This window comes from Mesorhizobium sp. NPDC059025 (assembly GCF_042739655.1).
Lineage (GTDB): Bacteria > Pseudomonadota > Alphaproteobacteria > Rhizobiales > Rhizobiaceae > Mesorhizobium.
The window spans coordinates 167,101-221,345 of the sequence record NZ_JBHYIM010000009.1 but is presented as its reverse complement, the minus strand read 5'-3'; the positions used below and the strand labels follow the sequence as shown (position 1 = coordinate 221,345).

60 protein-coding genes and 1 tRNA gene (2 of these 61 only partly in view) are annotated in these 54,245 nt (G+C 62.4%); 25 read left to right on the top strand and 36 right to left on the bottom strand.

Going from position 1 to position 54,245, the window contains the following annotated elements; all coding sequences use genetic code 11:
- Together ACFWYE_RS21870 and ACFWYE_RS21865 are read right to left on the bottom strand one after the other, a co-directional pair.
- On the bottom strand, window positions 1-393 hold the 5' portion of the coding sequence (locus ACFWYE_RS21870; RefSeq protein ID WP_379114224.1) for an acyl-CoA dehydrogenase family protein. Its footprint begins 849 nt before the window's first position; the window shows 393 of its 1,242 coding nt (coding positions 1-393); the start codon lies at window positions 391-393; its stop codon lies off the left edge, out of view.
- Window positions 394-450: 57 nt separating this feature from the next.
- Window positions 451-1,122: a TetR/AcrR family transcriptional regulator gene (locus tag ACFWYE_RS21865; protein WP_379114222.1), complete on the bottom strand. Its 672-nt coding sequence runs from the start codon at window positions 1,120-1,122 to the stop codon at window positions 451-453.
- Between the two features lie 112 nt (window positions 1,123-1,234).
- Between ACFWYE_RS21865 and ACFWYE_RS21860 the strand changes: the two genes are divergently transcribed.
- The 6 genes from ACFWYE_RS21860 (at window position 1,235) to ACFWYE_RS21835 (ending at window position 5,720) form a co-directional block, all read left to right on the top strand.
- Complete coding sequence (locus ACFWYE_RS21860; protein ID WP_379114220.1) at window positions 1,235-2,050, top strand: SDR family oxidoreductase; 816 nt, start codon at window positions 1,235-1,237, stop codon at window positions 2,048-2,050.
- Complete coding sequence (locus ACFWYE_RS21855; protein WP_379114218.1) at window positions 2,047-2,556, top strand: MaoC family dehydratase; 510 nt, start codon at window positions 2,047-2,049, stop codon at window positions 2,554-2,556. The genes ACFWYE_RS21860 and ACFWYE_RS21855 overlap by 4 nt, the downstream gene beginning before the upstream one ends.
- A complete protein-coding gene (locus ACFWYE_RS21850; RefSeq protein ID WP_379114216.1) occupies window positions 2,553-3,587 on the top strand; it encodes a phosphotransferase family protein in 1,035 nt (344 codons plus the stop codon). The genes ACFWYE_RS21855 and ACFWYE_RS21850 overlap by 4 nt, the downstream gene beginning before the upstream one ends.
- 2 nt (window positions 3,588-3,589) lie before the next feature.
- A complete protein-coding gene (locus ACFWYE_RS21845; RefSeq protein ID WP_379114214.1) occupies window positions 3,590-4,366 on the top strand; it encodes an SDR family NAD(P)-dependent oxidoreductase in 777 nt (258 codons plus the stop codon).
- Window positions 4,367-4,477: 111 nt separating this feature from the next.
- Window positions 4,478-5,125 carry a TetR/AcrR family transcriptional regulator gene (locus tag ACFWYE_RS21840; protein WP_379066776.1) on the top strand — a complete coding sequence of 216 codons (648 nt, stop codon included), beginning with the start codon at window positions 4,478-4,480 and terminating at the stop codon, window positions 5,123-5,125.
- A gap of 379 nt (window positions 5,126-5,504) precedes the next feature.
- The gene (locus ACFWYE_RS21835) at window positions 5,505-5,720 is read left to right on the top strand and encodes a DUF680 domain-containing protein (protein WP_379114212.1); all 216 of its coding nucleotides are present in this window, start codon (window positions 5,505-5,507) and stop codon (window positions 5,718-5,720) included.
- A 113-nt stretch (window positions 5,721-5,833) separates the two neighbouring features.
- Here the strand turns inward: ACFWYE_RS21835 and ACFWYE_RS21830 are convergent, their stop codons facing one another.
- The 6 genes from ACFWYE_RS21830 to ACFWYE_RS21805 form a co-directional block, all read right to left on the bottom strand.
- Window positions 5,834-6,043 (bottom strand): hypothetical protein, encoded by a 210-nt coding sequence (locus ACFWYE_RS21830; RefSeq protein ID WP_379114211.1) that lies wholly within the window; start codon window positions 6,041-6,043, stop codon window positions 5,834-5,836.
- An 82-nt stretch (window positions 6,044-6,125) separates the two neighbouring features.
- The gene (locus ACFWYE_RS21825) at window positions 6,126-6,698 is read right to left on the bottom strand and encodes a sarcosine oxidase subunit gamma (protein WP_379066770.1); all 573 of its coding nucleotides are present in this window, start codon (window positions 6,696-6,698) and stop codon (window positions 6,126-6,128) included.
- On the bottom strand, window positions 6,691-9,681 hold the full coding sequence (locus tag ACFWYE_RS21820; RefSeq protein ID WP_379114210.1) for a sarcosine oxidase subunit alpha: 2,991 nt from the start codon (window positions 9,679-9,681) through the stop codon (window positions 6,691-6,693). Before ACFWYE_RS21820 ends, ACFWYE_RS21825 begins: the two co-directional genes overlap by 8 nt.
- A complete protein-coding gene (locus ACFWYE_RS21815; RefSeq protein WP_379066766.1) occupies window positions 9,678-9,974 on the bottom strand; it encodes a sarcosine oxidase subunit delta in 297 nt (98 codons plus the stop codon). Before ACFWYE_RS21815 ends, ACFWYE_RS21820 begins: the two co-directional genes overlap by 4 nt.
- Window positions 9,975-9,984: 10 nt before the next feature.
- Window positions 9,985-10,413 carry a hypothetical protein gene (locus ACFWYE_RS21810; protein ID WP_379114209.1) on the bottom strand — a complete coding sequence of 143 codons (429 nt, stop codon included), beginning with the start codon at window positions 10,411-10,413 and terminating at the stop codon, window positions 9,985-9,987.
- On the bottom strand, window positions 10,413-11,666 hold the full coding sequence (locus ACFWYE_RS21805) for a sarcosine oxidase subunit beta (RefSeq protein WP_379066762.1): 1,254 nt from the start codon (window positions 11,664-11,666) through the stop codon (window positions 10,413-10,415). The genes ACFWYE_RS21810 and ACFWYE_RS21805 overlap by 1 nt, the downstream gene beginning before the upstream one ends.
- A 206-nt stretch (window positions 11,667-11,872) precedes the next feature.
- Between ACFWYE_RS21805 and ACFWYE_RS21800 the strand changes: the two genes are divergently transcribed.
- The 4 genes from ACFWYE_RS21800 to ACFWYE_RS21785 all read left to right on the top strand — a co-directional run bounded on the left by ACFWYE_RS21800 (window position 11,873) and on the right by ACFWYE_RS21785 (window position 14,828).
- Entirely contained in the window at window positions 11,873-12,631 is a 759-nt protein-coding gene (locus ACFWYE_RS21800; RefSeq protein WP_379114208.1) for an SDR family oxidoreductase, read from the top strand.
- Between the two features lie 254 nt (window positions 12,632-12,885).
- Window positions 12,886-13,146, top strand: a complete 261-nt coding sequence (rpsU, locus tag ACFWYE_RS21795) for a 30S ribosomal protein S21 (protein WP_129413398.1) — start codon at window positions 12,886-12,888, stop codon at window positions 13,144-13,146.
- Window positions 13,147-13,314: 168 nt separating this feature from the next.
- Window positions 13,315-14,160: a tetratricopeptide repeat protein gene (locus tag ACFWYE_RS21790; RefSeq protein WP_379066758.1), complete on the top strand. Its 846-nt coding sequence runs from the start codon at window positions 13,315-13,317 to the stop codon at window positions 14,158-14,160.
- Window positions 14,161-14,357: 197 nt separating this feature from the next.
- Window positions 14,358-14,828 (top strand): DUF992 domain-containing protein, encoded by a 471-nt coding sequence (locus tag ACFWYE_RS21785; RefSeq protein WP_129413396.1) that lies wholly within the window; start codon window positions 14,358-14,360, stop codon window positions 14,826-14,828.
- 58 nt (window positions 14,829-14,886) lie between these two features.
- Here ACFWYE_RS21785 and ACFWYE_RS21780 read toward each other — a convergent pair whose 3' ends face one another.
- The gene (locus tag ACFWYE_RS21780; RefSeq protein WP_379114207.1) at window positions 14,887-16,836 is read right to left on the bottom strand and encodes a DUF4139 domain-containing protein; all 1,950 of its coding nucleotides are present in this window, start codon (window positions 16,834-16,836) and stop codon (window positions 14,887-14,889) included.
- A 254-nt stretch (window positions 16,837-17,090) separates the two neighbouring features.
- Between ACFWYE_RS21780 and ACFWYE_RS21775 the strand changes: the two genes are divergently transcribed.
- The gene (locus ACFWYE_RS21775) at window positions 17,091-18,530 is read left to right on the top strand and encodes an MFS transporter (protein WP_379114206.1); all 1,440 of its coding nucleotides are present in this window, start codon (window positions 17,091-17,093) and stop codon (window positions 18,528-18,530) included.
- Window positions 18,531-18,536: 6 nt separating this feature from the next.
- Here ACFWYE_RS21775 and coaBC read toward each other — a convergent pair whose 3' ends face one another.
- Genes coaBC through ubiE form a run of 3 tightly spaced genes read right to left on the bottom strand, consistent with a single transcriptional unit; the run spans window position 18,537 to window position 22,152 of the window.
- On the bottom strand, window positions 18,537-19,763 hold the full coding sequence (coaBC, locus tag ACFWYE_RS21770; protein WP_379114204.1) for a bifunctional phosphopantothenoylcysteine decarboxylase/phosphopantothenate--cysteine ligase CoaBC: 1,227 nt from the start codon (window positions 19,761-19,763) through the stop codon (window positions 18,537-18,539).
- Window positions 19,764-19,787: 24 nt separating this feature from the next.
- Complete coding sequence (ubiB, locus tag ACFWYE_RS21765; RefSeq protein ID WP_379114202.1) at window positions 19,788-21,362, bottom strand: 2-polyprenylphenol 6-hydroxylase; 1,575 nt, start codon at window positions 21,360-21,362, stop codon at window positions 19,788-19,790.
- Window positions 21,363-21,375: 13 nt separating this feature from the next.
- On the bottom strand, window positions 21,376-22,152 hold the full coding sequence (gene ubiE / locus ACFWYE_RS21760) for a bifunctional demethylmenaquinone methyltransferase/2-methoxy-6-polyprenyl-1,4-benzoquinol methylase UbiE (protein ID WP_379114200.1): 777 nt from the start codon (window positions 22,150-22,152) through the stop codon (window positions 21,376-21,378).
- A gap of 113 nt (window positions 22,153-22,265) precedes the next feature.
- Here ubiE and ACFWYE_RS21755 point away from each other — a divergent pair, with 113 nt between their 5' ends.
- The 4 genes from ACFWYE_RS21755 (at window position 22,266) to ACFWYE_RS21740 (ending at window position 25,233) form a co-directional block, all read left to right on the top strand.
- Entirely contained in the window at window positions 22,266-23,234 is a 969-nt protein-coding gene (locus ACFWYE_RS21755; RefSeq protein ID WP_379114198.1) for an adenosine deaminase, read from the top strand.
- Between the two features lie 16 nt (window positions 23,235-23,250).
- Window positions 23,251-23,802, top strand: coding sequence for a hypothetical protein (locus ACFWYE_RS21750; protein ID WP_379114196.1), 552 nt, complete (start codon window positions 23,251-23,253; stop codon window positions 23,800-23,802).
- 137 nt (window positions 23,803-23,939) lie between these two features.
- Window positions 23,940-24,569 carry a uracil phosphoribosyltransferase gene (upp, locus tag ACFWYE_RS21745; protein ID WP_379066742.1) on the top strand — a complete coding sequence of 210 codons (630 nt, stop codon included), beginning with the start codon at window positions 23,940-23,942 and terminating at the stop codon, window positions 24,567-24,569.
- Between the two features lie 109 nt (window positions 24,570-24,678).
- Window positions 24,679-25,233, top strand: a complete 555-nt coding sequence (locus ACFWYE_RS21740; RefSeq protein WP_379114194.1) for a TIGR02281 family clan AA aspartic protease — start codon at window positions 24,679-24,681, stop codon at window positions 25,231-25,233.
- Window positions 25,234-25,246: 13 nt separating this feature from the next.
- Here ACFWYE_RS21740 and deoA read toward each other — a convergent pair whose 3' ends face one another.
- Genes deoA through ACFWYE_RS21710 form a run of 6 tightly spaced genes read right to left on the bottom strand, consistent with a single transcriptional unit; the run spans window position 25,247 to window position 31,412 of the window.
- Complete coding sequence (deoA, locus tag ACFWYE_RS21735; protein WP_379114192.1) at window positions 25,247-26,566, bottom strand: thymidine phosphorylase; 1,320 nt, start codon at window positions 26,564-26,566, stop codon at window positions 25,247-25,249.
- Window positions 26,566-27,375, bottom strand: coding sequence for a purine-nucleoside phosphorylase (locus ACFWYE_RS21730; RefSeq protein ID WP_379114190.1), 810 nt, complete (start codon window positions 27,373-27,375; stop codon window positions 26,566-26,568). The genes deoA and ACFWYE_RS21730 overlap by 1 nt, the downstream gene beginning before the upstream one ends.
- Complete coding sequence (cdd, locus tag ACFWYE_RS21725) at window positions 27,372-27,764, bottom strand: cytidine deaminase (RefSeq protein WP_129413386.1); 393 nt, start codon at window positions 27,762-27,764, stop codon at window positions 27,372-27,374. Before cdd ends, ACFWYE_RS21730 begins: the two co-directional genes overlap by 4 nt.
- Window positions 27,765-27,767: 3 nt before the next feature.
- Window positions 27,768-28,739, bottom strand: a complete 972-nt coding sequence (locus ACFWYE_RS21720; protein ID WP_379066734.1) for an ABC transporter permease — start codon at window positions 28,737-28,739, stop codon at window positions 27,768-27,770.
- A 1-nt stretch (window position 28,740) separates the two neighbouring features.
- Window positions 28,741-29,883: an ABC transporter permease gene (locus ACFWYE_RS21715; protein WP_379066732.1), complete on the bottom strand. Its 1,143-nt coding sequence runs from the start codon at window positions 29,881-29,883 to the stop codon at window positions 28,741-28,743.
- Complete coding sequence (locus ACFWYE_RS21710; protein ID WP_379066730.1) at window positions 29,880-31,412, bottom strand: ABC transporter ATP-binding protein; 1,533 nt, start codon at window positions 31,410-31,412, stop codon at window positions 29,880-29,882. Before ACFWYE_RS21710 ends, ACFWYE_RS21715 begins: the two co-directional genes overlap by 4 nt.
- A 200-nt stretch (window positions 31,413-31,612) precedes the next feature.
- Here ACFWYE_RS21710 and ACFWYE_RS21705 point away from each other — a divergent pair, with 200 nt between their 5' ends.
- Entirely contained in the window at window positions 31,613-31,816 is a 204-nt protein-coding gene (locus ACFWYE_RS21705) for a SlyX family protein (protein ID WP_379066728.1), read from the top strand.
- Window positions 31,817-31,846: 30 nt separating this feature from the next.
- Window positions 31,847-32,242, top strand: coding sequence for a hypothetical protein (locus ACFWYE_RS21700; RefSeq protein WP_379066726.1), 396 nt, complete (start codon window positions 31,847-31,849; stop codon window positions 32,240-32,242).
- An 8-nt stretch (window positions 32,243-32,250) separates the two neighbouring features.
- On the opposite strand, the gene ACFWYE_RS21695 is transcribed toward ACFWYE_RS21700, so the two are convergent.
- The 5 genes from ACFWYE_RS21695 to ACFWYE_RS21675 all read right to left on the bottom strand — a co-directional run bounded on the left by ACFWYE_RS21695 (window position 32,251) and on the right by ACFWYE_RS21675 (window position 35,625).
- Window positions 32,251-32,643 carry a VOC family protein gene (locus tag ACFWYE_RS21695; protein ID WP_379114188.1) on the bottom strand — a complete coding sequence of 131 codons (393 nt, stop codon included), beginning with the start codon at window positions 32,641-32,643 and terminating at the stop codon, window positions 32,251-32,253.
- Window positions 32,644-32,735: 92 nt separating this feature from the next.
- Window positions 32,736-33,191, bottom strand: a complete 456-nt coding sequence (locus ACFWYE_RS21690) for a GNAT family N-acetyltransferase (RefSeq protein ID WP_379114186.1) — start codon at window positions 33,189-33,191, stop codon at window positions 32,736-32,738.
- Window positions 33,192-33,340: 149 nt separating this feature from the next.
- Entirely contained in the window at window positions 33,341-34,330 is a 990-nt protein-coding gene (locus ACFWYE_RS21685; protein ID WP_379066721.1) for a BMP family protein, read from the bottom strand.
- 248 nt (window positions 34,331-34,578) lie between these two features.
- Window positions 34,579-35,247, bottom strand: coding sequence for a peptide-methionine (S)-S-oxide reductase MsrA (gene msrA / locus ACFWYE_RS21680; RefSeq protein WP_379066719.1), 669 nt, complete (start codon window positions 35,245-35,247; stop codon window positions 34,579-34,581).
- Between the two features lie 51 nt (window positions 35,248-35,298).
- Window positions 35,299-35,625 carry a hypothetical protein gene (locus ACFWYE_RS21675; RefSeq protein WP_379114184.1) on the bottom strand — a complete coding sequence of 109 codons (327 nt, stop codon included), beginning with the start codon at window positions 35,623-35,625 and terminating at the stop codon, window positions 35,299-35,301.
- 411 nt (window positions 35,626-36,036) lie between these two features.
- Between ACFWYE_RS21675 and ACFWYE_RS21670 the strand changes: the two genes are divergently transcribed.
- Window positions 36,037-36,126, top strand: a tRNA-Ser gene (locus ACFWYE_RS21670).
- 94 nt (window positions 36,127-36,220) lie between these two features.
- Here the strand turns inward: ACFWYE_RS21670 and ACFWYE_RS21665 are convergent.
- The 4 genes from ACFWYE_RS21665 to ACFWYE_RS21650 all read right to left on the bottom strand — a co-directional run bounded on the left by ACFWYE_RS21665 (window position 36,221) and on the right by ACFWYE_RS21650 (window position 39,971).
- Window positions 36,221-37,417 (bottom strand): NAD(P)/FAD-dependent oxidoreductase, encoded by a 1,197-nt coding sequence (locus tag ACFWYE_RS21665; protein ID WP_379114182.1) that lies wholly within the window; start codon window positions 37,415-37,417, stop codon window positions 36,221-36,223.
- A 74-nt stretch (window positions 37,418-37,491) separates the two neighbouring features.
- Window positions 37,492-38,292 (bottom strand): amino acid ABC transporter ATP-binding protein, encoded by an 801-nt coding sequence (locus tag ACFWYE_RS21660; protein WP_379114180.1) that lies wholly within the window; start codon window positions 38,290-38,292, stop codon window positions 37,492-37,494.
- On the bottom strand, window positions 38,289-39,032 hold the full coding sequence (locus ACFWYE_RS21655) for an amino acid ABC transporter permease (protein ID WP_379114178.1): 744 nt from the start codon (window positions 39,030-39,032) through the stop codon (window positions 38,289-38,291). Before ACFWYE_RS21655 ends, ACFWYE_RS21660 begins: the two co-directional genes overlap by 4 nt.
- A gap of 18 nt (window positions 39,033-39,050) precedes the next feature.
- Entirely contained in the window at window positions 39,051-39,971 is a 921-nt protein-coding gene (locus ACFWYE_RS21650; protein WP_379114176.1) for a substrate-binding periplasmic protein, read from the bottom strand.
- Here ACFWYE_RS21650 and ACFWYE_RS21645 point away from each other — a divergent pair.
- Window positions 39,970-40,764, top strand: coding sequence for a GntR family transcriptional regulator (locus tag ACFWYE_RS21645; RefSeq protein ID WP_379114174.1), 795 nt, complete (start codon window positions 39,970-39,972; stop codon window positions 40,762-40,764). The genes ACFWYE_RS21650 and ACFWYE_RS21645 overlap by 2 nt on opposite strands.
- A 78-nt stretch (window positions 40,765-40,842) precedes the next feature.
- On the opposite strand, the gene ACFWYE_RS21640 is transcribed toward ACFWYE_RS21645, so the two are convergent.
- Entirely contained in the window at window positions 40,843-40,998 is a 156-nt protein-coding gene (locus ACFWYE_RS21640; RefSeq protein WP_379114173.1) for a hypothetical protein, read from the bottom strand.
- Between the two features lie 231 nt (window positions 40,999-41,229).
- Window positions 41,230-41,493, bottom strand: coding sequence for a DUF6074 family protein (locus tag ACFWYE_RS21635; protein ID WP_379066706.1), 264 nt, complete (start codon window positions 41,491-41,493; stop codon window positions 41,230-41,232).
- A 247-nt stretch (window positions 41,494-41,740) separates the two neighbouring features.
- On the opposite strand from ACFWYE_RS21635, the gene ACFWYE_RS21630 reads away from it, so the two are divergent.
- The 4 genes from ACFWYE_RS21630 to ACFWYE_RS21615 all read left to right on the top strand — a co-directional run bounded on the left by ACFWYE_RS21630 (window position 41,741) and on the right by ACFWYE_RS21615 (window position 45,942).
- On the top strand, window positions 41,741-42,436 hold the full coding sequence (locus tag ACFWYE_RS21630; RefSeq protein ID WP_379072878.1) for a response regulator: 696 nt from the start codon (window positions 41,741-41,743) through the stop codon (window positions 42,434-42,436).
- A gap of 84 nt (window positions 42,437-42,520) precedes the next feature.
- A complete protein-coding gene (locus ACFWYE_RS21625; protein WP_379066704.1) occupies window positions 42,521-43,585 on the top strand; it encodes an ATP-binding protein in 1,065 nt (354 codons plus the stop codon).
- Between the two features lie 356 nt (window positions 43,586-43,941).
- Window positions 43,942-44,370, top strand: coding sequence for a MarR family winged helix-turn-helix transcriptional regulator (locus ACFWYE_RS21620; protein ID WP_379114171.1), 429 nt, complete (start codon window positions 43,942-43,944; stop codon window positions 44,368-44,370).
- A gap of 453 nt (window positions 44,371-44,823) precedes the next feature.
- On the top strand, window positions 44,824-45,942 hold the full coding sequence (locus ACFWYE_RS21615) for a porin (RefSeq protein ID WP_379114169.1): 1,119 nt from the start codon (window positions 44,824-44,826) through the stop codon (window positions 45,940-45,942).
- Between the two features lie 47 nt (window positions 45,943-45,989).
- Here the strand turns inward: ACFWYE_RS21615 and ACFWYE_RS21610 are convergent, their stop codons facing one another.
- Window positions 45,990-46,718, bottom strand: a complete 729-nt coding sequence (locus ACFWYE_RS21610) for a helix-turn-helix transcriptional regulator (protein WP_379114168.1) — start codon at window positions 46,716-46,718, stop codon at window positions 45,990-45,992.
- A 100-nt stretch (window positions 46,719-46,818) separates the two neighbouring features.
- Here ACFWYE_RS21610 and ACFWYE_RS21605 point away from each other — a divergent pair, with 100 nt between their 5' ends.
- On the top strand, window positions 46,819-47,217 hold the full coding sequence (locus ACFWYE_RS21605) for a VOC family protein (RefSeq protein WP_379114166.1): 399 nt from the start codon (window positions 46,819-46,821) through the stop codon (window positions 47,215-47,217).
- 326 nt (window positions 47,218-47,543) lie between these two features.
- Window positions 47,544-47,717, top strand: coding sequence for a hypothetical protein (locus ACFWYE_RS21600; RefSeq protein ID WP_379114164.1), 174 nt, complete (start codon window positions 47,544-47,546; stop codon window positions 47,715-47,717).
- 30 nt (window positions 47,718-47,747) lie between these two features.
- Here the strand turns inward: ACFWYE_RS21600 and ACFWYE_RS21595 are convergent, their stop codons facing one another.
- From ACFWYE_RS21595 to ACFWYE_RS21570, 6 genes are all read right to left on the bottom strand, one after another.
- Complete coding sequence (locus ACFWYE_RS21595; protein ID WP_379114162.1) at window positions 47,748-48,791, bottom strand: LLM class flavin-dependent oxidoreductase; 1,044 nt, start codon at window positions 48,789-48,791, stop codon at window positions 47,748-47,750.
- A gap of 46 nt (window positions 48,792-48,837) precedes the next feature.
- The gene (locus ACFWYE_RS21590; RefSeq protein ID WP_379066693.1) at window positions 48,838-49,770 is read right to left on the bottom strand and encodes an ABC transporter substrate-binding protein; all 933 of its coding nucleotides are present in this window, start codon (window positions 49,768-49,770) and stop codon (window positions 48,838-48,840) included.
- Window positions 49,771-49,845: 75 nt separating this feature from the next.
- The gene (locus ACFWYE_RS21585; RefSeq protein WP_379114161.1) at window positions 49,846-50,787 is read right to left on the bottom strand and encodes an ABC transporter substrate-binding protein; all 942 of its coding nucleotides are present in this window, start codon (window positions 50,785-50,787) and stop codon (window positions 49,846-49,848) included.
- A 101-nt stretch (window positions 50,788-50,888) separates the two neighbouring features.
- Window positions 50,889-52,688 (bottom strand): ATP-binding cassette domain-containing protein, encoded by a 1,800-nt coding sequence (locus ACFWYE_RS21580; RefSeq protein ID WP_379114159.1) that lies wholly within the window; start codon window positions 52,686-52,688, stop codon window positions 50,889-50,891.
- A gap of 177 nt (window positions 52,689-52,865) precedes the next feature.
- Window positions 52,866-53,387: a GNAT family N-acetyltransferase gene (locus tag ACFWYE_RS21575; RefSeq protein WP_379114157.1), complete on the bottom strand. Its 522-nt coding sequence runs from the start codon at window positions 53,385-53,387 to the stop codon at window positions 52,866-52,868.
- On the bottom strand, window positions 53,384-54,245 hold the 3' portion of the coding sequence (locus tag ACFWYE_RS21570) for a M20 aminoacylase family protein (RefSeq protein ID WP_379114155.1). Its footprint extends 368 nt past the window's final position; only the last 862 of its 1,230 coding nucleotides appear in the window; its start codon lies off the right edge, out of view — the gene reads right to left on this strand; the stop codon is at window positions 53,384-53,386. The genes ACFWYE_RS21575 and ACFWYE_RS21570 overlap by 4 nt, the downstream gene beginning before the upstream one ends.

The following is a 54,245-nucleotide window of genomic DNA, read 5'->3' as shown; positions in this document are numbered from 1 at the left end:
CGGAGCCAGCCACTTGTCCTTCTGCGCCTGCGAACCATAGCGCTCCAGCACCTCCATATTGCCGGTGTCGGGTGCCGAGCAATTGAAGGTCTCGGCACCGAGATGCGCCTTGCCCATCTCTTCGGCGAGATAGGCGTATTCAACCGTGGTGAGCCCGTAGCCGCGTTCAGAACCGGTCAGCCAGAAATTCCACAGGCCGCGCTCGCGCGCCCTGGATTTCAGCCCTTCGAGGATCTCGGTCTGGCGCCTGGTATAGGCCCAGCGATCGCCGGCCTTGCCGACTTCGGCCAGGAACTCCTCGTCGAGCGGCATCACCTCGTCACGCACCATCGCGGCGACCTGGGCATGGATCGGCTTCAGCCGCTCGGTCATGCCGAGATTCATGTCAGCCATCATGGGCTCCCTTCCCTGGAGCGTTTCCGCTTTTTACGGAAACTGCAATTTTCGCGGTCATGCGCTGATACCCAACCCGCGCGCAGTGTAGTCGACAACCTGTGCCACGATCGCCTCGATGTCGTGCTCGCTTTCGCCGGGACGCGGCGTGTACCAGAACAGCGGCGAATTCAGCGAGACGAACATCAGCTGTTCGGTGATGCGCGGATCGTCGAAACGCATGTCGCCAGCCTCACGCGCTGCGACGATCACCTGCCGGAAGATCGCGCCATAGTCGTTGCGGTATTGCATGAGCCGCGCGAATTCCTCGCGCTGTTCCGGCGTGGTCGCGCCGCGCAGGTAAAGCTCGACACCTTCCCAGACGACGCGCTGGTAGGACCTGGTCACGATCATCTGGCGCGTGTGCACCGCCGCCATGCGCCGCCAGCGTGCCACCGCCGGTCCGGCAGTGTCGCGCACCGGTTCGATCGCGGCGTAGTTCATGTCCATGCCGGCGCGAAAGACATCGGCGAAGAGGTCTCCCTTCGACGGATAGTGGTGATAGATGCGCCCCTTGGTCGATCCAAGGCTGCGCGCGACATCGTCAATGGAACTGGCCGCATAACCTTTGGCCATGAAACAGGCGGCAGCGGCATCGAGGATCGCGGCGCGGGAGCCGTCGGCGGCGGTGGCGCCGCCGACGGCCCTGGCCTCCTCTTCCCGCTCCGCCAAGTGCGGTCCCGCTGCCATTGCCCCTCGATTTTTGCCGGCTTTACAAGGGTCGAAGTTCAACATACTACTCGGTATGTTGTCAATCCGAGGACGTGCAAACTCCGATCGGACCGAAGCAGCGGGAGGACCGATGAGCTATCTCGATGAACTGTTCTCGGTGGCGGGCAAGACCGCGCTGGTGACGGGAGCCGCAACCGGTATTGGCCGCATGGCCGCAACCGCTCTGGTACGCGGCGGCGCAACCGTCATGATCGCGTCCCGCAAAGGCGAGGACTGCGTCAAAGTCGCCGATGACTTGAATGCGTTTGGCGCATCCGGCAGGGCGGAAGGCTTCGGCGGCGACGTCTCTTCCGAAGCCGGCATCGCAACATTGGTTGAAGCCGTGAAGGCACGAACCGACCGGCTGCACATCCTCATCAACAATGCCGGCGTTTCCTGGGGCGCACCGCTGGAGAGCTTCCCGTATCATGCCTGGGCAAAGGTATTCGGCGTCAACGTCACCGCCGTCTTCCACCTGACACGTGAACTGCTGCCGCTGATGGAAAAGGCGGCTTCCGATGCCGACCCGGCCCGTGTCATCAATCTGGGTTCGGTGATGGGAACACAACCGCTGGCGGACGATGCCTATTCCTATACGGCCTCCAAGGCCGCGGTTCACCACCTGACCCGAACGCTCGCCATGGAACTTGCCGCCCGGCGCATCACCGTCAACGCCTTTGCCCCCGGGCCTTTCCAGAGCCGCATGACGGCCTTTGCCACCGGCACGGAGGAACAAGCCAGGCATGTCGGCGGCCATGTTCCCATCGGCCGCATCGGGCAGCCGGATGACATTGGCGGCGCCACGCTCTATTTGTGCAGCCGGGCTGGCAGCTATGTCACCGGCGCGATCCTGCCGATCGATGGCGGACAATCGGTGCAGCACGGCCTGACCCTGTTCAAGGAATGAAGCCGCGACGGCGCCAGGAGATATCCGTGCAACCCATCAGCCTCGAAATATTGCTCGCCAGTGTCGGCAAGGAAGTCGGCCTATCGCCCTGGCGTGTGGTCACTCAAACCATGATCGACCAGTTCGCCGACGCAACCGACGATCATCAGTTCATTCATTGCGATCCGGAGCGCGCCGCGGCGGAAGCGCCGTTCGGCGGCACGATCGCACACGGGTTCCTCACCCTGTCGCTGCTTTCGGCCATGACGTTCGAAACCCTGCCGCCGCTTGCAAAGGGCAAGATGGGTGTCAATCACGGCTTCGACGAAGTCCGGTTCCTGGCTCCGGTCAAAACCGGCGCCCGTATTCGCACCCGTTTCGTGCTGGCCGACGTTAAGGCACGGCCATCCGGCTGGGTACAGACGACCCATGACGTGACCATCGAGATCGAAGGCTCGTTGAAACCCGCGCTCACCGCGCGCTGGCTGACACTGACCTTCGTCGAACCCGAAGCGCAGGACGCATGACTGACCCGAACACGCTCGATCCGACACTGCTTGCTCCTTACCTGGAGCAGAAAATTCATGGCTTCTCCAAGCTGCGGTCGATCGAGAAGTTCAAGTCGGGCCAGTCCAACCCGACCTATCTGCTGACCGCGGCAAGCGGTCGTTATGTGCTGCGGGCCAAGCCGCCCGGGCAGCTGCTGAAATCGGCTCACCAGGTCGATCGCGAGTTCCGTGTCATGCGGGCCCTGGCCGAAACCGACGTGCCGGTGCCACGCATGCTGCATCTGTCCGAAGAGGATTCGCCGATCGGACGCATGTTCTACGTCATGGCCTTTGTCGAAGGCCGCATATTCTGGGATCCGGCCCTGCCCGAGGCCTCGAGCGGACCGGAACGGGCGGCGATCTATGACGCGATGAACGCAACGCTGGCGGCACTCCACAATGTCGACATCAACTCTGTCGGCCTCGCCGACTACGGCAAGCCCGGCAATTATTTCGAACGCCAGCTCGGACGTTGGGCGAGCCAGTATCGCGCCTCCGAAACCGAGCCCAATGCCGAGATGGAGACCCTGATCACCTGGCTGGAGGCGAACAAGCCTGCCGACGACGGGCAACTCGCCCTCGTGCATGGCGACTACCGGCTGGACAACATGATGTTTGCGCAGGCGGGTGCCGATGTCATTGCCGTGCTCGACTGGGAACTGTCGACACTCGGCCATCCCTTTGCCGACATCGCGTATCAGTGCATGCAATGGCGCCTGCCGCATCAATCCGGCTTCAAGGGACTCGGCGGCATCGATCGCGCAACAGCCGGACTGCCGTCGGAACAAGACTATGTCGCTTCCTATTGCCGCCGCCGCGGCCTGGACGGCATCGACAACTGGACCTTCCTGCTTGCCTTCTCCTTCTTCCGGCTCGCGGCGATCTGCCAGGGCGTCTACAAACGCGCCCTGGACGGCAACGCTTCCAACCCCGCCAAGGCGAAGATTTATGCCGACGCGGTCAAGCTGCTCGCCCACCTTGCCGTACAACTGATCGAAAGAGGAAAATGACCATGGGCCGTTTCGACGGAGCGACGGTGCTCATCACGGGTGCCACGGGCGGCCTCGGTCAGGGTGCGGCCAAAGGCTTCGCCGCCGAGGGCGCCCGGCTGGTCCTCTCCGATATCGACGGCGATGCACTGCAGCACTTTGCAGCGACCCTCGACGCTGAAACGGCAACGCTGGCCGGCAACATCGCCGACGAAACGCTCTCGCAAGTATTGGTCGGGCTTGCTGTCGAACGGTTCGGCAGGCTCGACGTCGCCGTCAACAATGCCGGCATCGCGCAGAGTTTCGTGCGCCTGCCGCAGGTTGCTTCCGATGAGGCGCGCCGCATCCTGGAAATCGACCTGCTCGGCGTTTTCTACGCGATGAAACACCAGATCCCGCAGATGGAGCGGCAATTCAAGGCGGGTGGCAAAGGCGGCGCGGTCGTCAACGTCGCCTCCGTGGCGGGACTGGTCGGCGCGCCGAAGCTTTCGGTCTATGCCGCGGCAAAACACGGCGTCGTCGGCCTCACCAAATCGGCGGCCGCCGAATATGCCACCAAGGGGGTCAGGGTGAATGCCATATGTCCGGCGCATACGCGCACGAAAATGGTCGACGACTTCATAAAGCTGTCGGGCGCTCCCGAAACATTGGCCCTGTCGGAACTGACGCGCGGCGTGCCTATGAAACGTGTTGGTGAAGTGCCGGAGATCGTCGAAGCGATGCTTTTCGCAGCAGATCCCAGAAACACCTTCATGACTGGCCATTCCCTTGCCGTCGATGGTGGCATTGGAGCCATTTGAGTAAGGTCCTGGAAGGCAATTTCCCCAACGATATCTTGCGGATGACTGTACTGAGTATATACTGTCAGCCTGAGGGGAATGGGAGCAAAACAAAAAAGAAAGGCAACAAGATTGCCCCAGAATGCGCAAACACGCCGTGAACAACAAAAGGCGGCATTGCGATCGGAACTCGTGGCCGCAGCTCACAAGCTGGTACAGGAGGAAGGCTACGAAGGTTTGACCATCCGAAAGCTGGCCAAGATGGTCGGCTATGCGCCGATGTCGGTTTATTCCTACTTCGCCGACAAGCAGGACATCCTGTTTGCCCTGGCCGAAGACGCCTTCCAGATACTGGCCAGGCGCATCGAGCAGAATGCTCCCGATGATCCGATCGATGCGCTGCGCGCGGTCATGACCGAGTATGCGGCATTCGGCCTTGGCAATCCGAATGAATACCGCACCGTGTTCATGACCGAGAAGACAAAGCTGCCCGAAGGCCGCTCATTCGAAAAGCTCGACGAGGAAAACCCGGCGATGAAACTGCTCATCGACCGCGTCGAAGCCTGCGTCGCTGCCGGCAAGCTGAAGGGTGATCCCCACGCCATCGCCACCATGTTGTGGGCGACCGGGCACGGCACGATCTCGCTGCTGATCACTTTCCCCTTCTACCATTTCGGCGACCAGCAGGCTTTCGTGAAGCGGATGTGCGAATTCGGGCTGGCGGCCCTGCAAGGCCAGGATATTCCTGCGCTTGGGGATCAGCCTCCCAAGAAGTGCTGAGACGCTCGAGCATTCTCAAGTGTTTCCGCGGTTCCGTAAAAAGCGGAAACGCTCAAGCGGAACAGTCGATATCGCAATGAGCCCGAAGGCTGCGGCCAACTGCGCCGTCGGTATTTCTGGCTTCATATGCAGTGTCAAAGCCAGTCCCGGCACCTGCGACAAACCGCGCCACCCCCCACTCCCCAGGTAGTTTCACCCAGTCTTTTCAATGGCCTGGCGTGGACACACACGCCGCGTCAACGGCGGCATCCACACATTCTCAAAGAAATTTTTCGTACGCGTACAATTTTCTCTTGAACTTTCAGCCTAGCAGGCATACATGTGCGATGCAGCGTACACGTACGGAAATTAAATTCAGATCTTGAACCGGAGAAAGTCGATGAAAACGACAGCTCTTGCCCTCGCCGCCCTGGTTGCCCTTTCGGGCGCCGCCTTCGCTGGCGAAACCGTGAAGACCCATGCCCCCGCCACTCACGCCCAGACCACCGGTAATGTCGACTATTCGTCGACCGGCTCGATTGAACAGAGCAAGACCACCAATGGCCCGCGCCTCGGCGTTGAGGGCAGCCCGTGGACCATGCCGTCCATCCGGTAAGGCATCCCCCTCCCTTACAAGCTGACGGCAAAAAGGGCGGCTGGTTGACCAGCCGCCCTTTTTCTTTGGATCGCGGAGCGTGTCTTCAGCGACGGATGATCGGCCGAAGCAACCTATCGCTTTGCTTTGCCCGGCTTTGCCGGCGCTCCCGAGATGGATGTGTTCGTTACCGCGACCGGATCGCTGGCCGGGAACGTATCTTCCAGCCCCTCTTCCAGTTCTTCTTCGGCATCATGCCCGCTGCGCCGCTCATGTTCGAACGAGCGCACCGCATCCGTCTTTGTCGGTTTCGGCGATGCGGCGGATTTGGGTGGACTGGCCATGGATCTTCCCTCTGTTCGGGCAGGAAACGGCACGGCCAGCCTTTTGGTTCCTCGCCTTGCGCGTTCAGACGAACGCCCGGCTCTATGCTGCCGCGTCGCGTGCTGCCTCGGAAAGGAAAGTAAAGACATAGTCCGAGAAGGAGCGCCAGCATTCGACGCGGAAAGCGTCTTCCGCCGTGCGATGGATCACGATCTCGACCTTGCCGAAGATGGTGCGCGAACAGGCCCCGACGGGGAAGACAGCCAATGACAGGTCCTGCGGGCAGCCGGCGCTGAGCGTCGCTTCCGCACCCGGGCCAGTCACCCCGATCGCCACGTTCCTGTGCGAGACGCCGACCGCCGAATGCAACTGCTTGACCTTGGCGCAATCGGCCAGCGGGTCGCCGCCGGCATCATCGATGACCAGCCATTCGTCCGGCCCGAGCCAAAGCGCAAGGCGGCCGCCCTTCGAGGCCGAGCTCTTCGGCTTCTTGGGCAGGGTCAGCCCGAGAGCCTTGGACAAGGCCGCGAGCGAAGCCTCGGGGGCGCGCAGCGAAACACGTTCGGCCGGTTCGAACGCGGTCAGCGTCACATGGGCAGCCGAGGCATTGCGCCCCGCAAGTGCGGGATGGCGCTCTGCCTGGACGATACCGGTTTTCTGGGCAGCCTTAGCCATTGAGGCGCTCTCCCTTTTCGTCGAAGAACACCATGCCGGTGACTTCCACTTCAATCACCTTGTCCGGCATCGGCACATAGAGCGTTTCGCCCATGCGGTCACGTCCGCCGGCAACCAGCCCCAGCGCGATCGAGCGTCCGCAGTTCTCCGACCAGTAGCTCGACGTGACATGGCCGATCATCTTCATCGGGATCGGCTGGTTCGGGTTGTCGACGACCTGTGCGCCTTCCTCCAGAACGATCTTCGGGTCCTTGGTCCTGAGACCGACGAGCTGCTTGCGACCCTTGGCAACGAGGTCAGGCCGCATCAGGCCACGGATGCCGACGAAGTCGCTCTTCTTCTTGCCGACCGCCCAGTCGAGACCGGCGTCATTCGGCGTGACGGTACCGTCCGTATCCTGGCCGACGATGATGTAACCTTTCTCGGCGCGCAGCACATGCATGGCCTCGGTCCCATAGGCCGCGGCGCCATGCTTCTGCCCCTCGGCCCAAAGGGCCTCCCAGACGGCCTGACCGTAGTCGGCCGGCACATTGACCTCGAAGCCGCGATCGCCGGTGAACGACATGCGGAAAAGTCGGGCCGGAACGCCGCAGATCCTGCCTTCGCGCACCGACATATGCGGCATCGCCTCGTCGGACATGTCGATGCCCTCGACCAGCGGCGCGATGATGTCGCGCGACTTCGGTCCCTGCACCGCGATCACCGCCCATTGTTCGGAAATCGAGGTCAGCCAGACATCGAGATGCGGGAATTCGGTCTGGAGATAGTCTTCCATATGGTTCATGACGCGGGCCGCACCACCGGTCGTCGTCGTCACGTGGAAGCGGTCGGCGGCGAGGCGGCCGACCACGCCGTCGTCATAGATGAAGCCGTCCTCGCGCAGCATGATGCCATAGCGACAGCGGCCGACTTCCAGCTTCTCCCACGGATTGGTGTAGAGCAGTTCCATGAATTTGGCGGCATCGGGCCCGACCACTTCGATCTTGCCGAGCGTGGAAGCGTCGAAAAGGCCTGCCGTCTTGCGCACCGCGACACATTCGCGGTTGACGGCCGCGTGCATGTCTTCCCCGGCGCGCGGGAAATACCAGGCGCGTTTCCATTGCCCGACATCCTCGAACACCGCGCCATGCTTTTCGGCCCAGCCATACATTGGCGTGCGGCGTGTCGGATCGAACAGCGGCCCGCGTGCGTGCGAGATGATGGCGCCGAAGGTGACCGGCGTGTAGGGCGCACGGAACGTGGTGAGGCCTACTTCCGGAATGGCCTTGCCCAGCATGTCGGCAGCGATCGCCAGGCCGTGCATGTTGGAGGTCTTGCCCTGGTCGGTAGCCATGCCGTTGGTGGTGAAGCGCTTGACATGTTCGATCGAACGCATGCCTTCGCGCACCGCCTGGCGGATATCCTTGGCGGTGACGTCGTTCTGGAAATCGACGAAGGCCTTCACCGTGGTATCCGGGCCTGCGCCCGGAGCGGAGCCCAGCATGCCGCGCGACCAGATTTCGTCGGCATCGACCTTCGGTTTGCCCGCCTTGGCAGCCTTGCCCCCGGTCTCCTTCGCGGCCTTGGCGCCTGCGGCGTAGGCCTCGTCGATCGAAGCCGCGAGGCCGTCGGTGCCGTTGCAGGCGCCGACCGACACGCAATCCTGCGCATAGGTGCCGGGCACGAAACGCTTGTCTTCGTTGAAGGCGACCTTGCCGCGCGATTGCGAGAACAGATGCACCGACGGCGTCCAGCCCGCCGACATCAGTAACGCGTCGATGGCAATCGTGCGCTCGCCGCCACCATTCTTCGGCTGTACGGTCATGGACGAGACGCGCAACTTGCCGCCGACGCGCGTGACCGCGCGGCCGTCATGGATCTCGATGCCGGCGGCGCGCGCCTGGTCGATCAGCGCACCGGAAGGATTGTCGCGCAGATCGACGATGGCCGCGATATTGACGCCGGCCTTCTTCAGGTCGATCGCCGCGGCATAGGCGGAATCGTTCGCCGTATAGACGCCGACATTGCGGCCGACCGCGACACCATAATGGTTGAGATAGGTTCGCGCAGCGGATGCCAGCATCACGCCCGGACGATCATTGTCGGCGAACACCATGTGGCGCTCGATCGCGCCGGTGGCAAGCACCACCCGCTTGGCGCGCACCTGCCACAGCCGCTCACGCGGCACGTCGTGACCGGGATCCGCCTGATGGTCGCTGACGCGCTCCACCAGTCCGATGAAGTTCTGCGCATAATAGCCGAAAGCCGTCGTGCGCGGCAGCACCCGCACATTGCCCATGCCTTTCAGCCTGGCCACGACACCCTGTGCCCAGTCCCAGCCACCCTGGCCTTCGATGCGTGCACCGCTTTCGAAGCGCAACGCGCCGCCGAATTCGGACTGCTCGTCGGCGACGATCACACGCACGCCGGTTTCCGCCGCCGCGAGCGCGGCAGCAAGCCCGGCAGCGCCGCCGCCCAGCACCAGCACGTCGCAATGCGCGAAGCGGGACGAATAGTGGTCGGGGTCCGGCTGGTCCGGCGCCACGCCGAGGCCGGCGGCCGAGCGGATGTTCGGTTCGTAGAGGTTCTTCCACGCCGATTTCGGCCACATGAAGGTCTTGTAGTAGAAGCCCGCCGAAAAGAACGGCGAAGCAACGTCGTTGACCGCACCCACATCGAAGGACAGCGATGGCCAGCGGTTCTGCGACCTGGCCGACAGCCCGTCATAGAGCTCCTGCACCGTGGCACGCACGTTGGGCGTCTTGCGGGCGCCGTCGCGCGCGATTTCCACCAGCGCGTTCGGCTCCTCCGCTCCCGCGGACAGGAAACCGCGCGGCCGGTGGTATTTGAACGAGCGGCCTACCAGATGCACGCCATTGGCCAGCAGCGCGGAAGCCAGTGTGTCACCCTCGACACCGGTATAGGCCTTGCCATCGAAGGTGAAGCGGGCGGTCCTGGCGGGTGTCAACCGGCCGGCATTGCTGATGCGAAAGGCACCGCTCATTTGGAAACTCCGGGCAGCTTGGAAGGCTTCGGCTCGCCGGCCTTGTAGGTCATCACGAACTTGTCGCTGACGGTGTCGCGCACCGCGTTGAAGAAACGGGCGCAGCCATGCACGTGCCGCCAGCGCTCGTAGATGATCCCCTTGGGGTTTGCGCGGATGAAGAAGAACTTTTCGAAATCGTCGTCGCTGACGGCGGCGATATCGGTCGGGCGCGCGATGTGCGCCTCGCCGGCGTTGCGGAATTCGAGTTCCGGACGCTCTTCCTCGCAATAGGGGCAGCGGATGAGAAGCATTGTCTTGATCCTAGAGTTCGCCGTCGCCGATGCGCGCGCCTTGCGGCTGGTCGCAAAGTTTCTCGCCGAGTGTTTCGAAAGGCGCGACGCGTTTGATCAGCGTCTCCACCGAGTCCGCCGGTGCAAAAAGGTCGCGATTGGCCATGTTGAGCAAGGTGAGCTGGAACGGGTCGGTCGTAACGATGACGACCCGTGGATCCTTTGCGTTGCCTTCGCCGCGCGATACGAGTTTCTCGACAAAGGAAACCGTCCTGTGGCCGGCACTCCATACGCAACCGAGGTAGCCGGACGGGACCGAAAAAGGCCAATCGTCCTCATGGGCGGCCCGGCTGATATCCTGCAGCCGGACTTCGCTTCCGTCGGGCAGATGGAACATGCCCTTCTCGCCGGTCAGCACGAAGGGTGCAGCAAGAGCCATGGTTGCCGCCAGCGTCTGCATCAGTGCGCCACGGCAGCAGCTGCCGCCTCGTCGATCAGACGCCCATTGCGGAAACGCTCGATCGTAAAGGGCGCGTTGATCGGATGCGGTTCATCGCGTGCGATCGTGTGGGCAAAGACATGGCCCGAACCCGGCGTCGCCTTGAAGCCTCCCGTGCCCCAGCCGCAATTGACATAGAGCCCCTTGACCGGGGTCTTGGCCAGGATCGGCGAACGATCCGGCGTCACGTCGACGATGCCGCCCCACGAGCGCAGCATCTTCATGCGCGTGAACATCGGGAACATCTCGCAGATCGCATCCAGCGTGTGGGTGAGAATATGCAATCCACCGGTCTGCGAATAGGAAACGTACTGGTCGGTACCGGCGCCGATCACCAGTTCGCCCTTGTCGGACTGGGAGATGTAGGCATGCACCGTGTTGGACATGACCACGCAGGGGAACACCGGCTTCACCGGCTCCGAGACAAGGGCCTGCAGCGGATAGCTTTCCAGCGGCATGCGCACATCGGCCATCTGCATGATCACCGAGGAGTGGCCGGCTGCGACCACGCCGACCTTGCGTGCGCCGATGAAACCCTTCGAGGTCTCGACACCGGTCACCGCACCGCTGGCGTCGCGCCGGATGCCGGTGACCTCGCAATTCTGGATGATGTCGACGCCGCGCGCCGCCGCTCCACGGGCATAACCCCAGGCAACCGCGTCATGACGGGCAGTGCCACCGCGCCGCTGCAGCGTGGCGCCCACCACCGGATAGCGTGCGTTGCGCGAGATGTTGAGCGGCGGGCAGTAGGCCTTGGCTTCTTCCGGCGTCAGCCATTCATTGTCGATGCCGTTGAGGCGGTTGGCATGGACATGGCGCTTCAGCACCTGGATGTCGTGTACGTTGTGCGCCAGCATCATCACGCCGCGCGCCGAGTACATGACGTTGTAGTTGAGATCCTGCGAAAGCCCATCCCACAGCTTCACCGCGTGGTCGTAGATGCCCGCGCTCTCGTCGTAGAGATAATTGGAGCGGATGATGGTGGTGTTGCGGCCGGTGTTGCCGCCGCCGAGCCAGCCCTTCTCGATCACGCCGACATTGGTGATGCCGTGTTCCTTGGCCAGATAGTAGGCTGTCGCCAGCCCGTGCCCGCCGGCGCCGACGATAATGACGTCGTAACTCTTCTTCGGCTCCGGCGAAGGCCATTGCTCTTCCCAGCCCTTGTGGCCGCGCATGGCCTCGCGGGCGATGGCGAATACTGAATATTTCTTCACGTTACCTGGCCTCGCGGATGGCAGTCGGGGGTCCGATGCGCGAGGAGTATCACTAGCGAAACCTTGCAGCCATCCTTGCACCATTTGCGACGGCAATTGCCGTTTTGCGCCGTGTCGTTCCCCGATCCGCCAAGCGGGTTTCGGGTGGTTCGCCTTTCGCCGATCTGCGAGCAAGTGCCATCCACTTATCGGAAAGGAACAAAACCATGCTCGCACTGACCAACAAGGTCGCCATCGTCACCGGCGCCTCCTCCGGCATCGGTCGTGCCACCGCGCTGCTTTTCGCCAGGGAAGGCGCCAGGATTGTTGCCGCCGCGCGCCGCCAGGCCGAACTTGATGCCCTGGTCGCCGAGATCGCCGAGGAAGGTGGCGAGGCAGTCGCTCTTGCCGGCGACGTCAACGACGAAGCTTATGCCAGGGCCCTGGTGGAGCTGGCGCAGGGCCGCTTCGGCGGACTGGACATCGCCTTCAACAATGCCGGTGCCGTCGGCCCGATGGGACCGGTGCCGGAAATGCCGCGCCAGACCTGGGAGAACGTGCTCGACACCAATCTGACCAGCGCCTTCCTCGCCGCCAAGCATCAGATCCCCGCGCTTCTGGCACGCGGCAACGGTTCGCTGATCTTCACATCGAGCTTCGTCGGCGTCACCGCCGGCATGCCGGGCATGGCCGCCTATGCCGCCGCCAAGGCCGGCCTGGTGGGGCTCACCCAGGTCCTTGCCGCCGAATATGGCCGCGAAGGCATCCGCGTGAACGCGCTGTTGCCCGGCGGCACCGATACACCAGCCGCAACCTTCAAGACCGCCGACGAACGCGCCTTCGTTGAAGGCCTGCATGCCCTGAAACGCATCGCGCGGCCGGAGGAAATCGCCCGCTCGGCTCTCTATCTGGCTTCGGATGCCTCTTCCTTCACCACCGGCACGGCGCTGTTCGCCGATGGTGGCGTCTCGATCAACCGCACCTGAACAGGGAGCGACGAAACGCCCGGATGCAATCGCGACTGTTTGAATTGACGGCTGCACCCGGGCGCTTCATTCTGGCTGTATTGGCGGCAATGAAAGGCGCGACGCGGCAAAAACCGCGAAAGCCCGACAAGCAACTGTGGACATTCAGTCCTGATTCTGGTATCAGCCGCCGGAATTCGTGGTGGAAGCCGCCGCGGAGGCTTGGGGCTATTGCCGCTTGCCTATTGATTTCAAAGTGAAAGACAGGATCGCCCGTGCAGGTACTCGTCCGCGACAACAACGTTGATCAGGCGCTTCGCGCGCTCAAGAAGAAAATGCAGCGCGAAGGCATCTTCCGTGAAATGAAGATGCGCGGTCACTACGAGAAGCCGTCCGAGAAGCGTGCGCGTGAAAAGGCCGAGGCCGTGCGCCGCGCCCGCAAGCTGGCTCGCAAGCGCGCCCAGCGCGAAGGCCTGCTGCCCTCGACCCCGCGCCCGGCTCCGACCGGCGCCGGTGCAGCGCGCGCTCCGCGCTAAACCTGCCTTCACCCATCCTTTTCGAAGGATCGCCAAGGTGGCGCGATGTAAATCGCCGCCACCTTTTTGTTTGACGCAAGCGGATATTTGTATAACGCAGGACGGCGGGACAGGGGCCGGAGCGATCGCCTGCGATGCCGGGCGTCGATGTTGAGGATGCGGCAGCCGATGCATGTTTTGACCACGGAGCGCAAAAACTCCTTGAATGGTTTTGTCTTGAGCGCCGCCCTGATGGCGGGTCTGGCGCTGGCCGGCTGCCAGTCGACCCCGACAGGCGAACTCAATGCGATCGACAAGGCCCAGGGATCGAGCCAGAACATCTCTTCGCTGTCTTCGGTCGTTGACCGCAACCCACGCGATCCGGAAGCCTACAACGTGCGCGGTTCGGCCTACGGTCGCGGCGGCAACTACCAGGCTGCGCTGAAGGATTTCGACACCGCGATCCAGTTGAAGCCCGATTTCTACCAGGCCTATTCGAACCGCGCGCTGATCTACCGTTTCATCGGCGACCAGCAGAAGGCACTGGCCGACTACAATCGTTCCATCCAGATCAACGCGAATTACGATGCTGCCTATATCGGTCGCGGCAACCTGTACCGCAAAGCCGGCCGCACCCAGGATGCCTTCAACGACTTCCAGAAGGCGATCCAGCTCGATACGACCGATGCCCGCGCCTATCACAACCGCGGCCTGATCTATCAGAGCCAGGGCCAGCATACTTTCGCCATCGAGGATTTCTCGACCGCGATCTCGCTATCGCCGGAAGCTTCCGAGCCCTACAACGGCCGCGGCCTGTCCTATCTGGCGCTCAACCAGGACGACAACGCCTTCGCGGATTTCAACATGGCCATCAAGCTTGACGGCAAGAATGCCGAAGCCTGGACAAACCAGGGGCTCATCTACGAGCGCAAGGGCGAAAAGGCCAAGGCAATCAAATCCTACAAGGAAGCGGCCCGACTGGCGCCAACCTATCAGCCGGCGCGTGACGGCCTGTCGCGCGTGGGCGGGGTCTAAGCCACAAAATTCATCCATTTGCGCCGGCGCGCGTCTGAACGGACGCGTTTGAACCGTGGCCAATCGGCAACGGCAGGTAGCGCATCTTAACCACGCGACAACTCGACCACGATTGCGCCACCATCGCGCCACGGTTTTGAGGGAACGGTCTTGGCATTAGGCCGTTGTCCGGCATGAACTACAGAAGGATCGCCACCATGAAGAAACTTGCTTGTTTAGCCGCCCTGGCCATGACGACTGTTGCCGCGCCGGCGAGCGCCGGCAAGGTCGAACTTGGCGTTCTCGACTGCGTCATCGACGGCGGCCAGTCTTATATCGTCGCCTCCAACAAGGGCGTCACCTGCACCTACCGTCCTTACAACAGCCGCAAGTCCGAGCTCTATACCGGGGTCATCTCCAAGCTCGGCGTCGACCTCGGCATGACCCACCAGGGTCAACTGTCCTGGGCGGTCCTGGCCGCCTCGAGCAGCTACGATTCCGGCGCCCTTGCCGGCAAGTATTTCGGCGTCAACGCCGAGGCCAGCGTGGTGACCGGCGGCGGCCTCAACGTACTGGTCGGCGGTTTCGACAATTCCTATGCGCTGCAGCCACTCTCGGTGCAGGCACAGACCGGCCTCAATGTCGCGGCCGCGGTGACGTCACTGGAATTGCAGCATTCGTTGAAATAGGCTGGATTTCGACCGTAGGGCGTTTCCGTTTTGACGGAAACGCCCTATTTTTTTGCCCTCAGAACGCCCGCACCCGATCGCCCAGTACGCGGCGCGCTTCTTCATACTTCGCACGAGCATCGACAATATCCTTGTCCAATTGCTCCAGCGCTCGTTCCTGATCCAGCATCTTCTGCGCATAAAGGCGCGCGAGATCCGATCCTTCGGGCGCGGCGCCGATATTCTCACGAATGCGTTCCTGATCGGCGGTGATTCCGTCACGGCGCTCCTGCCGGCTCGCCAATGCCAGACTTGCCTCGTCGCTCGCCTTGGCCGCTTCCGCGATCGCGGCAAGTCGTGCCTTGCTTTCGGCATCAAGCTCCGTGCTGGCGATCAGCGCTAGGATGCGCTCGGCGGTCAGCTCCTGAATGGCGACGGTCTCGACGACAGGCCGCTCCATCACCACCGGAAATTCCCTGGTCTTGCCAGGCTCAACCTCAAAACGCATCCGGTAGGCGGAACCGGCCAGCGTCGCTTCCTCGGCTTTCGGCTGCACCAGACGCCAGTCCTGGGCGCGCGGCTGCTCGATCACCATGCGCCTCGCCTCGGCGGCGATGTTCTTGACGCGGTAGAGCGTTGTCTCGCGCAGCTTGCTTTCGATCTGCAATGCGCCATCGACCGACTTGACCTTGGTAACGGACGAGGCCGTCCGGTTTTCGCGGTCGACAAGGATCTTCTGCTCCGCACCGAAACCGACAAGGCGGGAATCGCCCGCCGGCAGAAGCGGAAATTGCGCTTCACCCGAAAACAGCGGACCCGCGTCGGTCGCCTCGTAGATGGTGGCCGATCCGGCGGGCAGCGACGTCGTCCCATCATTCTTGAGGGTCATCCCCTGCCAGGGATTGCGCCCGCCGCCCTGATACCAGGACACGGCTTCCGCCGGCACTTTCTGATCGACAAACGGTATGGTCAGGCTTTCACCGGATCCGACGCTGACCGGAATCGACAGCGTGAAGCTGGCGCCGGCAGCGTTCTCCTCCGTCGATGCCGGCGGCGCGGTCTCGGTCTGCTGGACCATCTCGTCCTGAACAGCTTCTATTTTCCTGCTGCGCATTATCCGCTTCTGTTCCGGCGCTGCGGGTACAGCCATCTCGGCATAGCCGGCCCCACCGAGCGCGACCTGTCCCTGATCGGTTCGCGGCAAGGCAGCCTGACTCACCGGCGGCGCTATGGTCTGGCGCGAAACATAATAGGGATCGTAGAGTGCCTGGCGGAAAGTGACAGGCGCGGCCGAGGACAGCGTCACCGCGACATCCTTCCAGGCATCGCCGGTCATGTTCTCCAGCACCACCCAACCTTGCAGTTGTGCCTTGTCTTCACCGGCCTTCGGCAGGGTCAGACGGTACGCGGTTTTCCAGACAGGAGCTTCAGCAACATAGCCGATGCGCACGGTGCGTTGCGCACCGTCCGCCAGATGGATGGAGATGTCGCGCCCGGAACGATCCTGTGCGCTGCGCAGCGCGGTCAGCGCGCCGGAAACCTGCTCGCCCAGACGCGCATCGGCAAACTCAAGACCTTGCGCATCTTCAAGAACAAACTGATCCATCGAAGCGCCGGAAAATACCCAGACGCGTGTCCGCGTGATTGTCCGGCCGTCCTTGTCGATGACCTGCTCCGGCTGGATGCTGGCAATACGGCCGGCAATGCTGCGCGGCGCCGCGACCTTGATCTCCGCACCCTTAAGCGCCGTCATCAGGGATGGCATGCTGTCCAGATCCGATCGGGAGAATGGCAGCGCGTTGAAGGCTTCGTCGGCACCGGCCTTGCCCGGCAGCGTGGCCGAACCCGTGCCGGCGGGATCGAGGATGATCATGCTCTTGAGAATATCGTCGACCTGGTCGAGCCGCGATCGCAGAGTGAGCGTCTCCTTGCCGGTGACCGTCGCTTCATATTCGAAATAACCGACGCCCCCGGTGCCGAGGACCGCCCGTTTGAGCACAAGATCGGCGGAATGAGCAGGGGCAGTCATCGCGGTTGCTCCAAGCAGAATGAGGGTGAAAAGACGCATCGAGGACCTCGTTTCATCAGATTCGGCGACGCTGCAGACTATTCGTGGCGATGTGATGAACGAAAGACAGATCTCGGCAACAGGCAGGGTGCGGTCGGGACTCCGCTGGCGAACTGCAAAAATAACGCTTGCATTCAACCGCGCTTGAGGTTTTACAAGTAACTACTTGGAAAATTAAAACGCCGGCCGTAGCTGGCGATTTCGGACGAAAGCGCATGGCACAGGACAAGGCGAACCGGGTGGATTGGCGTGCATTGTGGGCCAGCGGAGACCTCGCGCGCTTCTGCTTCATTTCGCTGGGCATCCTGCTGCACGCCACCAACGAGACGATGGTGGCGACCATCATGCCTGCGATGGTGGGCGATCTGTCCGGCGTGCAACTGGTCGGCTGGTCGCTGGCGATCTACGAGCTCGGCGCCATCGTTGCAGGCGCAGCAGCGGGCCGCATGGTCAGCTATGTCGCGCTGCGCAGCAATGTCATGGTCGCCGCCCTGTTCTATTCGACTGGCGCGCTGATCTGTGCGACCGCGCCATCCATGCAGGCCTTCCTCGCCGGCCGCCTCATCGAAGGCCTCGGCGGCGGTGCACTGGTTTCGCTTGCCTTTGTCTCGGTCGAGCGGTTGTTTCCGCGCGCGATCTGGCCGCAACTGTTCGGTCTGATGTCGGCGATCTGGGGCGTCGCGGCCTTCAGCGGCCCGATGATCGGGGCATTGATGGCCGAATTGCTTTCCTGGCGCTGGGCCTTTGGTGTTTTTGTCATTGGTGGCGTGGTGATGGCCACGGCGAGCCTGGTTGTGCTGAACACACCGGAAGCACGGCGCACGCAAAGCGGCGACACAGCGCTGCCGCCCTTTCCTGCCTTGCCGCTGGCCTGCCTGGCGGTCAGCGTGATCCTGATCGCCTCGGCCGGGATCGACGTCGCGCTGCTGCGCTCCAGCCTGCTGCTCGGCCTGGGACTTGGCGGGCTGGCCTTGTTTTTCCGGATCGATGCGCTGAAGCCGCAATCCAGGCTGTTTCCGGCAAACCTGTTCTCATGGCGCACGCCGGTCGGCAGCGGCATGACGATGATCGCCGCGTTCTCGGTGGCCACCTGCTCCTTCACGGTCTACGGACCATTGATCCTGACCAATCTGCACGGCATCCCGATGTTGACCACGGGCTACATCATCGCCGCGGAATCAATCGCCTGGTCGATCCTGTCGATCCTCGTCGCCAACGCACCACCTGAGCGCGAGCGGACCATCATCGTCTGCGGCGCATCGATGATCGCTGCCGGCATTGCCGGCTTCGCCTATGCGGTCCCGCACGGCTCGATCCCGCTCATCCTGTTCTGCGCGTTGCTGCAAGGCGGCGGCTTCGGCATCGCCTGGCCTTTCGTGACGCGAATGATCGTCGCTTCCGCGCCCGCCAGCGAACAGACCATCGCATCGTCGGCAGTGCCGACCATGCAGCGCATCGGCTATGCGGTGGGTGCCGCAAGCGCCGGCATTGTCGCCAACGCCAGCGGCTTTTCGGAAGGTCTCAACCGGGCAGCGGCAGCAAATGCGGGGATCTGGCTGTTCCTGGCCTTCGTGCCGCTCGGCCTGCTCGGCGCCATCGCGGCATACAAACTCTTCTCGGTACCGGGACGGCCGCGACAGCCACAGGAAGCCTGAGACCGGTCAGACTGCCTTGAGGCGTTCTGCGATCAGCTCCGCCAGACGCGAGGCGACCTCCGCCTTGGTGAGTTCGGGCCATTCCTCGACGCCGCTCCTGGAAACGATACGGACGCGGTTGCGGTCACCGCCCATCACACCGGCAGGGCCGACACCGCTGTCGTGCGAGACATCGTTGGCGACAATGAAGTCGGCGCCTTTCCTGCTCAGCTTGGCCTCGGCGTTCTTCTGGATATCCTGGGTCTCGGCGGCAAAGCCGACCACCAGCCGGGGCCGCTTCGCATGGTGCCCGACACCGGCCAGGATATCGGGATTCTCCACCATCTGCAGCGCGGGTGGTCCCTCGCCCGCCACTTTCTTGATCTTCTCGCCGGCGGAATTCGCCGTCCGCCAATCGGCAACAGCCGCCACGAACACCGCCGCGTCAGCCGGCAGCAGCTGTTCGACGGCGGCCTGCATCTGACGCGCCGTCTCCACATGTATCGTCGCCACACCGGCCGGATCGGCGACCGTCACCGGACCGGAGACCAGATGGACATCGGCCCCGAGCTTTGCGAGCGCGCCGGCCAGCGCATGACCTTGTTTGCCCGACGAGCGGTTGGCGATGTAGCGCACGGGATCGATCGGCTCATGCGTCGGACCGGACGTTATGATGATCTTCCTGCCTGCCAGCGGTTTCGGCAGATCGTCGAACCGTGCCTCGATCGCCGCGACGATCTCCAGCGGCTCGGCCATGCGGCCCTCACCGGCTTCACCGCTTTCGGCCATCTCGCCCCTGGCCGGGCCGACAAAGGCCACGCCGTCCTTGATAAGCGTGGCATGATTGCGCCGCGTCGCCGGATGCGCCCACATCCTGGGGTTCATCGCCGGCGCCATCAGCACCTGCTTGTCGGTGGCAAGCAGCACCGTCGAAGCAAGGTCGTTGGCGTGGCCGTTGGCGAGCTTGGCCATCAGATCGGCCGTGGCCGGCGCCACGACGATCAAATCGGCCTCACGCGAAAGCCTGATGTGGCCGACATCGTGCTCGTCCTGCCGGTCGAACAGATCGGTGAAGACATGATCCGCCGAAAGCGCACCGACGGAAAGCTGGGTGACGAATTCCTGCGCTGCCGAGGTCATCACGCAACGCACGGCAGCGCCGCGCTCGCGCAGGCGGCGGATCAGATCAAGCGACTTGTAGGCTGCGATACCGCCGCCGATGACAAGAAGGATACGCTTTCCGGAAAGGGTCATGCTTTGCTCTCAACAGCAGTGCTGTCAGATTAGCTTCCAGGCAATGAAGATCAAGGTCAGCGCGATCACCCACAGCGCCACGCGCCCGGAGCGCGTGTGACGCGCCTCGGCCTTGCCGATCGCCCTTGCGGTGGCTTCATCGAAGCGCAGGCCGTGTTCGGCCATCAGGTCGATCTCGCGCGACAGCCGTTCCGCGCGCGCCGCAAGATCCGGCGCCTGCCGGGCCAGCGAAACCAGCGCGCCGACGCCCTCGCGCGCATCGTCCAGCATGCCGCGCGGACCGAGATTGGAGCGGATCCAGTCGCCCACCACCGGCTCGGCCGTCTTCCACATGTTGAACGCCGGATCGAGCGTGCGGGCGACGCCTTCCACCACCACCATCGTCTTCTGCAGCAAAACCAGTTCCGGCCGCGTCTGCATGTCGAACAGTTCCGTCACCTCGAACAGCAGCGTCAGCAGCTTGGCCATCGAAATGGTCTCCGCCGGCTGGCCATGGATGGGCTCGCCTATGGCACGGATCGCCTGGGCGAAGGCGGCGACATCATGTTTGTGCGGCACGTAGCCGGCCTCGAAATGCACCTCCGCCACGCGCAGGTAGTTGCGGGTGATGAAGCCGTACAGGATCTCGGCCAGGAAGCGCCGCTCCTTCTTGCCGAGACGGCCTGCAATGCCGAGATCGACCGCGACGATGGTGCCGTCGGCTTCCACGAACAGATTGCCCGGATGCATGTCGGCATGGAAGAAGCCGTCGCGCAGCGTGTGGCGCAGGAAGGACTGGATCAGGTTGGCGGCGATCGCCTTGAGATCGTGGCCGGCCTCGGCGAGACCGGCGATATCGTTCATCTTGATGCCGTCGACCCACTCCATTGTGAGCACGTCGCGGCCGGTACGCTCCCAGTCGACGGCCGGCACGCGGAAGCCGGGATCGGCCTTGGTGTTTTCGCCAAGTTCCGAAAGGGCCGCCCCTTCGAGCCGCAGGTCCATTTCGATCTTGGTGGTCTGGGCAAGCGTTTCGGTGACTTCGACCGGACGCAGGCGCCGCGACGACGGGATGTATTTTTCCTGCAGGCGCGCGGCCAGGAAATAGCTTTCGAGATCGTGATGGAAGCGCTTGCGCACGCCCGGCCGGATCACCTTGACCGCAACCTTGGTCGGAATGCCATCGCGCAGCACTTCGGCCTCGTGCACCTGCGCAATCGAGGCCGCGGCAACCGGCTCCTCCAGGCGGACATACAGGTCGGATACCGGCCGGCCGAGCGAGGACTCGATCGCCGCCACGGCCTGCGATTGAGGGAACGTGCCCATCTTGTCCTGCAGCAGGGCGAGATCGAGCGCGATGTCGTTGCCGACCACGTCCGGCCGCGTCGCCAGGAACTGGCCGAGCTTGACGTAGGACGGGCCCAGCCGCGCCACGGCATGCGCCATGCGATCGCTTCGGCCTTCGCGCAAGGCGCGACGGCGCGTGAACAGCCTGGCCATCCGCCAGCCGAACTTCGGCATTCCGGTCAGCTGGTCGCCAGGGATTGCCGCGACGACACCCTCGCGCACCAGCACCCAGCCGGCCCGAACGAGCCGGAACGCCGCTCCGACGGAACTCATGAACGCACCCGCTTCAAAGCTTCCAGCCCGAATGGGCGGCGGCGATTCCACCAGTATAGTTGCGGAAGCTGACACGCCCGAAGCCCGCCTTGCCGATCATCGCCGCGAAATTCTGCTGGTTCGGAAACTTGGCGATGGATTCGACCAGATAGGCATAGGGTTCGCCATCGCCGGTCACCGCCTTGCCGATCTTCGGAATGGCGTTGAACGACCAGGCTTCATAGACCTTGTCGAGCAGCGGCATCTCCACTTCGGAGAATTCAAGGCACAGGAAGCGTCCGCCGGGCTTGAGCACCCGGAAGGCTTCGCTCAAGGCCACTTCGATGCGCGGCACATTGCGGATGCCGAAGGCGATCGTGTAGGCGTCGAAGGAATTGTCGGCGAAAGGCAGGTCCTCGGCATTGGCCTCGACGAAATCGATGTTCGCGGCCAATCCGCGCTTTTCCGCGCGCTCGCGGCCGACGCCCAGCATCGAACCGTTGATGTCGAGTACGGTCGCCTGGGCCTGGCCGTGGCTGGCATCGATGATTCGAAAAGCGATGTCGCCGGTGCCGCCGGCCACGTCCAGCACCCTCCAGTCCGATCGCTTCGGCGGGTTGAGCCAGGCAACCATGGCATCCTTCCACAGGCGGTGCATGCCGGCCGACATCAGGTCGTTCATCAGGTCGTAGCGTTTGGCGACCTTGTGGAACACTTCGTTGACCAGCGGCTGCTTCTCGCCGCTTCCGACCTGCCGGAAGCCGTAGGAGGTCTCCATGCCTCCGGTCGCGGTGGTTCTCTCAACAGACATCTTTTTCATCCGCCATAAAATCGGCCGGACCATAGCCGATCGCAGTAGGCGACGCTATTGTCAAAGGCGCGGTGTTCGGCCGCGCCGGACGGCCCCGTTCACAGGAATGCCTCATGGTCTTGAAAGCCGAATTGCACTGCCACATCGAAGGCGCGGCAGCCCCGGAGCTCGTTGTGCGGCAGGCACGGAAATACGGCAAGGACCCATCTCCCTTCATCCGTGACGGTTCCTTCGTCTGGCACGATTTCACCTCCTTTCTCGCCGCCTACGACTTTTCCGCCGACCTTTTCCGCACCGAAGAGGACTATGCGCTGCTGGCCGAGCACTATCTGACCAGCCTGGCGCGCGACGGCGCCATCTATTCGGAAGTCTTCACCTCCCCGGACCATGCCGTACGCGCCGGCCTGTCGCCCAAGGCCTATACCGACGCGCTCGGTGAAGGCATGACGCGCGCCAGGGCCAAGACCGGCATCGAAGGGCGCATGATCGTCACCGGCGTGCGGCATGTCGGCGTCGAGTCGATCGAGAAGGCCGCCCGCTTCGCCGCCCGATGCGGACATCCGCTGGTCACCGGCTTCGGCGTTGCCGGCGACGAGCGCATGGGTGATTTCGAGGATTATGTCCGTGCCTTCGAGATCGCGCGCGAAGCCGGTCTCGGCATCACCATCCATGCCGGCGAGCTGATGGGCTGGGAAAGCGTGCAGGCCGCACTCGACCACATCCGCCCCGCCCGCATCGGCCACGGCGTCCGCGCGATCGAGAACCCGGACCTCGTGCGCCGCATCGCCGATGAAGGCGTGGTGCTGGAATGCTGCCCCGGATCCAACATCGCACTCAAGGTGTTCGAGAGCTTTGCCGACCATCCCTTCCCGGCGCTGAAGGCGGCCGGCTGCAAGGTGACGCTGAATTCCGACGATCCGCCTTATTTCTGGACGTCGCTGAAACGCGAATACGATATCGCAGCCGAACATTTCGGCCTGAACGACAAGGCGCTGACGGCTGTGACGCGCGCGGCGATCGAGGCGGCTTTCGTCGACAAGAAAACCAAGGCTGGTCTCCTGGCACGACTCGGGAAATCGTAGAGGCCGCATAGAGACCATGAATGCCATGGAACAATTTCAGAAACTCTATACCGCGATGGAGAAATTTGATCCGTCGAACGGTGCCGTATGGCATAACTACATAGAATGGTCAGGCTTGCCTCAACTCACGGAAGTCGTCGGCCTGGATGGAATGCTGAATGAAATTGTACTTGCGGAAGTAAAGGACATTTATTGGGAAAAAATCGTAAACGAAGACTTTATGTTACATTTTTTCACCGATCCGGACTTCATGCTCACCCAAATAGATGACGTTCGAAATCTGAATATCATTGGCACCATTAAAGCACCGACGGAAGATGTGAGCAGCTTTGCGTGGGACGGTTTCACATTCTGCGGCTATGAATTGCTCGATCAGGATCACGACATCAGTGCCTTGACCAACTGCGGCGGTTTCCCGGACGTTTTTCGGAATGACGAACTCTCAAGCCAGGGACTTATCCTGGATTTCGAGCGCGCAACCCAAATTCAGCACGACTTGAAACGACTGCACCCTGAAGAACATCATGCGGACTGCAACATCTGGGCGATCTTCAGAAAGCAGGGCTAGCTGCACGAAAATCGGCCATCAGTCGTCAATGACCCGAGTTCCGGGGAACTATCCCCGGCAAATGTTCGTCAGATGACTCCACAAGGCCGACGACGTTCACTATTCATTGGGAAGCTTGTCCTGTGCCGGAGTTGTTCATGAAGGGCGTAACCGTCGTCGACCATCCGCTTGTCCAGCACAAGCTGACCATCATGCGCAACAAGGAGACGTCGACGGCGTCGTTCCGGCGGCTGCTGCGCGAGATCTCGCTGCTGCTCGGCTACGAGGTGACACGCAACCTGGAACTCACCAAGACCACCATCGAGACGCCGATGGAGACGATGGAAGCCCCCACGCTCGAAGGCAAGAAGCTGGTCTTCGCCTCCGTGCTGCGCGCCGGCAACGGTTTGCTGGAAGGCCTGCTCGACCTCGTACCTGCCGCCCGCGTCGCCCATATCGGCCTCTACCGCGATCACGACACGCTGGAAGCAGTGGAATATTTCTTCAAGGCACCGAGCGATCTTGCCGACCGTCTGATCATCGTGGTGGACCCGATGCTGGCCACCGCCAATTCGGCAATCGCGGCGATCGACAAGCTGAAGGAACGCGGTGCGACCAACATCCTTTTCCTGTGCCTGCTCGCCGCTCCTGAAGGCATCGAACGTTTCACCGCAGCTCATCCGGACGTGCCGGTCTACACCGCCTCCATCGACCGCGCGCTCAACGAGAAGGGCTATATATTGCCTGGCCTGGGTGATGCCGGCGATCGCATGTTCGGCACGAAATAGGCTTTTAACCTTTTGTTTACGCATTCGCGTGGTTTCAGGGCCAATAAGGCCCGAAATTAAAGTGCCGGATACCAAGGCTGCCTAGGATCACCCCGAGTGGGGGGTTCCGATGCTGCGTAAACTGGTCATTCTGGGCGTTTTTGCCGGCGGCACGGCGGCAATCCCTTCCATTTTCCAATCGAACCCCGATCTGCTCAACACCCTCCTCGGCAGGGGCGGCGACGTATCTGCCACGGCAGTGAACCTGCCGGGCAGTTCAGGCACGGCCGGACAGGCCGCTCAGCAACCGCTCGGCCGCAAGGTGCTGATCAAGGCCGATGCGACCGGTCATTTCCGCTCACCCTTCAAGATCAACGGCAGGCAGGTTGACGCCCTCATCGATACGGGTGCGACGCTGGTGGCGCTGAACACCTCGACGGCGCGGCGTGTCGGGCTTTCGATCAGCCCGTCCGATTTCACCCAGCAGGTCTCGACGGCGAATGGCCCGGTCAAGGTAGCAGTGGTGCGGCTTGCGAGTCTCCAGGTCGGCAAGATCGCGCTGGACAACATAGACGCCGTCGTCATCGACGACAGGGCACTCAGCACCAACCTGATCGGCATGAGCTTCCTGAGCCGCCTCGGCAAATACGCGGTCGAGGATGGCGAACTGCTGATGGTGCAGTGATACCGCCGACAGTCTAGCCGCGTGGACCAACGCGACGCAGGATCGCCTTCTCGGTGGCTGGTTTGGCCGGACCAACCGAATAGGCAGCCGAAACGGCAGCCGCCGCCTGCTCGGCATCCCCCGGCGAGCGCGCATGGACGAGCGCGATGGCTTCACCCGGACGCACTTCCGCGCCAACCGGCAAAAGGTGGGTCAGCCCGACCGCATGGTCGACCTTGTCTTCCGGCCGCGTCCGACCGCCGCCAAGGGTCACGACGGCAAGCCCGATCGCGCGCGTCGCGATCCCGGTGACAAATCCCCTGCGATCCGCTTTCACCTCAAGCCGCACGGGCGCTTGCGGAAGGTATTTCGCGGCCTTCTCGACAAAGTCCGCCGGGCCACCCAGCACCGAAACCATGCGGCCGAATACCGCCGCGGCTCGACCGCTGGTCAGTGCCTCCATGGCGCGCTGCAGCCCGTCCTGATTGGAGGCAACGAGGCCGGCCGATTGCAGCATTTCAGCGGCCAGGGCCAGCGTTACCGTCTGCAGGCGCCTGTCGCGGCTGCGCCCGGTGAGGAAATCAACCGCATTCTGCACCTCGACGGCATTGCCGGCAGCCGAGGCGAGCGGCTCGTTCATACCCGTCACCAGCGCGCTGGTCTTCAACCCGGCGCCGTTGGCGACCTCGACCAGGCTGGTCGCAAGCGCGGTGGCGTCGCGCGACTTTTCCATGAAGGCGCCGTTGCCGAGCTTCACATCCAGAACCAGGGACTGCAGCCCGGCCGCGAGTTTTTTCGACAGGATCGAGGCCGTGATCAAAGGCACCGATTCCACCGTCGCGGTGACGTCGCGGATGGCGTAGAGCCGCCTGTCGGCCGGAGCCAGGTCGCCGGTCTGGCCGATGATCGCGGCGCCCGCCTCCAGCACGGCCCGGCGCAGCAAGCCGAGATCGGGCTGGCTGACATAGCCGGGGATCGAATCCATTTTGTCCAGCGTGCCGCCGGTATGACCGAGGCCACGGCCGGAAATCATCGGCACATAGGCGCCGCAGGCCGCGACGATCGGCGCCAGCATCAGCGAGACGTTGTCACCGACGCCGCCGGTGGAGTGCTTGTCGGTCACGGGACCGGGCAGGTCAGACCAGTCGAGTACATCACCGGAATCGCGCATGGCCGCGGTCAGGGCCACCGCCTCGTCGCGGTTCATGCCGTTGAAGAAGACAGCCATGGCGAAGGAAGCCGCCTGCCCTTCCGTGACCGTGCCGGAGGTCAGGCCGGAAACGAAAGCCGCGATCTCTTCGGCCGACAGTTTCAGCCCGTCACGTTTCCTGCGGATGATTTCCTGAGGCAGCATCAGGCCGCGTCCAGCAGTCCGTCCTGGAACGCCCTCTTCAGCACCTTGGCGAGCTTGGCACCGCCGATCGGCGCCATGTCCTTGGTCTCGGTGTGCGAGAGTTCGGCGCCGGTCATGCCCGCGGCGAGATTGGTGATGACGGAACAGGCCGCAACGCTGAGCCCGAAGAAGCGAGCCAGGATCACCTCCGGCACGGTCGACATGCCGACCGCGGTGGCACCCATGATGCGCGCCATGCGGATTTCCGCCGGGGTCTCGAAGGAAGGACCCGAGAACCACATGTAGACTCCCTGGTGCAGCTTGGTATTGGCCGCTTTCGCGGCCCGCTCGATCGCCGCGCGCATGCCGGCGTCATAGGCTTCCGTCAGGCCGACAAAGCGGCGGTCGGTCGGCTCGCCGAACAGCGGATTGGAACCCGAGAAATTGATGTGGTCGTTGATCAGCATCACCGATCCCGGCGGCATGTCGGGATCGACGGAGCCTGCGGCGTTGGTGAGGATCAGCTTGGTTATGCCGATGCCGGCCATCGCCTCGATCACCGGGCGCATGACGGCCGCATCGCCGTGCTCGTAATAGTGGGAACGGCCGGCCAGCATCAGCACCGGCTTGCCGGCGAAATGCCCCGCGACCACCGCACCGGCATGACCGGTCACGCCGCTCTTCGGAAAACCCGGCAATTCCGCGTAAGGAATGCGCACGGCATTCTCGATCTCGTCGACGAGACCGCCGAGACCCGAGCCCAGCACCAGCGCGACACTCGGCACGAGGCCATCCAGCCGTTCGACGAGGCGATCGATTGCGTCCTTCATTTGAGGATGTCGCCCCTGAAGCCATAAGGCAGCATGTCGCCCATGGTGACGGTTTCGGCCACGCCTGTCTCGTCACAAAGATAGAGCTTGGTGTCGGGCCGGGTGAATTCGGCCAGCCGCTGGCGGCAGCCGCCGCAGGGCGAGCACTTCGCCATGCGTTCGGCGATGACGGCGATTTCCACGATCTTGCCGCCGCCGCCCATGATGTAATGCCCGAGCGCAGTCGTCTCCGCGCACCAGCCTTCTGGATAGGAGGCCACCTCGATATTGGCCCCGGCAAAGACCCGACCGTCCTCCGTGCGAAGCGCCGCCCCCACCGGGAACTTCGAATAGGGCGCGTAGGCCTTGGCCATGGCCGCCTTGGCGGCGAGGTAGAGGTCATGCGACATGGATCAGCGTTCTTTCACATAGGGCACGCCACCGGCGCGCGGCGGGATCGCCTTGCCGATGAAACCGGCCAGCAGGATCACGGTGAGGATGTAAGGCAGCGCCTGCATGAGCTGCACCGGCACCTTGCCGATGATCGGCAGGGGGGCGCCTTGCAGGCGGATCGCCAGCGCGTCGAGGAAACCAAACAGCAGGCAGGCGAACATCGCGTTGACCGGCCGCCACTTGGCGAAGATCAGCGCGGCCAGCGCGATGTAACCCTTGCCTGCCGTCATGTCCTTCACGAAACCGCCGCTCTGCACCATGGAAAGATAGGCGCCGGCGATTGCCGTCAGGACGCCGGTGCAGATCACGGCACGGTAGCGCAGCCAGGCGACGGAAATACCGGCCGTATCGACCGCGGCAGGGTTCTCGCCGACGGCACGCAGCCTGAGGCCGAAGCGTGTGCGGAACAGCACCCACCAGGTGAACGGCACGGCGAGGAAGGCGACATAGACCAGCAGCGAGTGGCCTGAGATCAGCTCCGCATAGATCGGGCCGATGATCGGCACATCGCGTATCGCATCGGCACCGGGAAGCGTGATCGCCTCGAACCGTTCGTTCGGCGCCAGCGCCGGCGTACGACCACCTTGCTGGAACCAGGCCTGGCCGAGAATGATGGTGGAGCCGGCGGCGATGAAGTTGATGGCAAGTCCGGAAACGATCTGGTTGCCGCGATGCGTGATCGAAGCAAAGCCGTGCACCAGGGCAAGCGACACCGAGACCAGGATGGCGACGCCGAGGCCGATCCAGGCCGAATGGAACACAGAAGCGGCTGCGGCGCCCGCGAAGGCGGCTGCCAGCATCTTGCCTTCCAGGCCGATGTCGAAGATGCCCGACCGCTCGGAATAGAGACCTGCAAGGCAGGCCAGGAGCAGCGGCACCGACAGGCGGATGGTGGAGTCCAGCGTCTGGATGATGACGTCGAAGAAACTCATCTCAGGCCCCCTCGCCCTTCACGGCGGCCAAGCCAACAGACTTCGGGCTGATCGAAGCAAACAGCGTCTGGATGTACGGCCGGAACATGTGCTCGAGCGCGCCCGCGAACAGGATCACCAGCCCCTGGATGATGACGATCATGTCGCGGCTGATCGCCGGCATCTCGAAGGAGAGTTCTGCGCCGCCCTGATAGAGCATGCCGAACAGGATCGAGGCGAGGATGATGCCGACCGGGTGCGCGCGCCCCATCAGCGCGACCGCGATGCCGATGAAGCCGGCGCCGCCGGCGAGATCCACATAAACGCTGTGCTGGTCGCCCATGATCGCGTTGATCGACATCATGCCGGCGAGCGCGCCTGAGATCAGCATGGCGATGATGGTGACGCGCACTTCCGAAATGCCGGCATAACGCGCCGCTTTCTGGCTGAAACCGAACGTGCGTATCTCGTAACCGAGCTTGGTGCGCCAGATCAGCAGCCAGACCAGATAGGCCATCACCAGCGCCAGCAGGAAGGACACGTTGAAGGGCGCGGAACGGATCTTGGCTGTGCCGAACATCTCGATGATCCAGTTCAGCCGCGGCAGTTGTGCGCCCGCCTCCAGCATGCGCGTCTTCACCTCCTGCATCGCCTCAGGCTTCAGGATGTCGCGCAGCACATAGATCATCAGGCTTGCCGCGATCATGTTGAACATGATGGTGGTGATGACGATGTGCGAGCCGCGCTTGGCCTGCAGATAGGCGGGAAGAAACGCCCATGCCGCGCCGAAGAGCGCGGCGCCGGCAATCGCGAAGGGAAAGGTGACGTACCAGGGCACGACCCTGTCGAGTGCCAGGCAGACCAGGCCCACGCCGAGGCCGGCGACATAGGCCTGGCCTTCGCCGCCGATGTTGAACAGCCCGGCATGCATGGCGACGGCAACGGCAAGGCCGGTGAAGATGAAATTCGTCGCGTAAAACAGCGTGTAGGCAATGCCCTGGCCGCGGCCAAAGGCTCCTTCCACGAGGATGACCGCGGCCCGGAACGGATTTTCGCCGACCAGCAGCACGACGAGGCCCGCGACGATGAAGGCCACTGCCAGATTGATCAGCGGGATCAGCCCGTAATCGGCCCAGGCCGGCAGCTTGGCATAAGGCGTGCTCATTCGGCGGCTTCCTTCTGCTCGACGCCGGCCATCAGCAGGCCCAGTTCGCCTTCGCTGGCCTCGGGCCCACGTTCGCCGACGACACGCCCCGCAAACATCACCAGGATCCGGTCGGACAGCGAGCGGATCTCGTCGAGTTCGACCGAGACCAGCAACACCGCCTTGCCCTGGTCGCGCATGGCGATCAGCCGCTTGTGGATGAACTCGATGGCGCCGACATCAACGCCGCGTGTCGGCTGGCCGACGATCAATACGCCAGGGTCCTGCTCGATTTCGCGCGCCAGCACGATCTTCTGCTGGTTGCCGCCCGAGAAATTGGCGGTCTTCAACCGCGGATTGGCGGGACGGATGTCGTATTTGGCGATCTTGTCCTTGGCGTCGGCCATGATGGCATCGACGTCGAGAAATGGTCCCTTGAGATACCGCTTGTCATTGTGGTAGCCGAGGATCGAGTTCTCGTTTTCCTCGAACGCCAGCACAAGGCCGACATGGTGCCGGTCTTCCGGCACATGCGCCAGCCCGCGCTGGCGCAGTTCGCCGGGGTCAGCGGCGCCGGTCAGGTCGATCGGCTTGCCGTCCAGCGTCACGCTGCCCGAAACCGCCTTGCGGATGCCCGAGATCGCCTCCAGCAGCTCCGATTGACCGTTGCCTGCGACGCCGGCGATGCCGACAATCTCCCCGGCACGCACGTCGAGCGAAACATCGTCGACCATGGTGACGCCGCGCTGGTCCCTGACGACCAGGTTCTTGACCGAAAGCTTGACCTCGCCCGCCTTGGCTTCGCCCTTCTCGACCCGCAGCAGCACGCGCCTGCCGACCATCAGCTCGGCCAGTTCCTCGACGGTCGTCTTCCTGGTTTCGCGCGTCGCTACCATCGTTCCCTGGCGCATGACGGAGACGGAGTCGGTGATCGCCATGATCTCGCGCAGCTTGTGCGTGATCAGCACGATCGTCTTGCCCTGATCCTTGAGCTGCTTGAGGATCCGGAACAGGTGATCGGCCTCGGCCGGCGTCAGAACGCCGGTAGGTTCGTCCAGGATCAGGATCTCGGCGCCACGATAAAGCGCCTTGAGGATTTCGACGCGCTGCTGCAGTCCGACAGGCAGCTCCTCGATGATGGCGTCGGGATCCACCTCCAGCCCGTATTCGCGTTCCAGCCGCTCGAGCTCCGAACGCGCCTTGGCGATGGAGGATTTGAGCAGTGCATCGCTCTCGGCGCCGAGGATGATGTTCTCGAGCACGGTGAAATTGTCGACCAGCATGAAATGCTGGTGCACCATGCCGATGCCGGTGGCGATGGCATCATTGGATGTCTTGATCGAGGCCGGCTTGCCGTTGACGCGGATCTCGCCGCTGTCAGCCTGGTAGAAGCCGTAGAGGATCGACATCAGCGTCGACTTGCCGGCGCCGTTTTCCCCGACGATGCCGTGGATCGTCCCACGAGCGATCTCGAGGTTGATGTCGCGATTGGCACGCACCGCGCCAAAACTCTTGTTGATGCCGACCAGCTCGATTGCGGCTTCCGCCATGCGATCGTTCCCACAATTTTTTTATCGTTTGGTCAAATTGACTAGCACGGCACCCGTCCCCTGCCAATTGGCCGGCTATGGCATCCACTCTCGACAAATCCCGGCATGCTTGTCAATTTCGAACACACGGGGCATGCGCCATTGGCAGCCGCTGTACCGCAACTCAAGCCCGCCAAAGCAGGGTCCCCAGGGAAATTCACATGTCAGAAGAACGACTGACGACGTTGGAAATCCACGTCGCCGAACAAGACAAGACCATCGAGGACTTGTCCGGCCAGATCGCCGAACAGTGGAAGACGATCGAGCGCCTGCAGAAAAAGCTCGATGCGTTGACCAACCGCTTCCTGGCCCTGGAAGAGCAGACCGCACCGGACGTTCCGGTGACCAAGCCGCCACACTGGTAAAGGCATCCGATTGGCAAGGGGAGCACAGCGATGACCGGGGAGAGCGATCGTATCGCGCGCGCCAGCGACTATGTGCTCGGTCTTATGAATGAACGCGACCGCGAACGGGCCGAACGCGATCTCGAGATCGATCCCGCCTTCCGCAACGCGGTGATCCAGTTGGCCGAACGCATGCATCTGTTCGACCGCGGCGCCACGGACGAGACCAACCGTCCCTGGCAGGAAGTCGCCGCACGCATTGCCGAATTGCCGCAGATGTCGCCGCTGGCCAATGCAAAGGCAGGCAACCGGACCATCAGCGCGCCGCTTCCGCCGGTCGGCATCGGCCTGCATGCCCTGCCGGGGCGGCTCGCCATCGCGGTGGCTGCGGGATTGATCATCGCCTTCGCCTTTGGTTATCTCGCCGGGCGTCTGAGCCTGGGTTGAAACCAGGCTCAGGGCTTGTCTGCTTCTTCCGTCATCGGTGCGGCGTCCGCCGACGGCTCCCACAATTCGATCGGATTGCCTTCCGGATCGTGGATACGGGCAAAGCGGCCGACTTCCGAATCCCACTCTTCGCGCGTTTCGACCGCAATGCCCGCGGCCTTCAGGCTGGCGATCATGTCGTCCAGATCATCGACACGGAAATTGATCAGCCACTGCTGTTCCGCACGACCAAAATATTCGGTGTCCTCGGCGAATGGCGTGAATATGGTGAGTCCCGCGTCCTGACGCCAAACCGTCCTGGCGATGTCGTCGATGCCGAGATGACGTTCGTACCATTCGGCCAGCAGCTTCGGGTCGCGGGCACGGAAGAACATGCCGCCGATACCGGTTACCTTTGCCATGCCGTCTCTCCCTTGCAGCACCGCCCCTGCAACGACTTTAGCATGTAAGCGAGTGCTTAGAGACGCCTCGACAGCCGGCTTCTCGAAGCGTGCTAAAATTTCCGTTGCATCAGCACCAGCGGTTCCCCGTCGACGACCATCCGCTCGACGGCGATCCAGCCGAGCCTGGCGTAAAGTGCCTCCGCGGCATCGGTATAGAGATAGAGTTCCCTGCAGTTAGCCGATCGGGCGTGCGTTTCGACAGCTTCGATCAGCATGCGGCCAAGCCCGCGCCCGCGATGGTGTTCCGCGACGACCAGTCCCGCAAGCCATGGCGAAACATCATGCAACGGCTCGATCTCCTCGCGCACGAACAGGCATGAGCCGGCCAGCTCGCCGTCAACCTCTGCAACAAACCCGGCCTCGAAGCCGTCGCCCTCGACCAGCCGGGCCAGCGCGAGGACATCCGCTTCCCGCGCATGCTTGCCGTCGGCGAAGAAGGCGACATGGCGCAATGCCGCCAGCGATGCGAGATCGGAATGCCGCATGATGCGGATGATGATGGACATGGACGTCTCCCGAACGAGAGCAGCCACCTGCCTGCGCCCTTGCAAGCCGACAAGCCCCAATCGCACAGCGTCGATGGACCACGTTCGCCGGCAAAAAAAGAACCGCCGGGCTTTCGCCCGGCGGTCTTCATTCCCTGTTCAGTGGCAGATCAATAAGGGCACTTGTTGTCGCTGGAATAGTCGTGCACTTCGATCTTGCCGGCGATGATCTCTTCCTTGGCCTTGTCGGCGGCCGCCTTCATGTCGGCGGTGATGAGATCCTTGTTGTTGTCGTCCATGGCGTAGTCGACGCCGCCTTCCTTGAGGCCGAGATTGTTGATACCGCCCGTGAACTTGCCATCCTTGGCATCCATGAACGCGCTGTAAACGGCTACGTCGACGCGCTTCAGCATCGAAGTCAGCACCTTGCCCGGCTGCAGGCCGTTCTGGTTGGAATCGACGCCGATGCCGAGCTTGCCGGCATCCGCGGCCGCCTGCAGCACGCCGACGCCGGTGCCACCGGCCGCGGCGTAGATCACGTCGGCGCCCTGGTCCATCTGGGTCTTGGCGATCTCACCGCCCTTGGCCGGATCGTTCCAGGCAGCCGGCGTGTCGCCGGTCATGTTGTAGATCACGTCGGTCGCGCCGCTGGCCTTGGCGCCGCCGACATAACCGCAGCCGAACTTGCGGATCAGCGGAATATCCATGCCGCCGATGAAGCCGACCTTCTTGCTCTTTGAGGCCATCGCGCCCAGCAGGCCTACGATGTAGGAACCTTCCTGCTCCTTGAACTTCAGCGAACGCACGTTCGGCAGGTCGACCTGATCGTCGATGATGGCGAACTTCAGCTCCGGATATTCCTTGGCAACCTTGGTCAGGGAATCGACCCAGGAGAAGCCGGCCATGACGATCGGGCTGCGGCCGTCTTCGGCGAAGCGGCGCAGAGCCTGTTCGCGCTGCGAGGCGTTCGAGACTTCGAACTCGACATAGGAGACGCCGCTCTCCTTCTTGAATTTCTCGGCGCCGTTGTAGGCGGCCTCGTTGAAGGATTTGTCGAACTTGCCGCCGAGATCGTAAAGCAGCGCCGGTTTGATGTCTTCGGCCATTGCCGGGAAGGCCAGCGCGGTTGCGGCCAGAAGGCCGAGAACGATACGTTTCATAGGATCCACACCCCTGAGGTTTATTTTTCCAGTCTGCCGCAGGTCCGGGTTCCGGCCCGGCTTGCGACGTCCGGCAGGAGCTGTTCCCTCCCGCTCAAGCTTTATCTTGCACGGCTAGGGACAAAATTCACGTGGAATTTTGACCCTTTGGAAAAAGCATGGCGCCGAAGCGGCGCCATGGAAAATCGTTTCTGAATAGGGTGCTAGCGGCAACGAGGGGGCAGACCCTGCTGCCCCGCCGGCTGTCGTCAGGCCGTCGCGGCGGGAGTTGGAATGGCGCAGCTCACGCCCGTGCCCTTCAACCCGCAATAACCGTAGGGGTTCTTCGCCAGGTACTGCTGGTGATCCTCCTCGGCGAAGTAGAACTCCGGCGCCGGCGCGATTTCGGTCGTGATCCTGTCGCGACCGGCAGCACGCAATGAGGCCTGATAGGCATCGCGCGAGGCGATCGCGGCCTGCTGCTGGGCGTCCGAGAACGTGTAGATGGCGGAACGATAGGTCGTGCCGACATCATTGCCCTGACGCATGCCTTGCGTGGGGTCATGCGCTTCCCAGAATATCTTCAGCAGTTCCGCGTAGGAGACGACCTTCGGGTCGAACACCACCAGCACGACCTCGGCGTGACCGGTGAGCCCGGTGCAGGTTTCCTGGTAGGTCGGGTTGGGGGTGATGCCACCGGCATAACCGACGGCCGTTACCCAGACGCCGTCCGTCTGCCAGAACAGCCGTTCCGCGCCCCAGAAACAGCCCAGGCCAAACAGGGCCGTTTCCAGCCCATCGGGATAAGGGCCCTTCAGCGGCCGTTTCGAGACATAGTGTTTCGAGGCGGTCGGGATCGGCCGCTCGCGGCCGGGCAATGCCTCTTCGGGTTTTGGCAGATTGATCTTCTTGTTCAGCATGTCACTGAGGAAAAACATGAGCTGTCTCCCTGTTTCTTCGACTTCTAGTTCGTCGCAGACACCGGAATGTTACGCATTGACCGCGAAGTTTCCCGCACGCCGCTGCCTGCGGTAGCCGATCGCATAGAGCAGGAAGGCCAGCGCCGCGAACAGCACGAAGCCCGGCAGGTCGAGCGCCTTGTCGATCACCGAATCCCAGGCGACGGCACCCGCCTTCTCGCGCACGAACGCTTCCGTCCTGGCCAGGGTGTCAGGCGAAACCGCGCTCCAGCTGACCTTGAGCGGGGTCATCACCAGATGCGAGGCAGCAACCGTGCGGGTGGCGTCGAGCACGGCCATGATGACCGCGATCGCCAGTGCCACCATTGCGGCAAGTCGGAACAGGAAACGGAACATGCAGACCTTTCCAGCGTCTGTTTCGCCTTTACAGATATGGCGTGACGCCGGCCCACGCAATCGGCGTGCAGCCGATAAAAGCAATGTTCGCATCCATCGACGCGCTCTCTGGATGCCTGGCGGTGACGTTTCATCCGGAACGGTTCCCTTCCTGCGGTCACATGCCGGGATGGCGAAGAGCGAATCTCAAAAAGAAAGCATGAAGAAGCGCCCGGAATACCGCCGATATGACTTGGCATTCGCTGCCGGATCGACTAGATGAGCCCCGCACCCGAAGCTTCGACGGCTCAGGGCGCAGGAACGGATTGGCCATCGGTCGAGGCAATCCCACGCGAACCACGGTTCGGTTCCAGCAAGGGACGCGCTCCCGAAGACCGGCGCGGCGAAACCGGCCGCGACAGCGCAAACGACGGAGAGGTGGCCGAGTGGTTGAAGGCGCACGCCTGGAAAGTGTGTGTACGGGAAACCGTACCGCGGGTTCGAATCCCGCTCTCTCCGCCAGAACTATTCAGATGCTACAATGCTCCTCAAGAACTTAGCCTGACGGCAGGCGCCCCCTCCTTGACATCCCGTCGGTGGGGAATCCGCTGTGGGATCAGCTGGTAATGAGAGCGCTCACCAGTCGGGCCGTACGGGGAGCGAGGGTCAATCCTATATGGCCATGACCAAAAGCAAGAATGACGTCTCGCCCTCCCCTGGATGGACGGATCACCGGGACAGAATCGGGCATTGAAGGCCTGAACCCGAGCCAGGTCCGGCTCGGCTCACCGAGGTTCGGAAAAATCCCGCGCGCATTCGCTGTCAGGTTCTGAACAAGCCGCGGGGTGGCGGGCGCCGTCAGCCCCCCAAGTTCCACCAGGCCTGCAACGCGCAACCGGCCGTGCATGGGGCAGAAATAGAAGCCGCGTTCCGTTGGACAGACAGGCCGTTCGATTGGCGGCTCGTCCATATCGAACTCGAGATGATAACCGCGTTCCGTATCGAGCCGGACCCGGTCGCCGATCTGAGCAGCCAGCTTCTGCGAGCGGGCACCGGCAGAGATGACAGCAGTACGGGCACGGACTTCGAACGGTGCGGCGATGATTCGGGTTCCTCCCGGTTGGCGCACGATCCTCTGCGCGGAAGCCTGGATGAGTTTCACGCCCGCCTGGTGAACCTTCGCGGACAGACGGCGCATCGTCTCGCCCGGATCGATGAGATTGATCGCGCCGGGAAAGAACAGGCCACCGCCCTCGACAGGCGGCAGCCGGGGCTCCAGTCGAAGCACCTCGTCGGGGGAAAGCAGCTGCTGGGCAACGCCGTAGCTGCGGCGCAGCGCGATATCGGCCGCGGCCACCCGGAAAGCCTTTTGCGTCTTGTAGAGATAGAGGCAGCCTCGCGTCGAGAGCAGGTCCGATGCGCCGATTTCCGCAGCGAACTCACGCCATGCCGCCGGGGCGTCGGACAGGAGCTCGGCAATCCGGCGGGTATTGTCACGATAGCGGTGCGGCAGCGACTCCCAGGCGAAGCGCGCCAGCCAGGGAAACAGAGTGGGCAAGGCGGAAGTTCGGATCGACAGGGGACTGTCGGCATCGAGCAGCAGCGGCAAGAGGTTGCGCAGGATCGCTGGCGTTCCTACCGGCAGGACCGCATAGTCGGCGATGGTACCGGCATTGCCGTAGGAGGCGCCGCTGCCGGGTTCGTTTGGCTCGATCACCACGACCTCGCGACCGTCGGCGCGAAGCCGAAGCGCGATCGCCAGACCGATGACGCCGCCGCCGATCACGGCGACGTCGGTCGAAATCCTGCTCATCGAATCCATACCAGTTGAGAGGAGGACGGCGGCAACGCCGGGGGTGCCGCCGCGCGATGGTTTGATGCCGGCATTCAGCCGGATGCAGCGTATTTCGCGACATAGGCACGCGTGCGCGCCTCGTGTGGCCGGTCGAGCACATCCGCCGCAGCGCCTTGCTCGATGATCTTGCCGCCATCGATGAAGACGACCCAGTCCGACACTTCCCGGGCAAAGGGCAGTTCATGGGTGACCAGGATCATCGTCATGCCGTCATTGGCGAGTTCGCGCATGACCCGCAGCACCTCGCCGGTCGATTCCGGATCGAGCGCCGAGGTCGGCTCATCGAACAGCAGCACGGTAGGCCCAAGCGCCAGCGCCCGGGCAATCGCCACGCGCTGCTGCTCACCACCCGACATGCGCTCCGGATAGGCTGTCGCCCGATGCGCCAGACCGACGCGGGTGAGCAGCCGCACGGCGCGCTCGACCGCTTCGCGCTCGCCGATCCCCGCAGCGTGCATCTGCGCGAGCACGACATTCTCGACCGCGGTCAGATGCGGGAACAGGTTGAAGCGCTGGAACACCATGCCGACACGCTGGCGCAGCCTGGCGAGATCCTTGCATGTCACCGCGCCACTGGCGCAGATCGCCTCGCCATTGACCTCGATGACGCCGTCGTCAGGCTGTTCGAGCAGGTTGACGCAGCGCATCAGCGTCGTCTTGCCGCCGCCGCTCTGGCCGATGATGCTGACGATGCGGCCGCCCGGCACATCGAGATCGATGCCGCCGAGCACCTGCCTGCCATCGAAGGATTTCCGGAGGCCGCGGATGGTGACGGCCGGTTTGGTGGCTGCCATCGCGACGTCTTGCGTCATGCTGACTGGATGCTGGGTCATGCAGTTCCTCCCGCGAGCAGGGTCTTCGCCAGCCGCAGCCGCCGACGCCGGCCGCGCGACAACGGCACACCGGCCTGGATCGTGCGCTCCAGCCAGAGCAGGCTTTGCGAGACCGGATAGCAGACCGCGAAATAGATGGCGGCAATGACGAGGTAGACCTCCAGCGCCCTGAACGTCTCGGAGGCGATCAGCTGCGCCTGGGTCATCAGTTCGGCAGCCGAGATCGTCACCAGCAGCGAGGTCGATTTGAGCAGGTCGACGAACATGGTGTTGGTGCCGGGCAGCGCCAGACGCAGCGCCTGCGGCAGCACGACATGGCCGAAGGTGGTGCCACGGCCGAGACCCAGCGCCTGTGCCGCCTCGTTCTGGCCGGAATGGATACCGGCGATGGCCGCGCGGAAGATCTCGGACAGATAGGCCGCGTAGAACAGCACGAGACTGAGCACGCCGGCGGCGAACACGCTGAGCTTCACCCCCACCGACGGCAGGCCGAAATAGGTGACGAAGATGATGGCGAGCAGCGGGACGTTCTTGAAGACCTCCGTGTAGAGCGCGGCCGGCAGCCGCACCAGACGCAGGCGGTTGAGGCGCATCAGCGCGAGCACAAGGCCGAGAAGTGCCGCGCCGGCGAAGCTGGCTATGGTGTAGGCTAGGGTCCTCGACAGACCCCAGCCGATATTGCCCATGTAGTCGCCCCAGGGAACCTGGAGGAATCCGCTGAAGACGTCGGAAGGGGACATTATCCGGCCCTCCGCTCGTCAAGGCGCGATCGAGGGCGGCGACCATTCCGCGGGACGATCGACGCCACGGCGCTGCGCCGCCATCTCCGGCGACGGAACCAGGAACTGTTTGGGGTCGCCGCCCCATTTGGTGATGAGCGCGGCGAGCGAGCCATCCTTGTACATGGCATCGATCTGGTCGGAGACCGCGTTGGCCAGCTTGGGCGCTTCCTTGGGCAGGTAGAAGCCGGTCATGTAGGGCTGGAAATACTGGTAGTCGGGATACTCCTTGACCTCGTCGGCAGTCGGCGGCGTCAGGTATTCGACGCGGAACTTCATGTCCGGCCGCTGCTTCTGCTGGTAGACGATCAGCAACGGATCGAGGAAACCCACATTGAGCCGGCCCGACGCAAGGTCCTGGAACACGCTGTCGGCCGAAGGATAGGTATGCGGCGTGGCATTCGGCACCTGGGCGATCGATTTCGCCCAGACATAGCCGGTGACCGTGCCGAGATCCTTGCCTTCCAGGCTCTTGACGTCCGGATATGTGTCGGAGCCTGCGACAGCCATGGCCGGGGGCGAATAATAGGGCGGATCGGTGAACAGGCCGACCTTCCGGCGCGCATCCGACCAGGCGATGCCGCCGATCGTGATGTCGGCGCGTCGCGACTGCACCGAGGCGAGCATGCCGGGAAAATCGGTGACGTTGACTTCAATCTTGAGGCCGAGCTTGTTGGCAACCGCGGCGAGGATATCGCTGTCCAGCCCGACCAGCTTATCATCCTTCATCGCCGTATAGGGCATGTAGGGCTGGATGGTGACCTGCAGCACACCCGGCTTCAGCGTCTCCAGATCCTCCGCCGAGGCAGGCAGAAACACGCCAAGCAATCCCATGCCGAAGCCGAGCACCGCGGCGAAACCTCCCTTAAGCGACGACGACGAAAAATTCCTTTTTTTCATGACCGATACCTCCCTGCAATCGGATCAATATATTTGTAATATATCTATCAGTATATTATACATATCCATTGTCAAGCGATTCCCGGCGATCGGGCGCCGGCACAGCGGAGACAGGGCGATGGACGCGTGGATGCATGAGGAAGACGAGGCCGGCGCGACGCTGGCCGAGCGCACCTATCTGCAGCTGCGGGAAGACATCATCACGGTGAAGCTGGCGCCGGGCACGCTGCTGCGCGAGAGCGAATTGATGCAGCGGCTCGACGTCGGCCGCACGCCGGTGCGCGAGGCGCTGCTGCGGCTGCAACGCGACGGCTTCGTCGATGTCAACGGCCGCCGCGGCACATCCGTCAGCAAGATCGACATCAGCGACCTGTCGGCGATTTACGAAGCGCGCGCCACCATCGAGTCCTGGGCGACACGGCTGGCGGCGGAGCGCCTGCGCGAACCGGAACGGCGCGAAGCGCGCAAACTGCTGGAAGAACTCGCGGCTTTTTCGAACCCGCCCGAAGCTCAGCCGCTGCTGGCGCTCGACCGCCGCATCCACCGCTTCATCTACCGCGCCGCCAAGAACCCCTATCTGTTCGACACGCTCGACCACTACCACAACCTGTCGCTGCGCATCCTGCATGTGGCGACACGGCGCTTCCCCGAGCTGATGTCTGGCCTGGACAAGGTGCTGCACGAGCAGACCCAGATGCTCGAAGCGGTCTGCCGCGGCGACGGCGAAACCGCCGAACGCATCGCGCTGCATCATGTCCTGAGTTTTGAAGAGGATGTGCGGAAGGTCATCTAGATGCCGGCTGCGCTGGGCAATCCGCGGCCAACCTTGCCATCCCGGTCTTTTGGGTGAAAGAACTGCGGGTTCTGCCGCTCAGCCAATCGATGCCAGCGCATCGATGTAGAGCCATTGCCCGTGGATGCAGAGCGCGAAGAAGGCACCGCTGCCGGTCTGATACCATTTGTTGTGATAGCGGCCGTGCGGCAGCCATGACACGGAAGCGCTTTCGGCCGCCGGTGACGGTCTCATGCACCCAGTTCTGCGAGAGGATCCGGTTCCACTGGCGGTGCCGCCATCTGTCATCAGGATGCGTGGCCGGATGACAGAACGCCAGGACGGCCTGCACGTCTTCCCCACCACCCTTCATCCCTTCCTGCGTGAATGCAGGGTGTAAAGGCGTTGATGGCAAGTCTCAGACTTGGGCGAAGTCGTCGGTTGCTTCTCAGCCAAACAAGCAATGTTTGGCTGCAGGAATCCGGTCTAGACCGCAGCGGCCGAGCTGGCGCGTCTCTGCAACTCGCATTGAACAGCGGACTGCAGGCCAAGGATCTCCGTTCGGATCGCGTCATCAGTGACACCGTCCGCGCGCAACCCGGCGACGATACCAGCGATGCGCTCTCGCCAGAACGCGTTGGCGCTCGGACCATGGACGACCTCCAAATCATCGGAGATCGACCGGACCAGGGTTGCACGAGAATGAAGAGGGAAGGGAATCAATTCAGCCATGTCCGGACGATCGGCCATGGATGGTTTACCAACAGTGAACCGCCCCCTTATTCAGGCTCCTTCAGACCTGGTTTGCTTCCTCTCCAAAACGCCCTCGGCGCTCCACAAAAACTCCACACAATATCGACACATCCTGAACGCAGCGCGGTCAAGCGCCCGTCCAGGCGGGCTGCGACATGAGCGCTCTTGAAATTTTGCCGCCCAACCATCGCCAGACGACGGAACACCGGGCGACAGTACGCCGGAAGACAACTTGCCGATGATGATGGAAAACGCACTTGTGCTGATCGTCGAGGACGAGCCCGAAATCGTCGACATTCTCGAAACCTATTTCGGCCGGGAAGGCTTTCGGACCGTCAGCGCGAATGACGGCCCGACTGGACTGGCGCACCATCTGCGCCTTCGGCCCGACATCATCATTCTCGATGTGAAGATGCCGGGACAGGACGGTTATGAGGTGCTTGCCGCCCTGCGTCGACGAGGCGACACGCCCGTTATCATGGTCACGGCGCTTGCCGAAGACCTGGACAAGCTGCAGGCCCTCCGCATCGGCGCCGACGACTATGTCGTCAAGCCGTTCAACCCCCTCGAGGTTGTCGCTCGCGCAAAGGCCGTGCTGCGGCGAACCCGGAGGAGAGATGCGGGAAACGCGATCAGGGTCGGACCGCTGACGGTTGATCCCGACGCATACATGGCATCGGTGGAAACCGTGAAGGGTCAGGTCTCGCTGGAGCTGACCAGGACCGAGTTTCGCCTTCTGGCCCACATGGCCAGTTCACCGAACCGGGTCTTCGAGCGTAGCGAGTTGGTCGATGCGTGCCTCCCTGAAGGAGAGGCACTGGAGCGCACGGTGGACAGCCATGTTAGCAATCTGAGACGCAAGCTTGCCGCGGCTGGAGCCGATGGTCTCATGACCGGAGTGCGCGGGGTAGGCTACAAGCTGGTCACCAGCTATCGCTAGGACGCCAGATGTGCGCCATATCCGCTGCGAAGCCGAACAATTGACCGGACGTCGATGAAAAAAGGGACCCTCAGCAGTCAGGTCATGCTGTCGATCAGTGCCGTGACGCTGCTGGCACTCGCGGTCATGTTCTTCGGCGGGATTTTCTACTACTACAACTATGAATGGCTCGTCCCCGTTTCGATCCAGGGTGAGGAGAGCGATTGGGTATTCACCGATTTCGTCGCGCTTGCCATTTTCGTCGCGATCAGCCTGGTTGCAGCAGGGATCGTCGGATGGAGACTGGCGCGTCGAATTCTACGCCCCCTCGAAACCGTTGCCAAAGCGCTTCGCTCCATCACCAGCGGGGACTTCAGCGCCCGCGCCGAAGTGGTGCAGAATGGCTTTGGAGAGGCCGAAACGCTGATCAGCGATTTCAACGCGATGGCCTGGCGCCTGGAGACCGCCGAATCTGAATTGCGGTTCTCGAACTCCGCCATCGCCCACGAACTGCGCACGCCGCTGACGATCCTCCGGGGGCGTTTGCAAGGATTGGCCGACGGTGTCTTTCCGCCGACCAGAGAGCTGTACGGCAATCTCATCGCGCATGTCGACGGTTTGACATATCTCGTCGAAGACCTGCGGACCCTTGGCCTAGCCAGCGCCGGCCATCTCGAGCTGAAGCTGGAAACGGTCGATCTGGCGCGTGAGGTCGAGGCTATTGCCGGTGCCATGGAACCGGAGATGGCGGCGGCTGACATAAAGCTGGAACGGCACCTGCAGTCCGTTCCGTGCAAAATTGACCGCAATCGCGTGCGCCAGGCGTTGTTGGCCGTGCTCGACAATGCGCGCCGTTACGCTCCGCACAGCACGGTACACATGCAGACCTTCGTCTCCGGCTCGGTCGGCATCATTCGCTGCTCCGACTCCGGTCCAGGTGTGCCTCCTGGCAGCCATGAAAAAATGTTCGAGCGATTTTGGCGTGCGGACGAATCCCGCTCTCGCAAGAGTGGCGGCAGCGGACTGGGATTGGCCATTGTGAGAGCTGTCCTGCGCGCGCATGGCGGAGATGCCGTGGCCAGATCGTCGCCAAGCGGCGGTCTGGTCATCGAGGTTTCACTGCCGCTTTCCCCTGCCCCTGGCATGGATGGGAAATCGGTTTCTGCCTGACACAAGATCAGCCGGCTCACAATCGCTTGCTTGTCGGCGCTTGCCCGCTTGCAGGAGAGGATCGTTCGTCGGCATCCATGTGACGTCAAAAGGCCCTTCCTCCACGGAACCTCCACGAACCATTCACGGAATCGCGACCTTTGCAGCCTAGAGTGGAAGAGGCACTTCCAACGCCGCGACGTCTTTTCGATTGGACATTGGAGCAAGGGAAGTCGGGAGGGGTCAGCAGGACTGCCCGAAGAATATGAGTGCATTTGGAATAAAGGTGGTTCGATTTGAATAGCGCGCGTCGGGACTTGGTATCGGAATTGGTTCGCGCTGACAGATGCTGGCGTTCCCACGCAGAGCGGAAGTTCATGCGCCACGACATTTCCGAGGCCCGCGCAATGCCCTTGATTTGGGTTTCAAGACTGGGAAATGGCGTCTGGCAATCCGAGGTAGCGAACAGTATCGGTATCCGCGCAGCGACGCTTGCCGACATGATTACCCAGCTTGAAGCTGCCAAATTGATTGAACGTCGCGAAGATCCGAAGGATCAACGCGCAAAAGCCCTTTGGCTTACTGAAGAAGGCACCGCCCTGGCTGCCAAGCTCGAAGACGTGCTTTGCGAACTGCATGAAGACATCTTGTCCGATTTCGATATTTCGGAGCTGGAAATCGCCACCAAGATCCTTCGCCGCATTTCGATGCGACAACCGAAATCCAATCGCTTTTTCGCCAACAGGCGAGAAAGATCGTCGCATCCGGGCCAGGATCGAGCGCGCGAAAGCAACACGAAATTCTGATTAGCAAAATTTTGCGTTCCTTTCGCCATCGGGCGCGGGACGACAAACCTATCCAGAAAAACTTCATCTAGTCGGCGAACAATACTCCGATTTGGTCAGCATTTTATTAGACGGTAGCTCCGCATCGATTGCAGGGGATACATCGATGCGGAACCACCCCATCGACTGGAGGCCGATGTGGTTTTTATATATTACGAAGACGAGCAAATGACGACTCTTATAAATACAAGTCGTAAAATAAATTTAGTTAGATTCCTGACTTTAAATATGAATATGGTTAGATTACGAAATAAATAGTGTCATTGTGACAACATTTGAAGAAACTATACGAGAAATAATCAGAAAAAACTGAAATCAATTTGCCGAAGACCGAATTCGATGCGAAGGCTTCGCTCGAAAAGGAAAAAGATTCTGCCTTTTCGAGGACACTTTTCCAAAGACAGGAGTTTGAAAATGAACGTTAAGAGCCTTCTCCTCGGCTCGGCTGCGGCTTTGCTCGCGGTTTCCGGTGCGCGCGCCGCCGACGCTGTCGTCGTCGCCGAACCGGAGCCGGCGGAATACGTCAAGATCTGCGACGTCTACGGCGCCGGCTACTTCTATATCCCGGGCACCGAAACCTGCCTGCGCGTCGGTGGTTACGTACGCTATGACGTCGGTCTCGGCGATTTTGGCGGCGTCAAGACGACAGACCGACTGAATGGCCGCGAGCGTGATACCTATGCCAAGAACGCCCGCTTCACGCTGAAGACCTGGACCGGCCAGGAAACCGAATACGGCACCTTGAAGACCTATACCGAAACCCGCTTCAATTTCGGCAACAGCGGCGACAACGCCAATGCCCGCAACAAGGATGTGACGCTGAATTTCGCGTGGATCCAGCTTGGCGGCCTCCGTGTCGGTAAGGATGAATCGGCCTTCAACACCTTCTCGGGTTATGCCGGCAACGTCATCAACGACGATTTCATCCCCTTCGGCGAGTACGACACCAACCTGATCAGCTACACCTTCGATGCCGGCAACGGCTTCTCGGCGATCGTCTCGCTGGAACAGGGATCGGGCAGCTACAATACCCGTGTCAAGAATGAAGCCGGCCTGTGGGTCGCCAGGGCTGCAAACCAGACCATCGACAGCTACGTTCCGCACGTGGTCGCAGGCGCTAAATACACCCAGGGCTGGGGATCCATCTCCGGCGTTGCAGCCTACAACAGCGCTTATGAAGAATGGGCCGGCAAGGTCCGCCTGGACGTGAAGGCAACCGATCAGATTTCGCTGTTCGTGCTCGGCGGCTACGGCACTGAGAAGAACTCACTGCGCAATTTCTACAAGACATGGGATGGCAAGTGGGCCATCTGGGGTGGCGGTACCTACAAGTTCAACGAGAAGACCGCGTTCAACATCCAGGCCTCCTATGACCAGGGCAAGACCTTCGCCCTGGCGGCAAACATCGCGCATCAGCTGGTTCCGGGGTTCACGATCACCGGCGAAGTGGACTACTTCAACAAGTCTGCCAGCAAGTACCACGCCAAGAGCGACGGGGTCGGCGGCATCCTTCGCTTCCAGCGCGATTTCTAGAACATCGCCCCGATGCAAAAAACGGAACCCGGCCTGACGGCCGGGTTCTAGCCTTTTTCGATGACAACCCGCTCGTGCTGAACTCGATCGCGACGCTGCTCATCGCGCCAAAGCTCCCAGCGACGACGTAACTCGCCTTTGCGCAAGCCATTGCTATCCGCGAGAACGGTGACCTGCATCACCCGGTCGGTGCGGAAATGCCGGAACCCTTGCCGCAACTCGCACCAGGCCACGATCAGTCGTGTTGCCTCATCATAGCCCAGGATCACCGGCCAGACGATGCGAGCCGTCTCCTCGCCGGTTTCGGATCGATAGAGCAGATGCAGCTTCCTGCCTTCGCGGATCGCAGTCCGCAGCTCCGTCGTGTCGACCGGGTCGGACGACGCGTCTCCTCCCGGTTTGGCACCGACGCTTGACGCGACAATGAACTGCCGCAGACGCTCGGGGACAACCGCCGTGATCTTGGCCACGACATCACGGGCCGCGGCTGAGAGAACCTTGTCGCCACGTGCCGCAACCCATTGCGATCCCAACACGACGGCCTCGAGTTCGTCGGGCGTCAGCATCAGCGGTGGCATGTCGTATTCTGGAGCAAGCAGATAGCCGAGACCAGCCTCCCCCACGATAGGAACCCTCTGGCCGATGAGGTCGGCGATGTCGCGGTACACGGTGCGCTTGGATACCTCTATTTCCGCGGCCAGGGCCGCGGCGGTCACCGGGCGGGTCGACCGCCGCAGGATTTGGATGATCTGAAACAATCGATCGGCACGACGCATGCGATGCTGACTCCTGCTGCCATTATGGTGGCAAAAGGCGTGTGCCACAAGCTTGTCGCGGCGCCATATCCCGTCACCACAAATCGAAGGACCTCAATCGATGAAATTTGCATCCATCCGCCTGATCGCCGCCGATGTGGAAGGCATGGTCGGCTTCTACGAAACTCTGACCGGCCAGCGCGCCGCGTGGCTGGCCCCTGTCTTCGCCGAGATCGTCATGCCATCTGCCACGCTCGCCATCGGCAGTGCGGAGACGGTAGCCCTGTTCAAGGAAGGCAGTGCCGAGCCCCGCGCCAACCGCACGGCGATCATTGAATTCATGGTTGACGATGTCGATGCCGAATATCATCGACTGAAGGGCAAGGTCGAACTGGTACACGAGCCCAGGCTGATGCCTTGGGGAAACCGCTCGACGCAGTTCCGCGACCCCGAAGGCACCATCGTGGCACTGTTCACGCCCACCACCGATGCCGCCAGGAAACGGTTCGGATTGCTGTGATCCGCCACCTCCAGGCATCCCGCAATCATCGGCCTAACCTCACGTGGCGGTGCTTCAACGATATGTAGCCTGCTGCCTGGCCATGAAGTCCAGCGCCGAGGCTCGGAGAGGCGCGGCGCGGTAGCATCTGTCGTGCAAAGTCACAGGCGGACACGCAATTGTCATGACCGATGCCCCAAATGGGGTAAGCGGCTTCATTCTGGCCAGTCTACATGTAGACTGCCTTGATGGTGCGGGGGGTGTCAGACACCGCAAGGCAAGCTGGCTGGGTATGCTATCGGCTAGCCGGCTTTTCAGGTGAGTAACGCAGAAGGGGAACCTGCGCCATGTTCAGTATGAAAGAAAACCATTTTGGCGATGAGGCCAAAGCAGAGCGCTCGATCATCAAGTTTTTCGATCCCTGGGAGCGCAAACTGGCCTTCGATGCCGACCGCAATGATCGAATGTCACCGAGCCTCCCTGGGGAAAACCTGGAACGTGTCGACATGGATAATCACTGACGTCACCCAAGTGGCGCCGGGGCGCGCATGTTATCGGGCTGGAGCACGCGCCGACTTTGACCCGGCAATCTTTTCAGCCCAACCGAAAGCCGGTGCGATGTGTTCGACCACATCGGCCAGAATCTGCTCATAGTCCTCGTGCAGGAAGCTGTAAGGCAGTTCGAGACGCAGTTCGTCCACCTCGGCAAAGACCGGGTCGGCGAGCAGCCTCTCGACAATCGCCTCCGACGGTCCCACAAGGTCGCGCGCAAACAGCGTCCGCCGCTCACCATGTGCCTTGCCCGTCCGCTCGTCGCGGCTGTTGGCATAGGCAGTATAACGCTGGCGCGTGACTGCATCGGCGCTGTCGAACGGTACGATGACCCGGCCGAGTGCAACACGACCGTGTCCAGGCTGAGCCTTGAAGGCTTCCAATTGCCGAAGCTGGGCTTCGAAGAAATTGTCCGTGCCTTCACCCGAAGTCACATTGCCGATCAAAAGATTGAGACCGTTGCACCCCGCCCAATCGGCGGATCGCAGCGAACCGCCGCCATACCAGATCCGCTCTGAAAGACCAGCGGCATAAGGCTGAAGCCTCGGCGTGACGCGACCGCCGGGAAACTCGACGATCGCGCCGGGCGCGCCGATTGGCTCGCCCTTGAGGTTGCGGACGAAACGCAGCACCCGCTCATGTGAAAAATCGAAACCGCGCCAGTCGCCATCGAACACCAGCGGCCCCAGCGTCTCGGCATGCGGTGGCGTGCCGGCACTCAATCCCACATTGAGCCGCCCGCGCGCCAGGACATCGACGGTAGAAAGATCTTCCGCCAGCCGATAAGGGCTTTCATATCCGATCGGGATGACCGCAGTGCCGAGTTCGATCCTGCGGGTACGCTGGCTTGCCGCCGCCAGAAAGGCAGCGGCCGACGAGATCCCGGGTTCCAGATGACGCTGCCTGACCCAGGCGCCATCGAAACCGATGTCCTCGCCGAATTCGAACAGCTGCAGCGTCTTCTCGAAGCCGGCGGCTGGATCGTTGTCCGGATAATTGCCCGGCGTGAGGAAAGCGAGACGTCGAATGATGGGCTTCGTCATCGATTGTACTCGCGCCAGGCTGGACGTTTCCGCATCGGGTCGGAGATCAGTATTTCGGCAGGCCGGGTGGATTGGTCCTCGACTGATCGATCGCTTCGGGCCCAAGGTTCCATTTATCGAGAACCTGTTTGTATTTGCCGTCCTTGATCGTTTCGTTGAGCGCCGCCGTGACGACATCGGCGATACCGCTGCCACGACGCGTTACCACGCCGACATCCGTGGTCAGCGGCCAGCCGGCATTGACGGTGCCCACTAGCCGCGCGTCGCCGGTCACCGCCGCCTGATAGGATTGCACCGCATTGACGCTGAAGACGGCATCGGCCCGCCCCGACCGCAGCGCCAGGTTCGACGCCGCCTCGTCGTCGAACAGGATGATCTCGGCCGGGTTCAGCCCGGCCTCACGGTTGCGCCGATCCCATTCGACAATGATCTTCTCCTGGATGGTGCCGGGATCGGTGACGATCTTCAGCCCGGCAATGTCCTTCGGCTCGGCGATCTTCTGGATTGGGCTGTCCTTGCGAACATAGAAGCCGTGCAGGCCCTGCCGGTAGCTGGAGAAATCATATTTGAGCTTGCGTTCCTCGGTCACGCCGACATTGGAAATGACGGCATCGAATTTGCCGGAGACGATGCCGAGCGGCCAGTCCTCCCAGGCGACGGCCACCAGCTTCAGTGGCCGGCCGAGCTTGTCGGCGACAAGCTGGGCGATATCCGGGTCGGCACCGATGACGGTCGCGGCATCCGTGGCGTAGCTGGCGATCGGCGGCACACCGGACGGAGCCACCGCCACCGTGAACACGCTTTCGTCGACGAAATGGAAATCTTTCGGAATGGTCTTGACCAGCACGTCGTCCTTGTCGGCGCGCACACGGCCACTCTGCTCCGGACTGAGATCGAACTGGGCGGTGGCGGCAGCACCCGCAGCCACAAGCAATGTAGCCAGGAAAACGGGAGCAAGAAGGCGTGTTCTGGAAAGCATGGCGTGACTCTTTCTGAAGATAAACCGTGGACTGGACCGCAGGCGTACGAGACGCCCGCGGCTTTCAGCCCCTGCTCAGCTGTTGGGTTTCGGCAGGCCGAGGGGATTGGTGGCCGACTTGTCGATCGCCTCCTCGGTCAGGCTCCACTTCTTCAAGACCTCGCCATACTTGCCACTGGAGATCAGTTCGTTGACAGCAACCGTAAACGGGTCAGCCAACCCGCTGCCCTTGCGGGTGGCCACCGCAATTTCGGCGGTACGCGGCCAGCCGCCGCTGACGACGCCCACCAGCTTGGTTCCGCTGTTCACTGCCGCACCATAGGCCAGGGTAGCATTCGGATTGAATTCAGCGTCCGCCCTGCCCGACTGGATCGCCAGCTGACTCGCCGCGCGGTCATCATAATATTGCACCTCAACCGGCTTCAGGCCCGCAGCAACATTCTCGCGGTCCCATTCCAGCAGGATCTTCTCCTGGTTGGTGCCGGCCCCCGTGATGACCTTCAGCCCGGCAACGTCCTTCGGCTCCTTGATCGACGTGATTGCGCTGTCCTTCTTCACATAAAAGCCCAGCACATCCTGCCGGTAGGTGGAGAAGTCGAACTTCTCCTTGCGCTCCTCCGTCACCGTCACATTGCTGATGACGGCATCGAACTTGCCTGAGGACAGGCCGAGCGGCCAGTCTTCCCACGCAACGGCGACAAGGTTGAGCTTGAGACCCAGCGTTTCGGCAAGCAGAATCGCCAGGTCCGGGTCGGTGCCGACGACGGCCTTGGCGTCGGTTGCATAGGTGGCGACCGGTGGATCCCACGGATTGATGCCGATGGTCAGGACGCCGGGCTCGACGAACTTGTAGTCCTTAGGGATCGCCGCGATCGCCTTTTCGCTCTTCTCGGCATGAATGCGCGTTGGCTGTTCCGGGCTGAGATCGAACTCGGCCGCCATGGATGTCGTCGCCCACAGCCCAAGGCTGGCGAGCCCCGCTGCTACGAAGGAAAACCGACTGCGATGGAATGTCATGTGCCTGCTCCTGTTTCGAGACGTACGATACCTTGCCCGTCACGAAAGGACGGGCGCGCCGGGTGCTCCGGACGTGTGACTGGCGAAGGAAAGAATGCGGGCTAGATAACCTTGGCCAGGAAGGCGCGGGTGCGCGGATGGGCCGGTTCGCTGAAGAGTTTGGCCGGCGGCGCCACCTCGACCACCTTGCCGCTTTCCATGAAGACGACGGTGTCGGCGATCTCGCGGGCGAAGCCGATTTCGTGGGTGACGATCACCAGGGTCGTGCCGGAATCCGCCAGTTCCTTGATGACGTCGAGAACTTCGCCGACCAGCTCCGGATCGAGCGCCGAGGTCGGCTCGTCGAACAACAGGACCTTCGGCCTCAGTGCAAGTGCCCGGGCAATGGCCACACGCTGCTGCTGGCCGCCCGACAGATGGCGCGGATAGGCATTGGCCTTATCGGAGAGCCCGATCCGGGCCAGAAGGTCGAGAGCGGTTTCGATCGCTTCGGCACGCGGAATCCCATGCACGGAAACGGGTGCCTCGATGATGTTCTCGACCACCGTCAGATGCGGGAACAGGTTGAAATTCTGGAACACCATGCCGACGGCCGAACGGCGGCGGCGGATGGCGCCTTCCTTCAGTTCGTAGAGCACGTTGCCGTCGCGCGCATAGCCGATCAACTCGTCATCGATCGAAATGAAGCCTTCATCCGTGCGTTCAAGATGGTTGATCGTGCGAAGCAGCGTCGACTTGCCGGCGCCCGACGGGCCGATAATGGCCGTGACCGTTCCCGGTGCCAAAGTGAGACTGACCTGGTCGAGTACGGTCAGGGTACCGAAGCGCTTGCTGACATCGCGGATCTCGATGCGGCCGGCACCACGATCGCCCAGATTGACGGCGGCCAGGGGCTTGCGGACGACGGCCTGCTTCGTCTCCACCGCAATCTGCTTCCCGACCAAAACCGGTCCGAAGGGCAGCCCCGACAGGAATGCGGCAATGCGCCTGAACACGGGGCCTGGCGCCTTGCGGGTGGCACCCTTGGAGTAATACTGCTCAATCGCGATCTGGATGAGCGAGAGAACGCTCATGATGACCAGGTACCAGACCGTGGCCACCATCAGCAGCGGGATGACTTCCAGGTTGCGGCGGTAGATGACCTGAACTGTGTAGAACAGTTCCGGCAGGGCGAGCACATAGACCATCGAGGTCGATTTCGCGAGGCCGATGATCTCGTTGAAGCCACTGGGCAGGATCGCGCGCATCGCTTGCGGCAGCACGATGTTGAGCGCCTGCCGCCGCCGTGACAGTCCGAGCGCGGCAGCGGCCTCATGCTGTCCGTGATCGACCGACAGGATGCCACCACGAATGATCTCGGCCGAAAAAGCGGCCTGGTTGAGGCTGAGCCCGATCAGCGCCACCGCAAACGGGCTGAGCACCTCGACGGTGTTGTATTGCGCAAACAGGATGCTGGTGAACGGCACGCCGACATCGACGGTCGGATAGAGGTAGCCGAGATTGTTCAGAACCAGCAGCAGCACGATCAGCGGGATCGAGCGCAGGAACCAGATATAGGCCCAGGATACGCCCGACAGCAGCGGTGAGGTCGATACACGCGCAAAGGCCAGCACCGTACCGAGCAGGAAGCCGAGCGCGGAAGCGAGCACCGTCAGAAGCAAGGTGCGGCCGAGGCCAACCAGCACCGGTTCGGAGAAGAAGAACTTCGCAAAGACATCCCAGCCCCAGCGTGGATTGGTCAGGACGGAATGCAGTGTGGCCGCGATCACCAGAACCGCGACGATCGTGCCGACCGTGCGCCAATGATGCTTGGCCGGCACGACCTTATAGCCGGTGTGGCTTTCGATGGATCGTGATCGTCTGGCAGCGGAAATGTCGCCAACATCCGTAACTGTTGTCATTTCGATTCCGCCTCTCCAGAAAAAGTATGTATATCGCCAGATTTTCTCGGTTTTATGATTTTATATTCAGAATTATTTTCTCTCGGTCACGGCAAGTTTTTTCAAGTTTTCACTTCGAATTGACATTGCCATCCAAATTCCATGCATTATTACAGAACCTCTTCGTGAAATATGCACTCACCCTGCCTTGCGGATGGACTCAGCCACGCCTGTCACCAGTGCGCTGAGGTCCTTCTCAAAGGGAAGGGAGCCGTGGATCTCAGGATCGACTGTCGTGTCGAACAGCGCGGCGTAACCATTGTTGAGATAGAGACCCGCAGCCTCTGGCTGGCGAAAGCCGGTCGTCAGGTAGATCCTGCTGTAGCCTTGCCGCACGGCTTGCGCTTCGAGTTCCGCCAACACGATACGCGCCAGTCCTTGCCGGCGCAGATCGACATGTGTCCAGACGCGCTTGAGCTCGGCGGTGCGCTCGTCGTAGCGCTTGAAGGCGCCTCCGGCGATGGCCGTGCCGCCGCGCATCAGCAGGACGAAAGCGCCGTGCGGTGGCGCGAACAGCTCGGCAGGATAGCGAGCCATTTCTGCACCGGCCGGTTCACCCCAGTAGTTGCCGTAGCGTGTCTCATATTCCCAGGTAAGGGCCTCGATCAGCGGCTGCGCACGCGGATCGAGCGGCGTGGTATAAAGAAAGCCGTCGGTCATGGCACCTCGGTTCCTTCAGGAGTTGGATGGCTGCCGTTGCGATCGGCCAGATAGTCCTGCACCAGATGCACCCAGTAGCCGGCGGCATCGATCAGGATCTCGTCGTTGAAGTCGTAGCGCGGGCTGTGCAGGTCGGCGCTGTCGCCGTTGCCGATGAAGAGGTAGCTGCCTGGCCGCTCCTGCAGCATGAAGGCGAAATCCTCGCTGGCGGTGATCGGCCGGAAATCCGTCTCCAGCCGGCGCTCACCGAAATGCCGGGAAGCAACCCGTCGTGCGAATGCCGTCTCTCGCTCGTGGTTGACCAGCGTGGAATAACCGCGCGGGTAGCTGATCTCGACACGCGCGCCGTAGCTTGCAGCCTGCGCTTCCGCCAAGGCGATGATGCGGGCCTTGATCTGCTCTCGCACCGCTTCGTTGAAGGTGCGAACCGTCAGTTTCAGCTCGACGCTGTCGGGAATGACATTGGCGGCAATGCCGCCATTGATGGTGCCGACGGTCACCACGGCGGTCTCGAGCGGATCTACGTTGCGCGAGACGACCGTCTGCAGCGCCAGCACCAGCGAGGCCGCCGCAACAACCGGATCGACCGCCTGCGCCGGCTTTGCACCGTGGCCGCCCCTGCCGATGACACGGATGATGACAAGGTCGACCGAAGCCATCGTCGGGCCGGAGCGGAAACCGAACTGGCCGGTCGGCACGCCAGGCCAGTTGTGCAGCCCGAAAACCGTGTCGACGGGAAACCGGTCGAACAGGCCGTCGGCGATCATGGCACGGGCACCGGCGCCACCCTCTTCCGAAGGCTGGAAGATCGCCCGGAACGTCCCGGAGAATTTCCGCGTCTCGGCAAGGTATCGCGCT

Bases quoted from the DNA above. Each gene is read 5' to 3' on its own strand.
- ACFWYE_RS21865 (WP_379114222.1), bottom strand. From the start codon at position 1,122: ATGGCAGCGGGACCGCACTTGGCGGAGCGGGAAGAGGAGGCCAGGGCC.
- ACFWYE_RS21860 (WP_379114220.1), top strand. From the start codon at position 1,235: ATGAGCTATCTCGATGAACTGTTCTCGGTGGCGGGCAAGACCGCGCTG.
- ACFWYE_RS21855 (WP_379114218.1), top strand. From the start codon at position 2,047: ATGAAGCCGCGACGGCGCCAGGAGATATCCGTGCAACCCATCAGCCTC.
- ACFWYE_RS21850 (WP_379114216.1), top strand. From the start codon at position 2,553: ATGACTGACCCGAACACGCTCGATCCGACACTGCTTGCTCCTTACCTG.
- ACFWYE_RS21845 (WP_379114214.1), top strand. From the start codon at position 3,590: ATGGGCCGTTTCGACGGAGCGACGGTGCTCATCACGGGTGCCACGGGC.
- ACFWYE_RS21835 (WP_379114212.1), top strand. From the start codon at position 5,505: ATGAAAACGACAGCTCTTGCCCTCGCCGCCCTGGTTGCCCTTTCGGGC.
- ACFWYE_RS21830 (WP_379114211.1), bottom strand. From the start codon at position 6,043: ATGGCCAGTCCACCCAAATCCGCCGCATCGCCGAAACCGACAAAGACG.
- ACFWYE_RS21825 (WP_379066770.1), bottom strand. From the start codon at position 6,698: ATGGCTAAGGCTGCCCAGAAAACCGGTATCGTCCAGGCAGAGCGCCAT.
- ACFWYE_RS21820 (WP_379114210.1), bottom strand. From the start codon at position 9,681: ATGAGCGGTGCCTTTCGCATCAGCAATGCCGGCCGGTTGACACCCGCC.
- ACFWYE_RS21815 (WP_379066766.1), bottom strand. From the start codon at position 9,974: ATGCTTCTCATCCGCTGCCCCTATTGCGAGGAAGAGCGTCCGGAACTC.
- ACFWYE_RS21810 (WP_379114209.1), bottom strand. From the start codon at position 10,413: ATGCAGACGCTGGCGGCAACCATGGCTCTTGCTGCACCCTTCGTGCTG.
- ACFWYE_RS21800 (WP_379114208.1), top strand. From the start codon at position 11,873: ATGCTCGCACTGACCAACAAGGTCGCCATCGTCACCGGCGCCTCCTCC.
- ACFWYE_RS21790 (WP_379066758.1), top strand. From the start codon at position 13,315: ATGCATGTTTTGACCACGGAGCGCAAAAACTCCTTGAATGGTTTTGTC.
- ACFWYE_RS21785 (WP_129413396.1), top strand. From the start codon at position 14,358: ATGAAGAAACTTGCTTGTTTAGCCGCCCTGGCCATGACGACTGTTGCC.
- ACFWYE_RS21780 (WP_379114207.1), bottom strand. From the start codon at position 16,836: ATGACTGCCCCTGCTCATTCCGCCGATCTTGTGCTCAAACGGGCGGTC.
- ACFWYE_RS21775 (WP_379114206.1), top strand. From the start codon at position 17,091: ATGGCACAGGACAAGGCGAACCGGGTGGATTGGCGTGCATTGTGGGCC.
- coaBC (WP_379114204.1), bottom strand. From the start codon at position 19,763: ATGACCCTTTCCGGAAAGCGTATCCTTCTTGTCATCGGCGGCGGTATC.
- ubiB (WP_379114202.1), bottom strand. From the start codon at position 21,362: ATGAGTTCCGTCGGAGCGGCGTTCCGGCTCGTTCGGGCCGGCTGGGTG.
- ubiE (WP_379114200.1), bottom strand. From the start codon at position 22,152: ATGTCTGTTGAGAGAACCACCGCGACCGGAGGCATGGAGACCTCCTAC.
- ACFWYE_RS21755 (WP_379114198.1), top strand. From the start codon at position 22,266: ATGGTCTTGAAAGCCGAATTGCACTGCCACATCGAAGGCGCGGCAGCC.
- ACFWYE_RS21750 (WP_379114196.1), top strand. From the start codon at position 23,251: ATGAATGCCATGGAACAATTTCAGAAACTCTATACCGCGATGGAGAAA.
- upp (WP_379066742.1), top strand. From the start codon at position 23,940: ATGAAGGGCGTAACCGTCGTCGACCATCCGCTTGTCCAGCACAAGCTG.
- ACFWYE_RS21740 (WP_379114194.1), top strand. From the start codon at position 24,679: ATGCTGCGTAAACTGGTCATTCTGGGCGTTTTTGCCGGCGGCACGGCG.
- deoA (WP_379114192.1), bottom strand. From the start codon at position 26,566: ATGCTGCCTCAGGAAATCATCCGCAGGAAACGTGACGGGCTGAAACTG.
- ACFWYE_RS21730 (WP_379114190.1), bottom strand. From the start codon at position 27,375: ATGAAGGACGCAATCGATCGCCTCGTCGAACGGCTGGATGGCCTCGTG.
- cdd (WP_129413386.1), bottom strand. From the start codon at position 27,764: ATGTCGCATGACCTCTACCTCGCCGCCAAGGCGGCCATGGCCAAGGCC.
- ACFWYE_RS21720 (WP_379066734.1), bottom strand. From the start codon at position 28,739: ATGAGTTTCTTCGACGTCATCATCCAGACGCTGGACTCCACCATCCGC.
- ACFWYE_RS21715 (WP_379066732.1), bottom strand. From the start codon at position 29,883: ATGAGCACGCCTTATGCCAAGCTGCCGGCCTGGGCCGATTACGGGCTG.
- ACFWYE_RS21710 (WP_379066730.1), bottom strand. From the start codon at position 31,412: ATGGCGGAAGCCGCAATCGAGCTGGTCGGCATCAACAAGAGTTTTGGC.
- ACFWYE_RS21705 (WP_379066728.1), top strand. From the start codon at position 31,613: ATGTCAGAAGAACGACTGACGACGTTGGAAATCCACGTCGCCGAACAA.
- ACFWYE_RS21700 (WP_379066726.1), top strand. From the start codon at position 31,847: ATGACCGGGGAGAGCGATCGTATCGCGCGCGCCAGCGACTATGTGCTC.
- ACFWYE_RS21695 (WP_379114188.1), bottom strand. From the start codon at position 32,643: ATGGCAAAGGTAACCGGTATCGGCGGCATGTTCTTCCGTGCCCGCGAC.
- ACFWYE_RS21690 (WP_379114186.1), bottom strand. From the start codon at position 33,191: ATGTCCATCATCATCCGCATCATGCGGCATTCCGATCTCGCATCGCTG.
- ACFWYE_RS21685 (WP_379066721.1), bottom strand. From the start codon at position 34,330: ATGAAACGTATCGTTCTCGGCCTTCTGGCCGCAACCGCGCTGGCCTTC.
- msrA (WP_379066719.1), bottom strand. From the start codon at position 35,247: ATGTTTTTCCTCAGTGACATGCTGAACAAGAAGATCAATCTGCCAAAA.
- ACFWYE_RS21675 (WP_379114184.1), bottom strand. From the start codon at position 35,625: ATGTTCCGTTTCCTGTTCCGACTTGCCGCAATGGTGGCACTGGCGATC.
- ACFWYE_RS21665 (WP_379114182.1), bottom strand. From the start codon at position 37,417: ATGAGCAGGATTTCGACCGACGTCGCCGTGATCGGCGGCGGCGTCATC.
- ACFWYE_RS21660 (WP_379114180.1), bottom strand. From the start codon at position 38,292: ATGACCCAGCATCCAGTCAGCATGACGCAAGACGTCGCGATGGCAGCC.
- ACFWYE_RS21655 (WP_379114178.1), bottom strand. From the start codon at position 39,032: ATGTCCCCTTCCGACGTCTTCAGCGGATTCCTCCAGGTTCCCTGGGGC.
- ACFWYE_RS21645 (WP_379114174.1), top strand. From the start codon at position 39,970: ATGACCGATACCTCCCTGCAATCGGATCAATATATTTGTAATATATCT.
- ACFWYE_RS21650 (WP_379114176.1), bottom strand. From the start codon at position 39,971: ATGAAAAAAAGGAATTTTTCGTCGTCGTCGCTTAAGGGAGGTTTCGCC.
- ACFWYE_RS21640 (WP_379114173.1), bottom strand. From the start codon at position 40,998: ATGAGACCGTCACCGGCGGCCGAAAGCGCTTCCGTGTCATGGCTGCCG.
- ACFWYE_RS21635 (WP_379066706.1), bottom strand. From the start codon at position 41,493: ATGGCCGATCGTCCGGACATGGCTGAATTGATTCCCTTCCCTCTTCAT.
- ACFWYE_RS21630 (WP_379072878.1), top strand. From the start codon at position 41,741: ATGGAAAACGCACTTGTGCTGATCGTCGAGGACGAGCCCGAAATCGTC.
- ACFWYE_RS21625 (WP_379066704.1), top strand. From the start codon at position 42,521: ATGCTGTCGATCAGTGCCGTGACGCTGCTGGCACTCGCGGTCATGTTC.
- ACFWYE_RS21620 (WP_379114171.1), top strand. From the start codon at position 43,942: ATGCGCCACGACATTTCCGAGGCCCGCGCAATGCCCTTGATTTGGGTT.
- ACFWYE_RS21615 (WP_379114169.1), top strand. From the start codon at position 44,824: ATGAACGTTAAGAGCCTTCTCCTCGGCTCGGCTGCGGCTTTGCTCGCG.
- ACFWYE_RS21610 (WP_379114168.1), bottom strand. From the start codon at position 46,718: ATGCGTCGTGCCGATCGATTGTTTCAGATCATCCAAATCCTGCGGCGG.
- ACFWYE_RS21605 (WP_379114166.1), top strand. From the start codon at position 46,819: ATGAAATTTGCATCCATCCGCCTGATCGCCGCCGATGTGGAAGGCATG.
- ACFWYE_RS21600 (WP_379114164.1), top strand. From the start codon at position 47,544: ATGTTCAGTATGAAAGAAAACCATTTTGGCGATGAGGCCAAAGCAGAG.
- ACFWYE_RS21595 (WP_379114162.1), bottom strand. From the start codon at position 48,791: ATGACGAAGCCCATCATTCGACGTCTCGCTTTCCTCACGCCGGGCAAT.
- ACFWYE_RS21590 (WP_379066693.1), bottom strand. From the start codon at position 49,770: ATGCTTTCCAGAACACGCCTTCTTGCTCCCGTTTTCCTGGCTACATTG.
- ACFWYE_RS21585 (WP_379114161.1), bottom strand. From the start codon at position 50,787: ATGACATTCCATCGCAGTCGGTTTTCCTTCGTAGCAGCGGGGCTCGCC.
- ACFWYE_RS21580 (WP_379114159.1), bottom strand. From the start codon at position 52,688: ATGACAACAGTTACGGATGTTGGCGACATTTCCGCTGCCAGACGATCA.
- ACFWYE_RS21575 (WP_379114157.1), bottom strand. From the start codon at position 53,387: ATGACCGACGGCTTTCTTTATACCACGCCGCTCGATCCGCGTGCGCAG.